General features: G+C 65.6%; 53 protein-coding genes, 1 CRISPR repeat array and 1 riboswitch (2 of these 55 running past the window's edge). Of the genes, 26 read left to right on the top strand and 27 right to left on the bottom strand.

Annotated features, from left to right (window positions below):
* Positions 1-799, bottom strand: partial view of a tRNA (N6-isopentenyl adenosine(37)-C2)-methylthiotransferase MiaB gene (miaB, locus tag P3C50_RS16000; RefSeq protein WP_197855492.1) — the 5' portion only. The gene continues 545 nt to the left of window position 1, outside the view; 799 of the gene's 1,344 nt are visible here — the first part of the coding sequence; the start codon lies at positions 797-799; its stop codon lies off the left edge, out of view.
* A gap of 176 nt (positions 800-975) precedes the next feature.
* Here miaB and P3C50_RS15995 point away from each other — a divergent pair, with 176 nt between their 5' ends.
* The gene (locus tag P3C50_RS15995; RefSeq protein WP_197855491.1) at positions 976-1,299 is read left to right on the top strand and encodes a DUF1820 family protein; all 324 of its coding nucleotides are present in this window, start codon (positions 976-978) and stop codon (positions 1,297-1,299) included.
* 110 nt (positions 1,300-1,409) lie between these two features.
* Here P3C50_RS15995 and P3C50_RS15990 read toward each other — a convergent pair whose 3' ends face one another.
* The 5 genes from P3C50_RS15990 to P3C50_RS15970 all read right to left on the bottom strand — a co-directional run bounded on the left by P3C50_RS15990 (position 1,410) and on the right by P3C50_RS15970 (position 5,415).
* Positions 1,410-1,958: a tetratricopeptide repeat protein gene (locus P3C50_RS15990; RefSeq protein ID WP_275546773.1), complete on the bottom strand. Its 549-nt coding sequence runs from the start codon at positions 1,956-1,958 to the stop codon at positions 1,410-1,412.
* Between the two features lie 94 nt (positions 1,959-2,052).
* Entirely contained in the window at positions 2,053-2,685 is a 633-nt protein-coding gene (locus P3C50_RS15985; protein WP_275546772.1) for a DUF6962 family protein, read from the bottom strand.
* Positions 2,685-3,974: a glutamate-1-semialdehyde 2,1-aminomutase gene (gene hemL / locus P3C50_RS15980; RefSeq protein ID WP_275546771.1), complete on the bottom strand. Its 1,290-nt coding sequence runs from the start codon at positions 3,972-3,974 to the stop codon at positions 2,685-2,687. The genes P3C50_RS15985 and hemL overlap by 1 nt, the downstream gene beginning before the upstream one ends.
* Positions 3,975-3,997: 23 nt before the next feature.
* Positions 3,998-4,621 carry a thiamine phosphate synthase gene (gene thiE / locus P3C50_RS15975; RefSeq protein WP_275546770.1) on the bottom strand — a complete coding sequence of 208 codons (624 nt, stop codon included), beginning with the start codon at positions 4,619-4,621 and terminating at the stop codon, positions 3,998-4,000.
* Positions 4,618-5,415: a hydroxymethylpyrimidine/phosphomethylpyrimidine kinase gene (locus P3C50_RS15970; protein ID WP_197855486.1), complete on the bottom strand. Its 798-nt coding sequence runs from the start codon at positions 5,413-5,415 to the stop codon at positions 4,618-4,620. Before P3C50_RS15970 ends, thiE begins: the two co-directional genes overlap by 4 nt.
* A gap of 131 nt (positions 5,416-5,546) precedes the next feature.
* On the opposite strand from P3C50_RS15970, the gene P3C50_RS15965 reads away from it, so the two are divergent.
* The 10 genes from P3C50_RS15965 to P3C50_RS15920 all read left to right on the top strand — a co-directional run bounded on the left by P3C50_RS15965 (position 5,547) and on the right by P3C50_RS15920 (position 19,363).
* Entirely contained in the window at positions 5,547-6,707 is a 1,161-nt protein-coding gene (locus P3C50_RS15965) for an MFS transporter (protein ID WP_275546769.1), read from the top strand.
* Between the two features lie 187 nt (positions 6,708-6,894).
* Positions 6,895-7,662 carry an ABC transporter ATP-binding protein gene (locus P3C50_RS15960; RefSeq protein WP_275546768.1) on the top strand — a complete coding sequence of 256 codons (768 nt, stop codon included), beginning with the start codon at positions 6,895-6,897 and terminating at the stop codon, positions 7,660-7,662.
* Positions 7,663-7,664: 2 nt separating this feature from the next.
* The gene (gene fhuB / locus P3C50_RS15955) at positions 7,665-9,641 is read left to right on the top strand and encodes a Fe(3+)-hydroxamate ABC transporter permease FhuB (RefSeq protein WP_275546767.1); all 1,977 of its coding nucleotides are present in this window, start codon (positions 7,665-7,667) and stop codon (positions 9,639-9,641) included.
* Positions 9,638-10,528, top strand: coding sequence for an ABC transporter substrate-binding protein (locus tag P3C50_RS15950; protein WP_275546766.1), 891 nt, complete (start codon positions 9,638-9,640; stop codon positions 10,526-10,528). The genes fhuB and P3C50_RS15950 overlap by 4 nt, the downstream gene beginning before the upstream one ends.
* Positions 10,529-10,618: 90 nt before the next feature.
* Positions 10,619-13,012: a hybrid sensor histidine kinase/response regulator gene (locus P3C50_RS15945; protein ID WP_275546765.1), complete on the top strand. Its 2,394-nt coding sequence runs from the start codon at positions 10,619-10,621 to the stop codon at positions 13,010-13,012.
* 243 nt (positions 13,013-13,255) lie between these two features.
* Positions 13,256-13,897: a TetR/AcrR family transcriptional regulator gene (locus tag P3C50_RS15940; RefSeq protein WP_275546764.1), complete on the top strand. Its 642-nt coding sequence runs from the start codon at positions 13,256-13,258 to the stop codon at positions 13,895-13,897.
* Positions 13,894-15,543: an acyl-CoA dehydrogenase family protein gene (locus tag P3C50_RS15935; protein ID WP_275546763.1), complete on the top strand. Its 1,650-nt coding sequence runs from the start codon at positions 13,894-13,896 to the stop codon at positions 15,541-15,543. The genes P3C50_RS15940 and P3C50_RS15935 overlap by 4 nt, the downstream gene beginning before the upstream one ends.
* An 84-nt stretch (positions 15,544-15,627) precedes the next feature.
* Positions 15,628-15,837: a CRISPR direct-repeat array (repeat unit 29 nt; unit sequence GTGTTCCCCGCGCCAGCGGGGATGAACCG).
* A gap of 99 nt (positions 15,838-15,936) precedes the next feature.
* A riboswitch (cobalamin riboswitch) is annotated at positions 15,937-16,140 on the top strand.
* 51 nt (positions 16,141-16,191) lie between these two features.
* The gene (locus tag P3C50_RS15930; RefSeq protein WP_275546762.1) at positions 16,192-16,875 is read left to right on the top strand and encodes an energy-coupling factor ABC transporter permease; all 684 of its coding nucleotides are present in this window, start codon (positions 16,192-16,194) and stop codon (positions 16,873-16,875) included.
* 95 nt (positions 16,876-16,970) lie between these two features.
* Entirely contained in the window at positions 16,971-18,443 is a 1,473-nt protein-coding gene (gene amn / locus P3C50_RS15925; protein ID WP_275546761.1) for an AMP nucleosidase, read from the top strand.
* A 110-nt stretch (positions 18,444-18,553) separates the two neighbouring features.
* Positions 18,554-19,363: a hypothetical protein gene (locus P3C50_RS15920; RefSeq protein ID WP_275546760.1), complete on the top strand. Its 810-nt coding sequence runs from the start codon at positions 18,554-18,556 to the stop codon at positions 19,361-19,363.
* Position 19,364: 1 nt separating this feature from the next.
* Here the strand turns inward: P3C50_RS15920 and P3C50_RS15915 are convergent, their stop codons facing one another.
* Positions 19,365-20,336 (bottom strand): threonine dehydratase, encoded by a 972-nt coding sequence (locus P3C50_RS15915; RefSeq protein WP_275546759.1) that lies wholly within the window; start codon positions 20,334-20,336, stop codon positions 19,365-19,367.
* Between the two features lie 80 nt (positions 20,337-20,416).
* Between P3C50_RS15915 and P3C50_RS15910 the strand changes: the two genes are divergently transcribed.
* Positions 20,417-21,760, top strand: a complete 1,344-nt coding sequence (locus P3C50_RS15910; protein WP_275546758.1) for a PLP-dependent aminotransferase family protein — start codon at positions 20,417-20,419, stop codon at positions 21,758-21,760.
* On the opposite strand, the gene P3C50_RS15905 is transcribed toward P3C50_RS15910, so the two are convergent.
* The gene (locus tag P3C50_RS15905) at positions 21,750-22,193 is read right to left on the bottom strand and encodes an acetyltransferase (RefSeq protein ID WP_275546757.1); all 444 of its coding nucleotides are present in this window, start codon (positions 22,191-22,193) and stop codon (positions 21,750-21,752) included. The genes P3C50_RS15910 and P3C50_RS15905 overlap by 11 nt on opposite strands.
* A 59-nt stretch (positions 22,194-22,252) precedes the next feature.
* On the bottom strand, positions 22,253-23,284 hold the full coding sequence (locus P3C50_RS15900) for an NADPH-dependent aldehyde reductase Ahr (protein ID WP_275546756.1): 1,032 nt from the start codon (positions 23,282-23,284) through the stop codon (positions 22,253-22,255).
* 173 nt (positions 23,285-23,457) lie between these two features.
* Here P3C50_RS15900 and P3C50_RS15895 point away from each other — a divergent pair, with 173 nt between their 5' ends.
* The gene (locus tag P3C50_RS15895) at positions 23,458-24,027 is read left to right on the top strand and encodes a pseudouridine synthase (protein WP_275546786.1); all 570 of its coding nucleotides are present in this window, start codon (positions 23,458-23,460) and stop codon (positions 24,025-24,027) included.
* Positions 24,028-24,178: 151 nt separating this feature from the next.
* Here the strand turns inward: P3C50_RS15895 and P3C50_RS15890 are convergent, their stop codons facing one another.
* From P3C50_RS15890 to P3C50_RS15870, 5 genes are all read right to left on the bottom strand, one after another.
* Positions 24,179-24,571, bottom strand: coding sequence for a globin (locus P3C50_RS15890; protein WP_197855463.1), 393 nt, complete (start codon positions 24,569-24,571; stop codon positions 24,179-24,181).
* Positions 24,572-24,663: 92 nt separating this feature from the next.
* Positions 24,664-24,882 (bottom strand): DUF2788 domain-containing protein, encoded by a 219-nt coding sequence (locus P3C50_RS15885; protein WP_197855462.1) that lies wholly within the window; start codon positions 24,880-24,882, stop codon positions 24,664-24,666.
* Positions 24,883-24,972: 90 nt separating this feature from the next.
* Entirely contained in the window at positions 24,973-25,452 is a 480-nt protein-coding gene (locus P3C50_RS15880) for an Lrp/AsnC family transcriptional regulator (protein ID WP_004424680.1), read from the bottom strand.
* 343 nt (positions 25,453-25,795) lie between these two features.
* Entirely contained in the window at positions 25,796-26,677 is an 882-nt protein-coding gene (locus P3C50_RS15875) for a cation diffusion facilitator family transporter (protein ID WP_275546755.1), read from the bottom strand.
* A 3-nt stretch (positions 26,678-26,680) separates the two neighbouring features.
* Positions 26,681-27,100, bottom strand: coding sequence for a polyribonucleotide nucleotidyltransferase (locus tag P3C50_RS15870; RefSeq protein ID WP_275546754.1), 420 nt, complete (start codon positions 27,098-27,100; stop codon positions 26,681-26,683).
* Between the two features lie 128 nt (positions 27,101-27,228).
* Here P3C50_RS15870 and hrpB point away from each other — a divergent pair, with 128 nt between their 5' ends.
* Both hrpB and P3C50_RS15860 read left to right on the top strand, forming a co-directional pair.
* Positions 27,229-29,763, top strand: a complete 2,535-nt coding sequence (gene hrpB, locus P3C50_RS15865) for an ATP-dependent helicase HrpB (protein WP_275546753.1) — start codon at positions 27,229-27,231, stop codon at positions 29,761-29,763.
* A 7-nt stretch (positions 29,764-29,770) separates the two neighbouring features.
* Positions 29,771-30,577 (top strand): TlpA disulfide reductase family protein, encoded by an 807-nt coding sequence (locus tag P3C50_RS15860; RefSeq protein WP_275546752.1) that lies wholly within the window; start codon positions 29,771-29,773, stop codon positions 30,575-30,577.
* A 4-nt stretch (positions 30,578-30,581) separates the two neighbouring features.
* Here the strand turns inward: P3C50_RS15860 and P3C50_RS15855 are convergent, their stop codons facing one another.
* A complete protein-coding gene (locus P3C50_RS15855) occupies positions 30,582-31,316 on the bottom strand; it encodes a substrate-binding periplasmic protein (RefSeq protein WP_275546751.1) in 735 nt (244 codons plus the stop codon).
* Between the two features lie 83 nt (positions 31,317-31,399).
* A complete protein-coding gene (locus P3C50_RS15850) occupies positions 31,400-32,491 on the bottom strand; it encodes an endonuclease/exonuclease/phosphatase family protein (protein ID WP_275546750.1) in 1,092 nt (363 codons plus the stop codon).
* Between the two features lie 376 nt (positions 32,492-32,867).
* On the opposite strand from P3C50_RS15850, the gene P3C50_RS15845 reads away from it, so the two are divergent.
* Both P3C50_RS15845 and P3C50_RS15840 read left to right on the top strand, forming a co-directional pair.
* Positions 32,868-33,713, top strand: coding sequence for an SDR family oxidoreductase (locus P3C50_RS15845; RefSeq protein WP_275546749.1), 846 nt, complete (start codon positions 32,868-32,870; stop codon positions 33,711-33,713).
* Positions 33,713-34,456: a substrate-binding periplasmic protein gene (locus P3C50_RS15840; RefSeq protein WP_275546748.1), complete on the top strand. Its 744-nt coding sequence runs from the start codon at positions 33,713-33,715 to the stop codon at positions 34,454-34,456. Before P3C50_RS15845 ends, P3C50_RS15840 begins: the two co-directional genes overlap by 1 nt.
* A 7-nt stretch (positions 34,457-34,463) precedes the next feature.
* On the opposite strand, the gene P3C50_RS15835 is transcribed toward P3C50_RS15840, so the two are convergent.
* Genes P3C50_RS15835 through P3C50_RS15825 form a run of 3 tightly spaced genes read right to left on the bottom strand, consistent with a single transcriptional unit; the run spans position 34,464 to position 36,143 of the window.
* Positions 34,464-34,901 carry a VOC family protein gene (locus P3C50_RS15835; protein WP_275546747.1) on the bottom strand — a complete coding sequence of 146 codons (438 nt, stop codon included), beginning with the start codon at positions 34,899-34,901 and terminating at the stop codon, positions 34,464-34,466.
* Between the two features lie 32 nt (positions 34,902-34,933).
* Positions 34,934-35,602 carry a YciC family protein gene (locus tag P3C50_RS15830; RefSeq protein WP_275546746.1) on the bottom strand — a complete coding sequence of 223 codons (669 nt, stop codon included), beginning with the start codon at positions 35,600-35,602 and terminating at the stop codon, positions 34,934-34,936.
* A gap of 55 nt (positions 35,603-35,657) precedes the next feature.
* Positions 35,658-36,143, bottom strand: coding sequence for a YbaK/EbsC family protein (locus P3C50_RS15825; RefSeq protein WP_275546745.1), 486 nt, complete (start codon positions 36,141-36,143; stop codon positions 35,658-35,660).
* 101 nt (positions 36,144-36,244) lie between these two features.
* Between P3C50_RS15825 and P3C50_RS15820 the strand changes: the two genes are divergently transcribed.
* The 3 genes from P3C50_RS15820 (at position 36,245) to P3C50_RS15810 (ending at position 39,038) form a co-directional block, all read left to right on the top strand.
* Positions 36,245-36,724, top strand: a complete 480-nt coding sequence (locus tag P3C50_RS15820; protein ID WP_275546744.1) for an NYN domain-containing protein — start codon at positions 36,245-36,247, stop codon at positions 36,722-36,724.
* Between the two features lie 7 nt (positions 36,725-36,731).
* On the top strand, positions 36,732-37,334 hold the full coding sequence (locus tag P3C50_RS15815) for a PolC-type DNA polymerase III (RefSeq protein WP_275546743.1): 603 nt from the start codon (positions 36,732-36,734) through the stop codon (positions 37,332-37,334).
* 360 nt (positions 37,335-37,694) lie between these two features.
* Entirely contained in the window at positions 37,695-39,038 is a 1,344-nt protein-coding gene (locus P3C50_RS15810; protein ID WP_275546742.1) for a DEAD/DEAH box helicase, read from the top strand.
* Between the two features lie 281 nt (positions 39,039-39,319).
* Here the strand turns inward: P3C50_RS15810 and P3C50_RS15805 are convergent, their stop codons facing one another.
* The 4 genes from P3C50_RS15805 to P3C50_RS15790 all read right to left on the bottom strand — a co-directional run bounded on the left by P3C50_RS15805 (position 39,320) and on the right by P3C50_RS15790 (position 42,677).
* Positions 39,320-39,682, bottom strand: a complete 363-nt coding sequence (locus P3C50_RS15805) for a VOC family protein (protein WP_275546741.1) — start codon at positions 39,680-39,682, stop codon at positions 39,320-39,322.
* Between the two features lie 82 nt (positions 39,683-39,764).
* Positions 39,765-40,196: a PAS domain-containing protein gene (locus P3C50_RS15800; RefSeq protein WP_275546740.1), complete on the bottom strand. Its 432-nt coding sequence runs from the start codon at positions 40,194-40,196 to the stop codon at positions 39,765-39,767.
* Between the two features lie 4 nt (positions 40,197-40,200).
* Positions 40,201-41,202, bottom strand: coding sequence for a response regulator (locus tag P3C50_RS15795; protein ID WP_275546739.1), 1,002 nt, complete (start codon positions 41,200-41,202; stop codon positions 40,201-40,203).
* Between the two features lie 227 nt (positions 41,203-41,429).
* Positions 41,430-42,677 (bottom strand): TIGR03862 family flavoprotein, encoded by a 1,248-nt coding sequence (locus P3C50_RS15790; RefSeq protein ID WP_275546738.1) that lies wholly within the window; start codon positions 42,675-42,677, stop codon positions 41,430-41,432.
* 114 nt (positions 42,678-42,791) lie between these two features.
* On the opposite strand from P3C50_RS15790, the gene P3C50_RS15785 reads away from it, so the two are divergent.
* Complete coding sequence (locus tag P3C50_RS15785; protein ID WP_275546737.1) at positions 42,792-43,925, top strand: aminotransferase class V-fold PLP-dependent enzyme; 1,134 nt, start codon at positions 42,792-42,794, stop codon at positions 43,923-43,925.
* A gap of 97 nt (positions 43,926-44,022) precedes the next feature.
* Here the strand turns inward: P3C50_RS15785 and P3C50_RS15780 are convergent, their stop codons facing one another.
* Entirely contained in the window at positions 44,023-44,943 is a 921-nt protein-coding gene (locus P3C50_RS15780) for a histone deacetylase (protein ID WP_275546736.1), read from the bottom strand.
* Positions 44,944-45,001: 58 nt separating this feature from the next.
* Here P3C50_RS15780 and P3C50_RS15775 point away from each other — a divergent pair, with 58 nt between their 5' ends.
* Genes P3C50_RS15775 through P3C50_RS15760 form a run of 4 tightly spaced genes read left to right on the top strand, consistent with a single transcriptional unit; the run spans position 45,002 to position 48,620 of the window.
* On the top strand, positions 45,002-45,562 hold the full coding sequence (locus tag P3C50_RS15775; RefSeq protein ID WP_275546735.1) for a GNAT family N-acetyltransferase: 561 nt from the start codon (positions 45,002-45,004) through the stop codon (positions 45,560-45,562).
* Positions 45,559-47,154, top strand: a complete 1,596-nt coding sequence (locus tag P3C50_RS15770) for a SagB/ThcOx family dehydrogenase (protein WP_275546734.1) — start codon at positions 45,559-45,561, stop codon at positions 47,152-47,154. The genes P3C50_RS15775 and P3C50_RS15770 overlap by 4 nt, the downstream gene beginning before the upstream one ends.
* A 6-nt stretch (positions 47,155-47,160) precedes the next feature.
* Complete coding sequence (gene tesB / locus P3C50_RS15765; protein WP_275546733.1) at positions 47,161-48,030, top strand: acyl-CoA thioesterase II; 870 nt, start codon at positions 47,161-47,163, stop codon at positions 48,028-48,030.
* On the top strand, positions 48,027-48,620 hold the full coding sequence (locus P3C50_RS15760; protein WP_275546732.1) for an HAD family hydrolase: 594 nt from the start codon (positions 48,027-48,029) through the stop codon (positions 48,618-48,620). Before tesB ends, P3C50_RS15760 begins: the two co-directional genes overlap by 4 nt.
* Before the next feature lie 382 nt (positions 48,621-49,002).
* Here the strand turns inward: P3C50_RS15760 and adeC are convergent, their stop codons facing one another.
* Genes adeC through P3C50_RS15745 form a run of 3 tightly spaced genes read right to left on the bottom strand, consistent with a single transcriptional unit; the run spans position 49,003 to position 54,739 of the window.
* Positions 49,003-50,436, bottom strand: a complete 1,434-nt coding sequence (gene adeC, locus P3C50_RS15755) for an AdeC/AdeK/OprM family multidrug efflux complex outer membrane factor (protein ID WP_275546731.1) — start codon at positions 50,434-50,436, stop codon at positions 49,003-49,005.
* Positions 50,433-53,576, bottom strand: a complete 3,144-nt coding sequence (locus P3C50_RS15750) for an efflux RND transporter permease subunit (protein ID WP_275546730.1) — start codon at positions 53,574-53,576, stop codon at positions 50,433-50,435. Before P3C50_RS15750 ends, adeC begins: the two co-directional genes overlap by 4 nt.
* 14 nt (positions 53,577-53,590) lie before the next feature.
* Entirely contained in the window at positions 53,591-54,739 is a 1,149-nt protein-coding gene (locus P3C50_RS15745) for an efflux RND transporter periplasmic adaptor subunit (protein WP_275546729.1), read from the bottom strand.
* A gap of 179 nt (positions 54,740-54,918) precedes the next feature.
* On the opposite strand from P3C50_RS15745, the gene P3C50_RS15740 reads away from it, so the two are divergent.
* On the top strand, positions 54,919-55,243 hold the 5' portion of the coding sequence (locus tag P3C50_RS15740; protein ID WP_074679290.1) for a TetR family transcriptional regulator. It continues 332 nt past the right edge of the window; the window shows 325 of its 657 coding nt (coding positions 1-325); its start codon is at positions 54,919-54,921; the stop codon falls past the right edge of the window.

Below are 55,243 nucleotides of genomic sequence, written 5' to 3'. Positions count from 1 at the left end.
GTACCGGCAGGTGCAGGTATTTCACCAACTGCGGAATCTCGGCGTGGGCCTGGATGATCGCATCGGAGAACTCCAGCGGGTGGCTGGTGGTGTAGCGGATGCGTTCGATACCGTCGAGGGCCGCCACGGCATGCAGCAGCTCGGCGAAGTCGGCGATATGGCCATCCGGGGCTTCGCCGCGATAGCCGTTGACGTTCTGCCCCAGCAGGGTAACTTCCTTGACGCCTTTCTCGGTCAGCGAGGTGATTTCCATCAGCACGTCGACCAGCGGGCGGCTGACTTCCTCGCCGCGGGTGTAGGGCACCACGCAGAAGGTGCAGTATTTGCTGCAGCCTTCCATCACCGAGACGAAGGCGCTGGGGCCGTCGACGCGCGGTTCGGGCAGGCGGTCGAATTTCTCGATCTCGGGGAAGCTGATGTCCACCTGGGCGGTCTTGGTCACGCGTGCGGCGTCGATCATTTCCGGCAGGCGGTGCAGGGTCTGCGGGCCGAATACCACGTCGACATAAGGGGCGCGGTCGCGGATCGCCGCGCCTTCCTGGCTGGCCACGCAACCGCCGACGCCGATCACCAGGTCCGGGTTAGCCTGTTTCAGCTCGCGCCAGCGGCCGAGCTGGGAGAACACCTTGTCCTGCGCCTTCTCGCGGATCGAGCAGGTATTGAGCAGGATCACGTCGGCTTCTTCGGGTTTTTCCGTGACCTCCAGGGCCTGATGCTCACCCAACAGGTCGACCATGCGCGAGCTGTCGTACTCGTTCATCTGGCAACCGTGGGTTTCGATATAGAGCTTCTTGGTCATGGCACTGTCTGAGGTGGTTAAAAAATGACCGCGCATTATAGGGGAGAGGTGCGCGGCAGGCTACAAGCTTGCGGCTACAGGCAGGCGCGTGGTCGTCCATCCCCGCGTTGCATCCGGGCTACGCGTGCGGCGCTGTGCTATCCTGCGCGCCCCGTTTTTCCTGCCTTCGAGTCTCCATGAGCAAGCGCGACCCCATCTACAAGGTGATTTTCCAGAACCAGGGCCAGGTGTACGAGATGTATGCCAAGCAGATCTTTCAAAGCGATCTGTGGGGCTTTCTGGAGGTGGAGGAGTTCGTCTTCGGCGAGCGCAGCCAGCTGGTGGTCGACCCCAGCGAGGAGAAGCTCAAGGCGCAGTTCGAGGGTGTGGTGCGCAGCTTCGTGCCGATGCACGCGATCATCCGCATCGACGAGGTGGAGCGCCTGGGCACGGCGAAGATCAGCGAGGCCAAGGGCGGCGGCAACGTGATGCCATTCCCCATGCCGATGCCGGACAAATAAGCGACAAGTTGCAGTCAGGTAGGGTGGGCCGGGCGGCGTTCCGCTTCAGCCCACCAGTCTACTTGGTGGGCTGAAGCCCACCCTACAGATGAAGCGGATCGCCGCCCGTTTTAAGGCAGCGGCGCGAAAGGTGAGCGACCTTCAGCTGTCTGCAGTTCGAGCAGGTAGCTGCGGAAGATCTGCCCCAGTACCTGGCTGGCGATTTCCAATTCATCGCGACGCATCTGTGCCGATACCACATCAGCGCTGTCCATGGCTTCGTCCGAGCCATTGACCGATGCCATCTTCAATACGATGTAGGCCTGCACGTTGTTGGCCGGTACGCCTTCGCCACGGAAGAACATGGTGCCCAGGCGCAGTTGCGCTTCGGCGTGTCCTTGCAACGAAGCGCGCTCGAACCAGGTCAGGGCCTGCTTGAGATCGCGCGGGGTGCGTTTGCCGTCGTAGTAATACTCGCCCAGCTCGAAGGCGGCCTGCATGTTGCCGGCGCGCGCCATTTCCTGGCAACTGGCCAGGGCATCGGGCATTTCTTCGGGAGAGGCGTTCAGCGCACAGCTGCCGCTGGCGGGGATCAGCAGGGAGTTGCCGCCTGCGAACGCAAACAGCGGGAGGAAAAGCAACAGGCAGCCCAGGGACAGGGTGCGGCCGGTGCGGTTCATCTGGATAACGGGACCTCGGCAGTTCAGGGCGGGTGTCGTGCCCGGTCGGCGCAAAACGTGCCGACCGTCGCATTATGAATAAACCGCGCGCTTGTTACAAAGGCTGTTTGTTCGCGTTTCCTGGCAGGCTTAACAGCAGCCATGCCAGCAACAGATAGGCCGGTATCAGCAGCACGTGGAAAAGGTCGATACGGCGCAGCGGTCCGATCACGCCCTCGGTGCCGACCGCCAGGCCGGCCAGTAAGAACAGGCCCACCACAACAACTGCGCTGATCGCTGGCGCCCGGCGCGGCCATTGGACTGCGCCGGCATAGAGAATCAGCACCAGCGTGGCCAGGTTCAGCGCCAGGCGGTAGTCCTCCAGGTAGCCCATCTGGCGGAACAGCTCGAAGAAGGCGCACAGGCCGAGGACGATGCGCCCCCAGTTCGGCCGACTCCAGGCCCAGCCGCGCCCCAGCGCCAGTGCCGCGGCGCCGAGCAAAGGCAGCCCGAGAAAGCTGCTGGCCTGCGAAAGCCACAGATGCGCAGCCTGCCAGCTTGGATCGAAGCCGTAACGAATCATGCCGACGCAGGCCGCCGCAGCCGGCAGCAGGAAGCCAAGCAGGGCGCAGAACAGCGCCGGCTGATCGCCCTCGCCGTAGCGCCCGCGTGCCCGGCCGATCCATACGACGCAGGCGGCGCAGGCCAGGGCCAGCAATGCATCACTGAAGGCAGTGCTGTATTGCATCAGGCTTTTTTCAGCTCGGCGAAGGCGCGCTCGGCGGCGGCGAAGGTAATTTCCAGCTCCTTGTCGCCATGGGCGATGGAAGTGAAGCCCGCTTCGAAAGCGCTCGGCGCCAGGTACACGCCACCTTCCAGCATCAGGTGGAAGAAGCGGTTGAAGCGCGCGCTGTCGCTGGCCATCACGTCGGCGAAGGTGACGATGTCGTCGGCGCCGCTGAAGTACAGGCCGAACATCGCACCAGCCTGAGTGGTGACGAAGGGAATGCCGGCGGTATCGGCACGCTGTTGCAGGCCGTCGAGCATGCGCGTGGTGTAGTCGGTCAGCTCGGCGTGGAAGCCGGGACGGCTGATCAGCTTCAGCGTGGTCAGACCGGCGGCCATGGCCAGCGGGTTACCCGACAGGGTGCCGGCCTGGTAGACCGGGCCGAGCGGGGCGATGCATTCCATGATCGCGCGCTTGCCGCCGAAGCAGCCGACCGGCATGCCGCCACCGATGATCTTGCCGAAGGTGGTCAGGTCCGGGGTGACGCCGTAGTGCGCCTGTGCGCCGCCAAGGGCGACGCGAAAACCGGTCATCACCTCGTCGAAGATCAGTACCACGCCGTGCTTGTCGCACTGCTCGCGCAGGCCTTCGAGGAAACCCGGTGCCGGCGGTACGCAGTTCATGTTGCCGGCCACCGGCTCGACGATGATGCAGGCGACTTCATTACCTACCTGCGCCAGGCACTCGGCCACGGCGTCGATGTCGTTGAACGGCAGGGTCAGGGTGTGCTTGGCGAAGGCTGCCGGTACGCCCGCGGAGTTCGGCACGCCCTGGGTCAGGGCGCCGGAGCCGGCCTTGACCAGCAGGCTGTCGGAGTGACCGTGGTAGCAGCCTTCGAACTTGATGATGCTGTCGCGGCCGGTGTAGCCGCGGGCCAGGCGGATGGCGCTCATGGTCGCCTCGGTGCCGGAGCTGACCATGCGGACCATCTCCATCGACGGCACCAGCGAGCAGACCAGCTCGGCCATTTCGGTTTCCAGCGCGGTCGGCGCGCCGTAGGACAGGCCGTGCTCCAGCTGACGACGCACGGAATCGAGCACGTCCGGGTGGCTGTGGCCGAGAATCATCGGGCCCCAGGAGCCGACGTAATCGACATAGCGCTTGTCATCCTCGTCCGTCACATAGGCGCCTTCGGCGTGCTTGAAGAACAGCGGCGTGCCGCCGACGCTGCGGAAGGCGCGCACCGGCGAGTTGACGCCGCCGGGGATGTGCTTCTGGGCGTTGGCGAAGAGGATTTCGGAGCGGGACATGGCAGGTTCTCTCTGAAAGGGGATCAATCGAACAGCGCGGCGAAGGCGCGGGCGCGGTCTTGCACCTCGAGGGCGGAGTCCGCGGCGAACAGGGCGTGGATCACGGCGATCATGCTGGCGCCACGGGCGATCAGGCCGGGTGCGGTTTCCAGGGCCACGCCACCGATGGCGACGATGGGCTGGGCAAAGCGCGTGCGTGCCTGATCCAGCAACTCCAGGGTGGCCGCCGGAGCACCGGGCTTGGTGTTGGAATTGAAGAAACGGCCAAAGGCGATATAGCTGGCGCCTTCGGCGACGGCACGCTCGGCCAGTTCCAGCTGGGCATGGCAGGTGCCGCCGATCACGGCATCTGCGCCGAGGCGGGCGCGGGCGGCGGCCAGCGAACCGTCGGTCTGGCCCAGATGCAGGCCGACACCCAGGCGCGCAGCCAGTTCCAGGTCATCGTTGATGATCAGCGTAGCACCATGGCGTTGGCACAGCTCGGCCAGGGCCTGCGCTTCATCGAAACGGCGCAGCGCATCGGCGGATTTGTCGCGATACTGCAGCAGGCGCGCGCCGCCTGCCAGCGCCGCTTCGGCGTAGGGCAGCAGCTTGCCACCGGCCAGCAGCGGTGTGTCGGTGATGGCGTAGAGGCCGCGAAGATTCACGAGCAGAAATCCAGCGGCAGGCGGCGCGGCACGTACTGGCCGTGGCCGGGTTCTTCGGCGTCGCGCAGGGTGCGCCAGGTGTAGTCCAGGGCACTCTTCACAGCGCTGACCAGCTCTTCGCCCAGCGCCAGGCGGCCGGCCAGGGTGCTGGCCAGGGTGCAGCCGGAGCCATGGTAGCTGCCCGGCAGGCGTGCGCAAGTAAAGGTGTGGCGGCTGCCATCGCGGCTATAAAGGCGGTTGTGCACCTCGACCTCGTCGCCATGACCGCCGGTGATCAGCAGGTGCTCGATGAAGGGCAGCAGCTTCTCGGCGCATTCGTCGGCACTGCCCTCCGGCAGATCGGCGAGGATGCGCGCCTCCGGCAGGTTCGGCGTGGCGATGGTGGACACGGCGAACAGCCGTTCACGCATGGCGTAGCCGACGTCGTTCTTGCCCAGCGAACCGCCGCCGCCGGCACGTAGCACCGGATCGCAGACCAGCGGTACGCCCGGCAGCTGGCTCATCACTTCGAGCACGTTCTCGACCATTTCCACCGAGCCGAGCATGCCCAGCTTGACGGCGGCCACGGGCATGTCGGCGATCACGGCGCGGGCCTGGGCCAGCACCCAGTCACGGTCGAGCACACGGAAGTCGGTGACGTTGACGGTATCCTGCACGGTCAGGGCGGTCACCGTCGGGGCGGCGTGGCAGCCTTGAGCCAGCAGGGCTTCGATATCGGCCTGCAGGCCGGCACCACCGCTGGGGTCGTGACCGGACATGCACAGCACTACGGGGCGGGAGTTTGGCGTTTTCATGGTGCGCGAGCTTATCACTAACCACCCGTCAGACGCTGCATGGCATGGCGCTGGGTTTGTCGTCCGGATTGGCCTTGGCCAGCCGGTAAATGGCATCATGCGCGCCCTGCCGCCTTGCCCGACTGCCTCCGATGACGTTGCGTACCTGCCTGATCATGATGACCGCCCTGGCGGTGATCACCGATAACCTGATCATTCCTTTCTATCCCCAGTACTTCGCCGAGCGCTTCGGCAACCCGCCTGAGCAGCATGTCGGCCTTTACCTGGCGGTCGTCAGCCTGGTGGTGATGTCGGTGTTCCCGCTTTGGGCGCGTCTGGCCAAGCGCGTGCATCCGGTGCGCATCCTGATCAGCGCGCAGCTGATGGCCGGCAGCCTGACCGCTGCCTGCTATTTCATCGACTCGCTGCCGCTGTTCTGGGTGGTTTCGCTGCTGATGGTGGTGTTCAAGGGCAGCTACCTGCTGATGTACCCCTACGTGATGAGCCTGCAGCAGCAGGACAACCACACCCAGACCATCGGCACGCTGTCGGTGGTGGTGCACTTCGGTGCCATCCTCGGCGCCGCGCTGGGCGGGCTGATCCTGCAGGTCATGAACATCGGCGACGTGTTTCTGGTGATGGCGGCCGGCGATTTCATCCAGATGGCCATCTGCATGCATCTGGTGCGCGGCTATCTGCCGGCGCCGGGCGAGCAGCCGGCGAGCGAAGAGGCGCCGGTAAAGAACGAGGCGCGCAGCCTGCCGGCCATCTATCGCTTGTGCCTGGTTATGTTGCTGTTCTACTTCGTCGGCTACGTCACGCGGCCTTTCTTCGCCGTCTACTGGCAACAGGTGGCGCAGTGGAACAGCGAGATGGCGGCCGGCTTCGTCTATGCGCTGCCTGGCGCGGTCGCCGTGGCGGCGCTGTGGTGGGGGCGTCGTGCGACCAAGCAGGGCAACACCCGTGACGGCATCCTTGCCGGTTTGCTGCTCGGCGCGGCGGCGACCTTCATTCAGGGTTTCGGCGACCAGTGGCTGATCCTGCTCGGGCGTGTGCTGTTCGGCTGGGCGCTGTATCAGGTCACGGTGCGCCTCGATGCGCTGCTGTTCGAGCTCAGCTCGCCTGAGCACTACGCCGTGGACTTCAGCAAGATCAACATTTTCCAGTGCCTGGGCAACATGGGCTCGGCCTATGGCGCGGGGCTGCTGGTCAGCCATTACGGCCAGGCCATGCCGTTCTGGGTCGGCGCTGCCGGCCTGCTGCTGACTGCGGCGCTGTTCCCGTTGCTGGTGCGCAAACCCAGGGCGGCGTAAGACTTTTAGTGGCGAATGATAATTTGATGCAGGTGTGTATCGATGATTAAATTCGCCCTTCGCCGCTGCCGTCGTCCGGGTTCACCGCGATGCAATATCCCCCACGTCCATTGATTCGCCGTCGCCTGTTGTGGCCTGCCGCTTTCGGCCGGGCGCGGATTGGTCTGTCCAGGGAGCTGGTGCGAGCATGCTGACGTTGCGCGATATCGAGGTGCGCCGTGGCGAGCGGGTGACGCTGGCGCTGGACGAGTTGCACCTGGAGGGTGATCGCTTCACCGTGATCCTCGGCCACAACGGTTCGGGCAAGTCGACCCTGATGAACCTGCTGGCGCGGCAGTTGCAGCCGACCCAGGGTTCGCTGCAGCTCGACGACAAGCCCTTGCAGCGCTTCTCCGATCGCGATTTCGCCCGGCGCGTGGCCTTCCTGCCGCAGCATCTGCCCGATGTCGCCGGCCTGACCGTGCGTGAGCTGGTGCGCCTGGGGCGCTTTCCCTGGCGCGGGCTGCTCGGGCGCTGGCGCGCCGAGGATCATGCCGCCATCGACCAGGCGCTGGCGCAGACCGATGTCGCCCATTACGCCGACCACCTGGCCGACAGCCTGTCCGGCGGCGAGCGCCAGCGGGCCTGGATCGCCATGCTGCTGGCCCAGCAATCGCCGCTGCTGTTGCTTGACGAGCCGACCTCGGCGCTGGATCTGGCCCACCAGTACGAGCTGATGGGCCTGCTGCGCCAGCTCAACCGTGACAGCGGGCGCGGCGTGGTAGCCATCCTCCATGACATCAACCTGACCGCGCGGCATGCCGACCGGGTGATCGCCCTCAAGCAGGGGCGCATCTTTTTCGACGGCAGCCCGGACGAGTTGCTCAGTGGGCCGCTGCTCAGCCAGCTTTACGAGATCGACATTCAACTGATCGAGCAGCCCGGCAGCGCACGCAAGATCGCCGTGGTGGCCTGAGCATGTCGGCCGTTTCGGCGCCGTCACGCCATCTTCTGACGTTTTTCCTGTTATTGCCTCTGGCGCTGCTGCATCTTTGGCTGGCAGCGGACCTCGACCCGCTCGAACTCTGGGCCATGCTCGGCGCTGCGGGGCAGAGCTTCGAGAGCCTGCAATTGCAGTTGTCAGCATTACCACGGCTGAGTATGGCCGTGCTGGTGGGCGCCGCGTTGGGGCTGTCCGGCAGCCTGTTGCAGCAGATCACGCAGAATCGCCTGGTTTCGCCGATGACCATCGGCGCCTCGTCCGGTGCCTGGCTCGGTCTGGTGCTGGCAACCCTGTTGGTGCCGGCCTTTGCTGCCAGTCATGGCCAGTGGGCGGCACTCGGCGGGGCGCTGGCGGCGGTCGGCCTGGTGCTGCTGATCGCCGGGCGCAGCGGCATTGGCGGCCTGCCGCTGGTGCTTGGCGGCATGGCGATGAACTTGCTGCTCGGCGCACTGGCCGCCGGGCTGGTGCTGATCAACAACCAGTACACCCAGGGGCTGTTCGTCTGGGGCGCGGGAGACCTGGCGCAGATCGACTGGCATTGGGTGCAATGGCTGTGGCCCAAGCTGCTGCTGGCCGTACCGCTGCTGATCCTCGCGCCGCGGCCGCTGAGCCTGTTGCAGCTGGGTGGCGAGGCAGCCCAGGGGCGCGGGCTGGCCCTGTGGCCGGTGATGCTGATGCTGTTTCTGGCCGCGCTGTGGTTGTGCGCGGTGTCGATCACAGCGGTCGGCTTGATCGGCTTCATCGGCCTGCTCACGCCCAATCTGGCGAAGATGCTGGGTGCCCGCACGGCGCGCGACGAGCTGGCCTACAGCTCGCTGCTCGGTGCCGTTTTGCTGTTGACCACAGACGCCCTGGCGCTGCTGGCCAACCAGCTTAGCGGCCAGTTGGTGCCCAGCGGCGCGGCTGCAGCGCTGATCGGCGCCCCGGTGCTGTTGTGGCTGGCGCGTCGGCATCTGGCGGCTGAGGACCCGCATGGCTTGCAGCTGCCCGCCGGCGCCGAGCGCTTTGGCTGGCGTGGTGCGCTGTGGGTCGGGCTGCTGGCTGCAGTGGCGCTGACACTGGCTCTGGGGCTTGCACGCGGCCTCGATGGCTGGCGCCTGGAATGGCCGTCGGCACTGGTCTGGTCGCTGCGCTGGCCGCGCGTGCTCACCGCCGCTTCGGCCGGTGCAGGGTTGGCGATTTCCGGCCTGCTGTTGCAACGCCTGCTGCGTAACCCGCTGGCCAGCCCGGATATCCTCGGCCTGTCGGCCGGTGCCACGCTGGCCGTGATGCTGGCGCTGATTCTGTTCGGTGGTGCGGTCTTCGGCGCGGTCGCACCGCTGGCGGCGTTCATCGGCAGCCTGGTGGTGCTGGCGGTGTTGATGCTGCTGGGCCGACGTCACCATTATTCGCCGGCATTGATGGCGCTGCTGGGTATTTCCCTGGGGGCGCTGCTCAACGCCGCGCTGCAGTTCGTGCTGGCCAAGGGCACTGGAGATTCCTTCGCGCTGCTCGGCTGGCTGGCCGGCTCCACTTACCGTGCCACGCCGGCGCAGGCGCTGTGGCTGACCCTCGGCGTGCTGCTGTTCGGCGCGTCGGCATTGGTGTTCCACCGCGCGCTGACGCTGATCGGCATCGGCGATGGGGTTGCCGCCAGCCGCGGCCTCAATGTGCCGCGGCTGCGCCTGGCGCTGCTGGTGCTGGTGGCGCTGCTCTGCGCGCTGGTCACCAGCCTGCTCGGGCCGGTGGCATTCCTCGGTTTGCTGGCGCCGCATATCGCGGTGATGCTCGGGACGCGCCGCGTGGCGCCGCAGTTGTTGCTCGCCGCTGCGCTGGGCGCTGTGCTGATGCTGCTGGCCGACTGGGTCGGGCGCACGCTGATCTTCCCGTTGCAGATTCCGGTGGGCATCGTCGCCTCGGTGCTGTGCGGCGGGTATTTCGTTTTTCTCCTGATACGCGGGAGGCTGGCATGAGGCAGTGGCTGCTGGGCGCGTTGCTGCTCTGGCTGGCACCGGCCTGGGCTGGCGACGCGCCACGTGTGGCTGCACTGAGCTGGGAGGCCACCGAGCACCTGCTGATGCTCGACGTGACGCCGCTGGCCGTGGCCGATGCTGGCGACTACCGCGCCTGGGTGGTGCGGCCGACGCTGCCTGACCAGGTGCCATCGGTCGGCTCGCGCCTGGAGCCCAACCTCGAGTTGCTGGCCGAACTGCAGCCGCAGCTTATCGTCATTCCGCCCTTGCTCGAAGACATCCGGCCACTGCTCGAACGCATCGCGCCGGTCCAGGTGTATCAGGGCTTCAGCCAGCAGCACGACAACCTGCAGGCGCAGCGCGAAGCCTTTCTCGACCTGGCGCGTGCGCTCGGGCGCGAGGCATTGGCCGAACAGCGCCTGCAGGCCATGGAGGCCGAGCTGGCGCAGTGGCGCAAGCGCTTGCAGGCTCACTATGGCGAGCGCCTGCCGGCGGTCACGGTGATCCGCTTCTCGTCGCCGACGGCGGCCTTCATCAACGGCCCCAACTCCATGCCGCAGCACGCGCTGACGTTGCTCGGCCTGCAGCCGGCGATGCAGCTGGCACCGAGCCCGTGGGGCATCACCCAGGTGCCGATCACCGCACTGGGGCGCATCGAGCAGGGCGTGGTGCTGCATATCGAACCCTTCGCCCAGGAGGCGCAGCTGTTCGCCTCGCCGTTGTGGCAGGCGATGCCCTTCGTGCGCGAGCGGCGCTTCGCCGGGATGCCCTCGACCTGGACCTATGGCGGGGTGTTTTCACTGCAGTACCTGGCCGAGGCCATTGGCCAGGCAATGCTCAAACTGCCGCCTGAATCTGGCAAAGCGCCACGCCAGCCCCTAGAGTAGGGCGATTCGAATACAAGTCTGCCGTGCGTGACGACATCATCGATGGGGTAATGGGGTCCCGATGTCGTTCGACAGGGCTCGTGGGGTCGTATGCACCGGCTGCTCCTGCTCTTCTTGAGCCTCGTTTTCTGCTCGCTCGCGAGCGCCGTTACCTTCGACGAACAGATGCGCATGCTGCCATTGGGGCAGAGCATGTACGTGTTCGAGGACGTGCGCGGCGACGCCAGCATCGACGACGTCGCCTCGCCGGCCGTGCAGGGCAGCTTCCGCCTGCATGACAAGCCCGTACTCAACGCCGGTTATTCGCGTTCGGTGTTCTGGTTGCGCCTGGATTTTGAATATCGCCCCGTGCAGGCGAAGGGTGACCGAAACTGGCTGCTGGAGCTGGCCTACCCGCCGCTCGATCATCTCGAACTCTATCTCCCCGCCAGGGACGGTCGCTTCGCCCTGGCCCAGCGCACTGGCGATGCGTTGCCGTTCGACAGCCGGCAGATCCGCCAGAACAACTACCTGTTCGAACTGAACCTGGAGCCGGGGCAGGTCAAGCGCATCTACCTACGCCTGGAAAGCCAGGGGTCGATCCAGGCGCCGCTGACCTTGTGGGCGCCCAACGCCTATCTGGAAGAGCAGCCCGGGCGCATCTACGTGCTCGGCATCATCTACGGCGTGCTGCTGGTGATGCTGGTGTACAACCTGTTCATCTTCCTCAGCGTGCGCGACACCAGCTACCTCTACTACATCCTCTACATCGCCTCGTTCGGCCTTTATCAGGTATCGGTCAACGGTGCCGGCATCGAGTTCTTCTGGCCCAACAGCCCATGGTGGGCCAACGCCGCCACGCCTTTTTTGATCGGCTCGGCGGCCCTGTTCGGCTGCCAGTTCGCGCGCAGCTTCCTGCACACCGCCGAGCACAGCCCCTGGGTCGATCGCCTGCTGCTGCTGCTCATGGCCTGCGGCGCCGGGGTGATGATCCTGGCGCTGTGCATCAGTTATGCAACGGCGTTGCGCCTGGCCACCTACCTGGCGTTGCTGTTCACCGTGGCGATCTTCGCTGCCGGTATCCTTGCCTGGCTGCGCGGCATGCGCGTGGCGCGCTACTTCATCTTCGCCTGGACCGCCTTTCTTGTCGGCGGCATCGTCAACACGCTGATGGTGCTGGGCTATCTGCCCAACGTCTTTCTCACCATGTACGCCAGCCAGATCGGTTCGGCGCTGGAGGTCAGCCTGCTGTCGCTGGCACTGGCCGATCGCATCAACGCAATGAAGGAAGAGCGCGCGCGCATCCTCCAGGAGGCCGGGCGCAAGCTCGAGGAACTGAACCAGGAGCTGGCCGACAGTAACCGCTTCAAGGACGAGTTCCTCGCCACCGTGACCCATGAGCTGCGCACGCCGATGAACGGCGTGATCGGCTCGCTGGAGCTGATGCAGACGGTGAAGATGGATGTCGAGCTGGAGCAGTACCAAAAGACTGCCGCCACATCGGCGCGCGACATGATGCGCATGGTCAACGACATCCTCGCCCTGACCGAGCTGCAGGCCGGCAAGCTCTATCCGCGGCGCGAGGCGTTCAGCCTGCGCGGCCTGTTCGACGGCCTGCGTGCGCAATACGCGCCGCGCGCCGAGGTTAAGGGGCTGATGTTCACTCTGGAGTTGGACGATAGTTTGCCCGACACCCTGGAAGGCGATGCCACCAAGCTGGCGCAGGCCCTGGGCTACCTGCTGGACAACGCCATCAAGTTCACCAGCGAGGGCGGTGTGACGCTGCAGGTCGGGCGTGCCGGCAGCCAGGGCAGTCATCTGCCGCTCAGCGTGGTGGTCAGCGATAGTGGCATCGGCTTCGTCCAGGGCGAGGGCGACCTGTATCAACGTTTCCACCAACTTGACGGCTCCATGACCCGCAAGTACGGCGGCCTGGGCATCGGCCTGGCGATCTGCCGGCAACTGGTCGATCTGCTTGGCGGTAGCCTCAGCCACGAGTCGCAGCCCGATGTCGGCAGCCGCTTTCGCCTCAACGTGCCGCTGACGCTTCCGGAGCAGCAGGCGATGCCGGTTGCGCGCCCATCGCGCTCGCCGAGTGGCGTGGCGCTGCGTCAGGCGCAGCAGTGCACAGTGCTGATCGTCGAGGACAACGCGATCAACCAGTTGGTGACGCGCGGCATGCTACTCAAGCTGGGCTACCGCGTGCGCACCGCCGACAACGGGGCCGATGCGCTGGAGCTGCTGCGCGGTGAAAGCGTCGATGCCGTGCTGCTGGACTGCCAGATGCCGGTGATGGATGGCTTCGCCACCTGCCGCGCGATTCGCGCGCTTCCCGGTTGTGACGAGCTGCCGGTGCTGGCGATTACCGCGCACAGCCACAGCGGTGACCGCGAGCGCTGCCTGGCCGCGGGCATGAGCGACTATCTGGCCAAGCCGGTCAAGTTCGACGAGCTGCGCGTGCTGCTGCACGATTGGGTGTTGTGCAGGCCGCCCGCCGTCTCCTAGCGCTGCGCCTGCATAGGGCGGGTGCAACCTGCCGTGGAGGCCATGCAGGTCTATTACCGACCCATGTCTGCGGTCGTTGCACCAGGTACTTGTGCTTGGCCGCGACAAGTCCTTCCGCGCTATCGACGGCTTTGGCTCAACCTGTCTAGCGATGTCCGTTCGGCCGCAGATTTGGCCGGATCGTCCCTTTAGCCATGATCTGAATCCTGATTCACTGTTTGGCAATGAATCAGGATTCAGATCATGGCCTACCGCATCACCGAAGCGCGAATCGACCGCGACCAGGCTCAGCGCCAGCGCATTCTCGGCTGTGCGCTGGAGCGGGTCAGTGCCGGTGGTTTCGCCGCCCTGACCATGCAGGCGCTGGCCGACGACGTTGGTATCGCCACCGGCAGCCTCTATCGCCATTTTCGCAGCAAGGGCGAGCTGGCCGCCGAAGTCTTCGCCGCGGCCAGTCAGCGTGAAGTGAATGCCCTGGCTACCGCCTTGCGCGGGCCGGGAAGCGCCAGCGAGCGCCTGCGCATCGGCCTGGAGCAGTTCGCCGCCCGCGCCTGGTATAGCCGCCGCCTGGCCTTTGCGCTGATCGCCGAGCCGGTCGATCCCGAGGTCGACGAGCAGCGCCTGCTCTATCGCGAAGCCTACGCCGAACTGTTCAGCGACCTGCTGGAGGAGGGCGTCGGCGTCGGCGAGTTTCGTGTCGAGCCGATCGGCTTGGTCTCCGCCTGCCTGGTCGGTGCCATTGCCGAGGCCCTGGTCGGGCCGCTGTCTCCGCCTGCCCGCGCCGCGCGCGAAGCGGGTCGACCCACTCTGGAGCTGGCGCAGGTCAGCGCCAGCCTTGTCACCTTCTGCCTGCGCGCCGTGGGCGCCGAGGAGCACACGCGATGAAACCCAGCCTGCACGCCGAAACCCATGAGGTGTTCAACCAGGTGCCGAGCCTGGACGGCGCCAACCTCTATCGGCTCGACTTGCCGCTGCAGGAGTGGGTTCGCCGCTACGATGGCGCCTGGGCCGATGAGCGTTTGAGCGCCTATGGTGCCCTGGCCGGCGGCGCGCTGATGCAGGCGGGCTTTCTCGCCAACGAGAACAAGCCGGTATTCAAGAGCCATGACCGCTACGGCAACCGCATCGACCTGGTGGAATTCCACCCGGCCTATCACGAGCTGATGCGCACGGCCATCGAGCAGGGCCTGCCGTCGCTGCCCTGGACCGACCCACGCGCCGGTGCCCATGTCGCCCGCGCCGGGCTTTCCTATCTACACAGCCAGGCCGAGTCCGCCAGCGGTTGCCCGCTGACCATGACCTTCGCCGCGGTGCCCGCCATTCGCCTGCAGCCCAACGTGGCCGAGCAGTGGCTGCCGAAGATACTTGCCACCGAGTACGACCCGCGCAATCTGCCGATGGAGCAGAAGGCCGGCGTCACCATCGGCATGGCCATGACCGAGAAACAGGGCGGCACCGATGTGCGCGCCAACACCACCCGCGCCTATCCCATCGGTCTCGGCGGGCCGGGGCAGGGCTACGAGCTGGTCGGCCACAAGTGGTTCTGCTCGGCGCCGATGTGCGACGCCTTCCTCACCCTGGCCTACACCGACAAGGGGTTGAGCTGCTTCCTGCTGCCGCGTCACCGCCCGGACGGCACGCGCAACGCGTTCTACATCCAGCGCCTGAAGAACAAGCTGGGCAACTGGGCCAATGCTTCCAGCGAGGTGGAGTACCGCGGCGCCTTTGCCTGGATGCTCGGCGAGGAAGGGCGCGGTGTGCCGACCATCATCGAGATGGTCGCCATGACCCGTTTCGATTGCATGGTCGGTTCCAGCAGCCTGATGCGCCAGGCGCTGACCCAGGCCGCGCACCACTGCGCGCATCGCCAGGTGGGCGGCAAGATCCTCGCCGACCAGCCGTTGATGCAGAACGTGCTGGCCGACCTGGCCCTGGAGAGCGAAGCCGCGCTGGCGCTGTGCATGCGCATGGGCCGCGCGCTCGACCATCTGCATGACGAGCAGGAAGACAAGTTCGCCCGTCTGGTCACCGCCGTGGGCAAGTACTGGATCTGCAAGCGCGCGCCGGAAATGATCTACGAGGCCAGTGAGTGCATGGGCGGCGCCGGCTACGTTGAGGAAACCATCATGCCGCGTCTGTACCGCGAAGCGCCGGTCAACTCGATCTGGGAAGGCTCCGGCAACGTGCAATGCCTAGACGTGCTGCGCGCGTTGTCCAAGGAGCCGGGCGTACTCGATGCGCTGTTCACTGAATTGGGCGACGGTCATGGCGATGCTCGCCTGGAGACGCATATTCAGCGTCTGAAAGCCGATTTTGCCGATACCGCCGACATCCAATACCGCGCCCGCCAGCTCACCGAAGACGTGGCCGTGGCACTGCAGGCCAAGCTGCTGCTGGAGGCGGGCAACAGCGTGGTCAGCGACGCCTTTATCGCCAGCCGCCTGGGAGGCCGCGGCCGGGTCTACGGCACCCTGCCGCGCGGCGTCGACGTCGACGCGCTGCTGGCGCGCAGCACGCCACATCTGCTTTGATGTGGCTGCGATCTTTAACAAGAAAAAGTTGGTGGGTTTTTAGCGGCTGATTTTTCCCTTTTGGAACAATTGGTTACGCTAAGAGTGTTCCCCGCGCCAGCGGGGATGAACCGCGGTGGCAGATGGCGTGCCATACGCGCATTTCGTGTTCCCCGCGCCAGCGGGGATGAACCGTGACCACTACGGCGCGCCATCCACGAGGAAAGGTGTTCCCCGCGCCAGCGGGGATGAACCGCACCGCCACCGTCAGCGAGGTCGCCATGTAGTGTTCCCCGCGCTAGCGGGGATGAGCTAGCGCAGTGGCCGCATATCGCTGATTGACCGTGGTGTTTTCTGCGTGCGCGAAGAGGGCTGAGCGATCAGTCTGGCCGCTGTTTTTTAGCCAGACGGGCGAGTAATCTGGCGGCCGATGGTTCTGCGTACACACCTGTGACGCGGATGAAAAGGGAACAGGATGCGGCGAATTTCGCCAATGCCCTGGCTGCCCCCGCAACTGTAAGCGGCGAACGATGCCCGGATGCCACTGACTTCGGTCGGGAAGGCGGGCGAAGTGCCAAGCCGTGAGCCAGGAGACCTGCCATCGGCAACGGGCGTTTCGCCCATCCTTCATCCGAATCGTCGCGCGGTGGGCGCGGCAAAGGAACTCGCATGCATATCGAACCGGGCGTCGTCGAAGGCGCCAAGATCCTGCTCAGCTACGCAACAGCCGTCACCGCTTTTGGCCTGACCGCCAAACTCGCTCTGGACAGTGTCCGCAACAACGATGGTGCTGCCGCGCTGGCGATGCGCAGCCTGCTGACCACCGCGTTGGTGTTCTGCTTCTTCGAGGTGTTTCCGCATCATCCGGTGGGCGTTTCCGAGGTGCACCTGATCCTCGGCTCGACCCTGCTGCTGCTGTTCGGCGCCGGTGCCACGGCCATCGGCCTGGCTGCGGGCCTGCTGTTGCAAGGCCTGTTGTTCGCCCAGTTCGACTTGCCGCAATACGGCATGAACGTCACCACACTGTTGATCCCGCTGTGGGGCATCAGTCTGTTGGCCAAGCGTATCGTCGCCCCGGGTACCGCCTACGTCGATCTTTCCTACAAGCAGGCACTGGCGCTGTCGACTGCCTATCAGGGCGGCATCGTCGTCTGGGTCGCGTTCTGGGCCTTCTACGGTCACGGCTTTTCCAGTGACAACCTGGCGGCCGTGGGCAGCTTCGGCCTGGCCTACATGAGCGTGATCCTGATCGAGCCGCTGATCGACCTGGGCGTGCTGGCCGCCGCCAAGGCGCTGTCGCGTTTCAGCCAGGGTCCGCTGTTCAACGCGCGCCTGCATCAGGCGGCCGCCTGATCGCAGCGTGGCGACCGATTCCCGGTCGCCACGCTATGTTTTGCCACAAGGATGCAGGCAAGATAGGCGCGTACGTTCAGTCAGGAAGATGCGCCGTGAAAGCCTGCTCAGATGATTTCATCATTGCCCACACTCCCGAAGAGGCGGTCGATCGCCTCGCCGCGCTGCACCAGGAAGCCACTGGTGCCCTGAGCTATGCGCTCAAACGCTACCTCAAGGAGCGCATCCGCCCGGATGCCAGCGAGCACTGCCTGTTCCGCTATCCCGAATTGCGCCTGACCTACTTGTGCCAGGGCGAAGTGCCGACCACCGTACGCGCCTACGCCAAGGTGCAGGTTCCGGGCACCTACGCCATCACCGTGACCCAGCCGGCAGCCTTTCGCAAATACCTGCTGGAGCAGCTGCGCCCTTTGATGAACGATTTCACCCTGCGTGTGGAAGTCGGCCGCAGCCAGCAGAATATTCCCTACCCCTATGTGGTCGAGGGCGGCGATGAGCTGGCCGGCAGTGGCGTGACCGCTGCCGAGCTGGCGCGCGTGTTTCCCAGTACCGATCTGTCTGCCGCCACCGACGGCACCGCCGATGGCCTGTACGACTGGGAGAACATCGACCCGCTGCCGCTGGCACTGTTCGATGCCGCGCGCACCGACTTTTCGCTCAAGCGCATCCAGCACTACACCGGCAGCGACTGGAATCATGTGCAGCCATGGATTCTGCTGACCAACTACCACCGCTACGTCGACCAGTTCATCCGCCATGGCCTGGACATGCTGGTGGGCGACTCGCGCTTCACTCGAATGGTGCTGCCGGGCAACGTGCTGATCGAACGCGGTACGGCCGAAGGCGAGATGCAGGCGATCATCGAGAACGTGGTCTGGCACCGCTATCAGATGCCTGCCTACCATCTGCAGGCTGATGACGGCCACGGCATTACCCTGGTCAATATCGGCGTCGGCCCGTCCAACGCCAAGAACATCACCGACCACCTCGCCGTGCTGCGCCCGCATTGCTGGCTGATGATCGGCCACTGCGGCGGCCTGCGTCAGTCCCAGACCATCGGCGACTACGTGCTGGCCCACGCCTATATGCGCCGCGACGGCATTCTCGATCGCGTGCTGCCGCCGCATATCCCGCTGCCGGCGCTGGCTGAAGTGCAGCAGGCGCTGCAGGAAGCCGCCAAGCTGGTCACCGGCGAGGAGGGTGACGAGCTGAAGAAACGCCTGCGTACCGGCACCGTGCTGACCTACGACGATCGCAACTGGGAGCTGCGCTGGGCGCAGGAGCGTCCGCTGATCAACCTGTCGCGCGCAGTGGCGGTGGACATGGAGAGCGGCACCATCGCTGCTCAGGGTTACCGCCTGCGGGTGCCTTACGGCACGCTGCTGTGTGTGTCAGACAAGCCGCTGCACAGCGAGATCAAGCTGCCCGGTGCGGCGGGTGCCTTCTACGAGCGCGCAGTGACCCAGCACCTGCATATCGGCATCGCGGCGCTGGAGCTGATGCGCAGCCAGCTCGACTCGCTGCACTCGCGCAAGTTGCGCAGCTTCGACGAGCCGCCGTTCCGCTGAGGTTCTGAAAGGGTGGCGTGGCCTGGCGCACAGTCCGGCCACGCCCTGGCAGTGTCGTGCAGCCTCTTTGGTTTACACTCGCGCCGTCATGGACGAACGAGGTAATACGCATGGAACAGGCACGTCTGCTGCTCACGGCGCTGTGGGAACCTTTCAGCTTTTTCAGTCTTTTCCTCTACACCGGCCTGGCCCTGATGCTTGGTGCGGTTGCCGGTCTGTTGCTGGCGCTCAAGCTGCACCGATTGGGTTGGCTGGCACGCAACAACCGCTGGCACCACTGGCTGCTGAAACTCTACTTTTTGCTGTTGCCCCTGGCCGGAGGTTTTCTCGGCGTCCAGGGTGGGCTGTTGTATGGCAGCCAGCAGCAGATCAATCGCCATCTCGATAGCTACGCGCCCCTGGTTCAGGAACTGGCCGACGATATCTGGAGCGACTTCCAGGCCTATGTCGAGGCGCAGGAGCAGCAGGGACTATTGGCCGTGCGTGATATCAGTGTGCAGACGCTGCTCAATCAGTTGGCGCTGGACTATGTGCGTAGTGAGCGGCTGCAAGAAGCTGCCGAGCGCGCCGAGGCCTCGACCGCTGAACGCATCGCCTTCGACCTGCTCGACCGACTGCGTGCCAGTCTGCTGGGCAAGGCGATTGGCGAGATGGCAGTGGAGAAAACCGCCCGTTACAGCGGCCTTAACGAGAAGGTGCTGAATCAGGTACTGGATGCGCGTATCGAGCAGCTCTTCCACGCCGAGTTCCTTCTCGGCCTGCTCAAGCGGCAGATCAGCCATGTATTCAAACCGTTCTATATCGCCTTGCTGATTCAGCTCGGCCTGCTGCTGGCGCTGGTCGCTGCGGAATGGGGCGTTTCGCGCCGGTTGCGGCAGACGCCAGGACGGCTGCCTGCCGAGGCTCTGCCGCTGGCCTAAGTCAGGCTGCGGCTGGCGCCTCGTCACGCAGCAGGTCGGCCAGCGCCAGCCGGTCGATATTGGCGCCGCTGAGCACCACCGCCACGCGCTGGCCGGCATTGAGTTCGCCCTCCTGCATCAACGCGGCCAGGGCGGCGGCGCCGGCGCCTTCGGCGAGGTTGTGAGTGTCCTCGTGATAGGCGCGGATGGCGGTGCGAATTTCCTCGTCGTCGACCCGTAGGATGCGTGCGGCGCCGGCGCTGATCACGTCCAATGCCAATTGCTGCGGTTGGCGGCAGGCCATGCCGTCGGCCAGTGTCTCGGCGCGTTCGGTCTGCACCAGCCGGCCTTGTTCGAAACTCTGCGCGTAGGCATCGGCGCCACTGGCGACCACGCCGACGATTTCGGTGTCGAGGCCGAGCAGATCGCGGGTGCGGATCATGCCGCAGATGCCCGAACCGAGGCCGATGGGCACATAGACCCGACGCAGATTCGGTACCGCCTCCAGCAGTTCCAGAGCATAGGTGGCTATGCCGCGCACCAGATCCTCGTGCAGTGACGGCACCCAGTGCAGGCCATCACGTTCGGCCAGGCGCGCGGCTTCGGCGCGGGCTTCGTCGAAGTCGCGGCCATGCTCGATCACTTCGGCGCCAAGTGCACGCATCGCCGCGTTTTTCTCGCGTGCGTTGCCATGCGGCACCAGGATGCGGATGGTCAGGCCCGCCTGGCGCGCAGCCAGCGCCAGGCTCTGGCCATGGTTGCCGCGGGTGGCGGTGACCAGCCCGCGCACCTTCGGCTCGCGGCGCAGCAGGGCGTCGATATAGACCAGCCCGCCGCGCACCTTGAAGGCGGCAGTCGGGGCGTGATTCTCGTGCTTGACCCAGACCTCGCAGCCGGTGCGCTGCGCCAGCAATGGCCAGCTCAGTTGCGGCGTGGGCGCCATATGGCGGTGAACCAGTGCGGCGCTCTGGCGCAGTTGGGCGAGGTCGAACATGACGGGTACTCCGAGTGGCGTTGACCTCGATGCTAGTGCGGCGCATTGTATGGGTAAATCTTTATATTGCATGGCAAACAATGTGGTTCCCTGACCTGTCCAGCAGCGCTTTGCCCACCTACCTCGCTCTGGTCGAGGCCATCGCCGCTGCCATCGGCCGCGGTGAACTCAAGCCCGGCGAACGCCTGCCGCCGCAGCGGCGCCTGGCCTGGACGCTGGGCATCAACCCGAGCACGGTGATGCTCGCCTACCGCGAGGCGGCGCGTCGGCATCTGGTTTCCGGCGAGGTCGGGCGTGGCACCTACGTGCTCGCCGGCAGCCGCGAGGCGAGCCTGTTCCGTCTCAAGCAGCCGGCCGCGCAGGGTGAGTTGATCGACCTGTCGACCAACGTGCCGGTGCACGACCCGGACAACCGCGACCTGTCCGTCAGCATCGCCTCGCTGGCTGCACGCGGCGAGCTGGATGGGCTGCAGGCCTATCCCTCGGCGGCGCTGGTCGAACGCGCGCACCTGGCCGGCGTAACCTGGCTGCGCCGCCGCGGCCTGGAACTGGCGCCGAACGGCCTGCTGCTCTGCGCCGGCGCCCAGCAGGGTGTGTCAGCGGCCCTGTTGGCACTGTGCGAGGCGGGCGAGCCGATTCTGGTGGAGCGCTTCACCGCGCCGGGGATCAAGGCCGCCGCGCGCCAGCTGCGCCTGCCGCTGCATGGTGTGGCGATGGACGAGCACGGCATCCTGCCCGACGACCTCGACCGCCAGGCGCGTGCAACTGGCGCTCGTGTCGCGGTGCTTACGCCCTGTTTGCAGAACCCCACCGGCGCCAACCTGGATGCCGAGCGCCGCGCCGCCATCGCAACGGTGGCGCGCCGACGCGGCCTGTGGATCATCGAGGATGATGTCTACGGCGTGCTCGGCAGCGCGGCGCCGCTGGCGGTGCAGGTGCCGGAGCGCTGCCTGCTGATCAGCAGCCTGTCGAAGAGCGTCGCGCCAGGACTGCGCCTGGGCTTTATCGCCGGCGCCCCCGAGCTGCTCGAGCGTATCGACCCCGAGGCCCAGGCCACCCGCTGGGCGGTGACGCCGCTGAGCCTGGCGCTGGCCTGCGAATGGGTCGAAAGCGGCGTTGCCGAACGGCGTCTGGCCTGGCAGATCGGGGAGCTGCAGCAGCGCTGGCGCCTGGCCGCGCGCGTGCTCGGGCCGCGCATGCCACAGGGCAGGGCGGTGGCGCCGCACCTGTGGCTGGATGGCGCGCCGCCTGCCGGCCTGGCCGAGGCCTGTCGGCAGCATGGCGTGGAGGTGGTGCCGGCCGAGGTGTTCGCGGTGGAGGCCAATCCGGGGCATGCGGTACGCATCAGCCTCGCTGCAGCAGCCAGCAGAGTCGAACTCAAGCGTGCACTGGAAGGGATAGTCGCAGCCTGGCCTATCGGCTGAGTGTCATATGCAGGATCGGAAAGGGCCTTCCGCCGCCATCCAGTCGTGAGCGATCGGTCACCACGAAACCCAGGTGCTGGTAGAAACCGACGGCCTGCGGATTCTGCTCGTTGACGTCGACCCGCGTGGCGCCCAGCGCGTCGATGGCGTGCTGCATCAGCCGCTTGCCCACGCCCTGGCCGTGGCAGGCCGGGTCGACGAAGAGCATTTCCACCATGCCCTCGGCCGTGCCGAGAAAACCCAGGATTCGCCCCGACTCATCGCGTGCGCAGGTCAGTTGCACGGCTGGGAAATACTGCTCGCGAAGCAGCGGCTTGATCACCTGCAGGTCGCTCTCCGGCAGGAAGTGGTGGGTGGCGCGCACGGCGGCCTCCCAGATTTCCACCAGGGTGGGCAGTTCGGCATCGGTGGGGGTATCGAGAATCAGTGGCATGGCGGCGGGCATCTTGGATGAAACGGGGCGCAGAGCATGCCAGCTCCGCGCCCGTGCTGTCATTTGCTGGCGTCGAGCACGACGCGATAACGCGCCTTGCCGCTGCGCAGATGGTCGATGGCCGCGTTCACCTGGCTCATGGGGAATTGCTCGACCTGCGGCAAAATCTGGTGGCGCGCGCAGAACTCCAGCATGGTCGCCATGGTGCTCGGCGAGCCCACCGGCGAGCCGGACAGGCTCTTCTGCTGCGGAATCAGGTTGAACACGTGCACCGGTATGGCGCTGGGCACGATGCCGACGAAGTGCAGGCGGCCCTTGCCACGCAGGGTGGCGAGCAAGGCGATCCAGTCGAGATCTGCACTGGCGGTGATCAGGAGAAAATCCAGCGTGCCGGCAATCGCCTTCATCGCCGCGCTGTCGGTGGAGGCCACCACCTTGTGCGCACCCAGGCGCTTGGCTTCGTCCTGCTTGTTCAGCGACGAGGTGAAGGCGGTCACCTCGCAGCCCCAGGCATTGAGAAAACGCAGCGCCAGGTGGCCAAGGCCGCCGATGCCGACCACGCCGACGCGGTCGGTGGGCTTGATGTCGAATTCCAGCAGTGGGCTGAACACCGTGGAACCAGCGCAGAACAGCGGGCCGACCAGCGCCGGGTCGAGGCCATCGGGCAGCGGCACGGCCCAGGCCCAGTGCGAGCGCAGGCGGTCGGCGAAGCCGCCGTGACTGCCGACGATGGTGGGTTTGACCGAGCGGCACAGCTGGTGCGAGCCCTCCATGCACGAGCCGCAGTGCATGCAACTGCCCTTGTACCAGCCGATGCCGACGCGCTGGCCAAGCTTGAGGCCGCGCGCCTGCTCGCCGAGGCGGACGATGGTGCCAACCACCTCGTGGCCGGGGATGAAGGGGTAGCGGGCATTGCCCCATTCGTTGTCGATCATCGACTGGTCGGAATGGCAGATGCCGCAATATTCCACCGCCACTTCCACCTCTTCGGCGCCGAGCGGGCCTGGGTCGTAGCTCAGGCGCTCCAATGGCGCCTTGGGCGCGGTGGCGGCCCAGCCGGTGAAGGTGGCGAGTTCGGCGCTGTTGCTCATGGACGGCTCCTCGATGCTGGGGTGAATCAGCAGCTTAGCCTGTCTGGTGGGGCGTGTAAGGACCATCAGCGCCGCTTATCGTGAGTTACACTGCGCAGCCCAGTTCCGCCGAAGCTCTTCGCATGTCTCGCCCTCGTCCTCCCGCCAATCGCCGTCCTGCAGCACCTCGCCGCGTGGCCAAGGCACCGCCTGCGCAGCCACGCCTGCTGCTGCTGAACAAGCCATTCGACGTGCTGACCCAGTTCAACGACGAGCAGGGTCGCGCCACCCTCAAGGATTTCGTCGATGTGCCGGGCGTCTACCCGGCCGGACGTCTGGATCGCGACAGCGAAGGCCTGTTGCTGCTGACCAACGACGGTCGCCTGCAGGCGCGTATCGCCGACCCCAAGCACAGGCTGGCGAAGACCTACTGGGTGCAGGTGGAGGGCGAGCCGAGTGAGGGTCAGCTGCAGCAGCTGCGCGATGGCGTCACGCTCAATGATGGCCCGACCCTGCCGGCCGAGGCGCGGCGCCTGGACGAGCCCGAGCTGTGGGAACGCAACCCGCCGGTGCGCTTTCGCAAGAGCGTGCCGACCGCCTGGCTGGAACTGGTGATCCGCGAGGGGCGCAACCGCCAGGTGCGGCGCATGACCGCCGCGGTTGGCCTGCCCACTTTGCGTCTGGTGCGTGTGGCCATTGGCCCTTGGACATTGGATGGCCTGCAACCCGGCCAGTGGCGTGAGATCCCGGCACAACTGCCGTAGCGGCGCGCGGTCGCTTGGGGAAACACTGAAGAATCCATTTGCCGTCACTCCCGCCAAGGCGGGAGCCCAGTTCTGCGTTCCCGCCTTGGCGGGAATGACGACTCTGCCGGGCGTTTTGTCGCAGGGCCGGGCCCTGGCGAGATGACCTGAATCAATAACCGGCCTTGATCACGGCAATACCTTTGTTCAGCACTTCGCGCCAGGCCTGGCGCACGTCCGCGTCGCACTCCTTGTCGTGGTCGCTGATGGTCAGCAGCAGCGCGTCGAGCCACAGGTCGTAGAGTTCGGGGGAAATGTCCAGGTGCTGGCGCGAGTGCGATTCGCCTAGGGCGCGCAGCTTGGTATCGGGCATGCCGCGCGCGTGCATCACCAGGTTCATGATGCCCTGGCGCAGCAGTTGCTTCTGCGCGGTCATGTCGGTGTTGACGAATTTCCCGCGGATCAGCGGCGAGCTGGCGAGAAAGTGTCGGTAGAAATCATCGAAAAAGGTGAGGCTGGCGCAGCAGCGTCCATAGCTCTGCATCACCAGATTGGCGGCGCTCATGTGCAACTCCTTGAATGGGCAGCCGGCCGCATCGAGGCGGCGGCCTGGAGAGGATCAGACGTGTCGCGCGGGCTTGGCGATACTGCGACCGCTCAACCGTGAATGCCGCGCGTGGTCTCGATGATGTAGGTGATGATCGGCTTGGCCAGGAAGGCGAACAGGCACAGGCCCAGGCCGAGGAACAGGATGGCAGTACCCAGGCGGCCGGCCTTGGACTTCTTCGCCAGGTCCCAGATGATGAAGAACATGAACAGCATCAGGCCGCCCACCAGGACGTACATCATCAGCGCTTCGAATTGTTCGGTTTCCATGGTGCCTCGTGATTCGGACGGAAAACGCAGGGCGAGAATTATACGCGCCCAGGCTTGGACCGCGGCATGATCCGTTTGACCCTGCGACTTTCAGTCGCGCAGGTGCTGCAACGGCAGCTGCGTGCTGGAGAGAATCTGTTGCAGCACGAAGCTCGAACGCACGCTGGAGACACCGTCGATTCGAGTCAGGGTGCCCAGTAGCAGCTTCTGGTAATGATCCATGTCCGGCACCACCACCTTGAGCTGGTAGTCGGCGTCCATCCCGGTGACCAGGCAGCACTCGAGCACCTCGGGGCACTTGCGTATCTCGTCTTGGAAATGCTCGAAGCGCTCCGGCGTATGTCGGTCCATACCGATCAGCACATAGGCGGTCAGGCTAAGACCGAGCTTCTTGCGGTCGAGCAGGGCGACCTGGCCAGTGATGTAGCCGTCGTCTTCCAGCTGCTTGACCCGGCGCGAGCAGGGCGAGGGCGACAGGCCGATGCGCTCGGCCAGCTCCTGGTTGGACAACGCCGCGTTGCGCTGCAATTCGGCGAGGATGTTCAGGTCGTAGCGATCGAGTTTGTCCATTTTTTCATCAGCCTGTTATTGCATTGCGCTAAATAGTGCTCCTTTAGTCATTAATTGCGCAATGGGCTGGCTGATAAGCAATCTTCGCAATCTTATTTCGGTGCGGCAGGCGTAAGCTTTACCTCAGTTTCACGGCCCGGACGAGAAGTCCTACCGGCCTCGCCCAACCAGGTGAGCCGGCGCCGACGGTCCTACCGGATCGTACCGGCACCCGGGTCCGCACTGCCCAACCAGGCAGGCGATGAAAGCGGCGACAACATCGCCAGCACCGGACAGATTTCCCGAGGGGGCCGCGAGGCCCCTTTTTTATTGCCCGCTGTAGTGGGGTAGCAGGCGACCCTGGTCAGTGCCTGACCACTTCCTGCGGGTCGGCATGCACCAGCACTTCGGCGCGGGGGTAGCGTTCGTGGATGGCCTTTTCCACCGCTTCGCAATGCTCATGAGCTTGCGACAGACTCATTTCGCCCGGCAGCTCCAGGTGCAGCTGGACGAACCAGCGTGTGCCGGAAACCCGCGTGCGCAGATCGTGTGCGCCGAGCACGCCAGGGACGGCGCACGCCAGCTCGTGCATCTGCGTGCTGACGTCGGCGGGCAGTTCCTCGTCCATCAGTACGGCAATCGCGCCACGGACGATGCTGATGGCGCTCCAGAAGATGTAGAAGGCGATGCCGATGGCGAAGATCGCGTCCATCTGCTGCCAGCCGAGGCGGGTCAGCAGCAGGGCGGCGAGGATGCTGGCGTTGAGCAGGATATCGGAGCGGTAGTGCAGCGAATCGGCGTGGATGGCAGTAGAGCCGGTTTCACGCACCACCTTGTGCTGGAACAGCAGCAGGGCCACGGTCAGTGCCAGCGATAGCAGCATCACGGCAATGCCGACACCTTCGGCAGCCAGCGGCTGCGGCGATTGCAGGCGCTCGACGCCCTGCAGGCCGATGAGGATGGCGCTGACACCGATGAACAGCGCCTGCCCCAAACCTGCCAGCGCTTCGGCCTTGCCATGGCCGTAGCGGTGATCTTCGTCGGCCGGGCGCAGGGCGAAGTGCACGGCGATCAGGTTGATCAGCGAGGCCGCGCTATCGAGCAGCGAATCGGTGAGGCCGGCCAGCAAGCTGACCGAGCCGCTCAACCACCAGGCAAGCGCCTTGGCCAGCACCAGGGTCAGCGCCACGGTCAGCGCTGCCCGGGTGGCCAGGCGCATCAGCCTGGCGTGCTGCGGGTCGTGCATGGGTCAGGCAGCCGGGCGCAGACCGTAGGCAGCCAGTTGCTCGGCGTTGCCGCTGTGCTGGATCAGGCGCGGATCGTCCAGCGGCAGCTGATGGCCGGTGCTGGTCTCGATCAGCGTCTTGAGCGCGTACTGGTCGACCTTGCCGTCTGCGCCGATCAGTTGCTTGAGCTGTTGCGGGTCGACCTGAGCGGTCTGGCCATCGGGCAGGTAGATGGCGCCGGTGGCGAAATCCACGGCGAAGGCAATCAGGCCGGGAATCACGTAGAACAGCAGGCCGATGGCGTTGGCCCCGGCAATCACAGGGTCGATCCGGCCTTCGATCTGGCCCCGGCGATCCGGGTAGAAAATCGAACCGCAGGCGGTCAGTTGAGCGAACAGGGTAGCGGCGACAAGGCCGGCAATAACGCGGGATTTCGTGCGCATGAGCACCTCCAGAAAAAAGTGGCGCAACTATAGCAAGGCGTTGATTGTAAAACTGCTGTGCGCTGTTTATGACTCGCGGGGCGTCTGGCAGTTCGCCGTTATAATCGCCGGCCTGTTGTGGAGATACCATGAACGACCTGCCGATCGACGCCCTGTTACCCGCCCTGCGCGATGCCCTGAGCGCCCGCCACGAAGCCGTGCTGGAGGCGCCGCCCGGTGCGGGCAAGACCACTCGCGTGCCGCTGGCGTTGCTCGACGCGCCCTGGTTGCGCGGGCAGAAGATCCTCATGCTCGAACCGCGCCGGCTGGCCGCCCGCGCGGCCGCCGAGCGCCTGGCCAGCGAGCTGGGCGAGCGCGTCGGCGAGACGGTCGGCTATCGCATCCGTTTGGATAGCAAGGTGGGACCGAACACCCGAATCGAGGTGGTCACCGAGGGCATCCTCGCGCGCCGTCTGCAGGATGATCCGGTGCTGGACGGCGTTGGCCTGGTGATCTTCGACGAATTCCACGAGCGCAGTCTCGATGCCGATCTGGCCCTGGCGCTGACGCTCAATGGCCGCGCCATGTTCCGTGCCGAGGATAGCGGCGAGGCGCCGCTCAAGGTGCTGCTGATGTCGGCGACCCTCGAAGGCGAGCGCCTGTCCGCGCTGCTGGGCGAGGCGCCGGTGCTGCGCAGCGCGGGGCGCATGTTCCCGGTGGATATCCGCTGGGGCGCGCCGTTTCAGCCGGGCGAGTGGGTCGAGCCGCGCGTATTGCAGACGGTACAGCAGGCGCTGGCCGATGAGCCCGGCAGCCTGCTGGTGTTCCTGCCGGGCCAGGCCGAGATCCGCCGTGTGGCCGAGCAACTGGGCGAGGCGCTGGCCGATCGCGACGATATCCTGCTCTGCCCGCTACATGGCGAGCTGGAACTGTCCGCGCAACGTGCGGCCATCGAACCGGCGCCGGCGGGCAAGCGCAAGGTGGTGCTGGCTACCAACATTGCCGAGACCAGCCTGACCATCGACGGCGTGCGTGTGGTGGTCGATGCCGGCCTGGCGCGGGTGCCGCGTTTCGACCCGGCCAGCGGCATGACCCGCCTAGATACCCAGCGCATTTCCCGCGCTTCGGCCACCCAGCGTGCCGGCCGCGCCGGCCGCCTTGAGCCAGGAGCCTGCTATCGCTTGTGGTCGCAGGCGCAGCACGAACAACTCAGCGCCTATTCCGGCGCGGAAATCCTTGCGGCCGATCTGTCCGGGTTGGCCGTGCAACTGCTGCGTTGGGGCGTCACGCCGCAGGAGCTGAGCTGGCTCGACGTGCCGCCGCCGGCTGCTTATGCCCAGGCGCTGGACTTGCTCGGCCGCCTCGGCGCGCTGGACGAGCGTGGCGCGCTCAACGCTCATGGCCAGGCCATGGCCGAGCTGCCCAGCCATCCGCGCATCGCTCATCTGCTGCTGCGTGGCCAGGCGCTGGGCCTGGGCTCGCTGGCTTGCGATCTGGCGGCGCTGTTGTCGGAGCGCGATATCTTGCGCGGCGGTGGTGCCGATCTGCATAGTCGCCTGGCCCTGCTCAGCGGCGAAACCCGCGGCACGCGCGGCGCTCAAGGCGGCGTGCAGCGCGCGCGGCAGTTGGCCAAGCAATTTCAGGGACTGCTCCGGGGCCGGCCGGCAAGCCAGACCGTGAGCGACCCCGAGCACCCGCGCTGGCTCGGCTGTCTGCTGGCTTTCGCCTACCCCGACCGCATCGCCCAGCAGCGCCGCGCCGGTGGCGCCGACTACCGCCTGGCCAACGGTCGCGCCGCGCAGTTCGCTGAAGCCGATGCGCTGATGAAGCACGAATGGCTGGTAGTAGCAGACCTGGGCAGTCGCCAGGGCCAGCGCGAGGAGCGTATCTATCTGGCGGCCGATCTTGATCCGGCGCTGTTCGAGCATGAACTGGCCGAGCAGGTACAGACGCTGGAGGTGCTCGACTGGGACGAGCGCGAAGGCGCGCTGCGCGCCGAGCGTCAGCGCAAGGTGGGCGAACTGGTGCTGGAGCGTCAGGCACTGGCCACACTGGACGAGGACACGCGCAGCCGCGCCCTGGTTGGCCTGGTGCGGCGCAAGGGTCTGGAACTGCTGCCCTGGACGCCGGAGCTGCGCCAGTGGCAGGCGCGCGTTGCGCTGCTGCGCGAGCTCGATTTGCAGCAACAGGGACAGAGCGAATGGCCGGATCTGTCCGATGCTGCGCTGCTGGCCAGCCTCGAGCATTGGCTGACGCCGTTCCTAGGCAAGGTCAACCGCCTTAGCCACTTCGCCAATCTCGACCTGCCATCGATCCTGCAAACGCTGCTGCCCTGGCCGTTGCCGCAACGCCTTGACGAGCTGGCGCCGCGAGCGCTGGGCGTTCCGTCCGGCTCGCGCATCGCCATCGACTACACGGAAAACCCGCCGGTGCTCGCCGTGCGCCTACAGGAGCTGTTCGGCCTGGCCGCCACGCCGCGCATCGCTGGCGGTCGCCTCGGCCTCAAGCTGCACCTGTTGTCGCCGGCGCGTCGGCCCGTGCAGGTAACCCAGGATCTGGCCAGCTTCTGGGCCAATACCTATATCGATGTGAAGAAGGATCTGAAGGGTCGTTATCCCAAGCACTACTGGCCTGATGACCCGTTGATCGCCGAGCCCACTGCGCGGGCCAAACCGAGGAAGTGAGAAGCCGATGCTGACCCTGAATGTCGGGCCGCTGGCCCTGGGTGTCACCCATGTGCTGCTGTTCGGCAGCCTGCTGGTGGCGACGCTGGTCGGCTGGCTGACCGGTCGCCGTCAAGGTTGCAACCCCGAGCGCCAGCTGTTTCGCTCGCTGCTGGTCGGGTTGCTGGTGGCGCGGCTGGCCTTCGTGCTGGTGTATGCCGAGTTCTACCGCGATGCGCCGTGGCGGGTGGTGGATATTCGCGATGGCGGTTTCATCGCCTGGCCGGGTGTGCTCGCCGGCCTGACGCTGGGCGCCTGGTACTGCTGGCGTCAGATGCATTTGCGGCGCCCGCTGGGGGTGGCGATGGGCGTAGGTCTGGCGCTATGGCTCGTTGGCAACCTGATGCTGCACGCGTTGGAGCAGGGCACGCGGCTGCCTGATCTTCAAGTGTGGGACTTGCAGGGCAATCCGGTGAACCTGCGCGATTACGCCGGGCAGCCGTTGGTGGTCAATCTATGGGCCACCTGGTGCCCGCCATGTCGGCGCGAGATGCCGGTGTTGATGCAGGCGCAGCAGCGCGAGTCCGCGATCACCTTCCTGTTCGTCAACCAGGGGGAAAGCGCCGTGCTGGTAAGCGAGTTCCTTGCCGCCCAGCAACTGAGCCTGGACCACCTGCTGCTCGACGAGCAGGTCAAATTGGGGCAACTGGTGGGTTCGCGCGCACTGCCCACCACGCTGTTCTACGACGCCGAGGGGCGGCAGATCGGCAGCCATCTGGGCGAGCTGTCGCACGCCAGCCTGGAGCGAGCGCTGGCCAGGTTGCGTGGTGAGTGAGGGATCAATACAGCCACAGATCCTCGCCGGCATCCTGCAACTGCTGGTAGGCCCGATCCAGGTCGTCGCGCAGGCGCTCGGCACCCGGCGCACGGCGCGAGTAGATCATCCTCAGCGGCAGGCGTTGCACTTCGACGAACGGCAGGTCGCCCATGCCCAGCTCTCGCATGGCCTGCTCGATGGGGGCGCGATAGTCCAGCAGGTAGTCGGCGCGTCGACGCAGGAGCATTTCCAGAGCCGAGGTATGGCTGCGGGTACGGTGATGGATGATGTTGCGCGCTGGATCTTCCAGCCATTGATTGACGTCCTGCCAGTAGCTGTAGCCGGTGATCAGGATCACCCCACGGTCGTGCAACTCGTCCGGAATGATTGGCGCCGGCGTATCCTGGCGAAAGTACAGGTTGAGAGTGATCTCTCCCAGCAGATGCCTGCCCTCGAAGGTGTGCTCGGCCAGTTCCGGCTTGCCTGATGCGCCGGCCCAGAGCTGGATACTGCCGTCGAGCAGGCCACTGTAAAGGCGGGCGCCGGGGTAGGAGCGAAAGTCGGCCTCATAGCCCGCCGCATCGAGCAGGCGCGCGGTGAGCTCCAGCCCCGAGCCGCTTGGTTGGCCCTGGGCGTCGGTATAGGAGTAGGGCGGAAACTCGTAGTAACCCACATGAATGCGCTGCCTGGTCTCGGCAGCGTGGGCAGCCGACAGCCAGAACAGGGCGATGAACATCAGGCAGAAGCGTCTTGGCATTTGGCTCGCGGCTCTTCGCCGTCTTTTCATTCGATGGTGCCCGCTGAGGATGGACAAGACCGGGCTGGCTTGTCCAGCCCGGTCTAGTGCTGACTGGGCAGAAAGAAGCGGCCGATTACCGGCAGGTGGTCGGAGATCGTCAGGGTATCGTGCTGGCGAACCAGGCTGGCGAGCGGGGTCAGGCGCGGGCTATGGAACAGGTAGTCGAGGGTGCGGTCGGGGCCGCGGGCGGCCGGGTCGTTGGGGAAGTGCGTGTACCACTGCGCCTGCTCCGCGCCGCTGGCCTGTTGCAGGCTGGGGATCATCGGGTAGCGGCGGGCCAGGTCCTGCAGTTCGCTGTCGGCGGCGTACCAGCTGCGCTGATCCTCCGGCAGGCGCTGGAACTGACCGGGTGGCAGCAGGTTGAGGTCGCCGCCCAGTACCCAGGTCTTACCTGCACCTTGCAGTTGCTGGAGCAGGTCGTCGGTCATCTGCACCTGGCGTTGCATGGTGTTCTGGCCCTGGGCGAAGGCATCGAAATGGGTGTTGATCGCCACCAGTTCTTCGCCGCCGCGAATGGGCAGGTAGCTGACCAGCAGGGCGCGCTTGAGCTGGAACTGGCCGCTCAGCAGATCGGCCTCGAGCATGGGCAGTTGCAGGCGTTCGGCGCGGGTGATCTGGAAGCGGCTGAGGGTGCCCAGCTTCATGCCGACGCTGCCGAGAATGCGCGGGTGCGGTACGAAGGCAGCCTTCCAGTACAACGCCTGGGCGCTGCATGGATAGAGGTCGCCCAGGCGCGCCTGCAGCAGGGCCAGCTGGTCCTGATGGTCGCTGGCCTTGGCGTTGTCATGCAGCTCCTGCAACAGCACCACGTCCGGCTGCTCATCGCGCAGCACGCGCACCACTTCATCGAGCGTCAGCGCCAGGTCCTCGCTGCTCGGGCGCTCGTCCGGGCCATCGCCGCCAGGCAGGTCGTACCAGAACACGTAGCGCTTGCCGGCCATGTACTGCACGTTCCAGGTCATCACCTTGAGCGCCTGGCCCGGTTGCAGCTGGGGCACCTGACCATGGCAGATCACGGGCGCGTTCTCACGTGGCAGCGGGCGCCAGGTCAGGCTGTAGACCAGGGCGATCAGTAGAATGAGTAACGGCAGGGCAATGAACAGCAGCAGGCGAAGCGGGCGGTGCAAAGACATGGCGAAGCGAGCGACTATGCTGGAAGCAGGCGAGCATAACCCAGTGCGCAACTTCGTCCCAAGCTGTGAACTGCGCATTTCACTGGCCGCTTCGCCCTGTCATGCGCCTGCAGTACCATGCCGAAAGGTTTGACAGGCCGGGCGATGGTTCCCAATGCTGTTCACTCAGGAAACGGTCAAGCACGATCAGTTCCTTCGCCCCTTTTGGGCGAGGGGCAGGCAGAGGGAAACCGGCGGTTTGCGGTGTTTTCGGCCCTCTCCCCAGCCCCGCTCCCACAAATAGGAGAGGGGAGCAAAAACGTGTGCAGCCCTAAGTGAACAGCGTTGAGGCTATGGTTCGAGCTTGTCGCTGACACTGGGCCTCCGGGAGTCACCCATGTATCGCAAGGTATTTGCCAACAAGGTATTCGACCGCAAGGTGGTGCTGATTACTGGCGGTTGCGCCGGTATCGGTCGGGCGCTGGCCATGCGTCTGGCGCAGGCCGGGGCACGGCTGGTGATTCTCGATCTGCAGCAGGCAGCGCTGGATAGCCTGGTGCAGCACCTGGCCGATCACCACAACGCCGAGGCCCTGGGCCTGCTCTGTGACGTCGCCGATGCCGAGGCGGTGCAGCGCGCCGTGGCTTTAGCGGTTGAGCGTTTCGGCGGGATCGACGTGTTGATCAACAATGCCGGCATCACCCACCGCAGCACGTTCGCCGAGACCAGCCTGGAGGTCTTCCAGCGGGTCATGGCGGTCAACTATTTCGGTGCGCTGCACTGCACTCAGGCGGCGCTCCCCAGTCTTATCGCCCGGCGCGGGCAGATCATCGTGCTCAGTTCGCTGTCGGGTATCGCGCCCTTGCTCTACCGCAGCGCCTACAACGCCAGCAAACACGCGCTGCATGGCCTGTTCGAAACGCTGCGCTACGAGCTCAAGGGCTCGGGTGTGAACGTGATGCTGGTGTGCCCTGGCTTCACCGCCACCGACCTGCGCAAGAACGCTCTGGTCGGCGATGGCTCGGTGGCCGCACAGGCGACGCTGGCGATGGGCAAGGTCGCCTCGCCACAGGACGTCGCCGAGGCCATCTACCACGGCGCGCTCAAACGTCGACGGCTGCTGGTGCTGTCGAATGTCGACTGGCGTGCGCGGGTGCTGGCGCGCTTTTTCCCGAGATTGTTCGAGCGCGTGCTGCTGCCGCGGCTTTCCGGGCTCAAACCGCCGAATCAAGGGCGCGTCTGATGCGTATCTGGCTGCTGCTTCTGCTGGTGCTGGCGCCGTTATGCCGGGCCGAGCAAGTGCAGCCGTTGCGGGTCATGACCGACCTGTGGCCGCCGTTTCGCATGGACCGGGAGGATGGCCGTCTGCACGGGCTGGATATCGATCTGCTCGATGAGTTGTCGCGGCGCACCGGGATGCAGTTCGAGGTACAGCGGGCGCCTTGGGCGCGCGGGCTGGCGGCGCTGGAGCAGGGGACTGCCGACCTGATGACCGGCCTGGCCAGGACGCCGGAACGCGAACGCTACATTCGCTACCTGGATACGCCGTACTACACCTGCTCGCCGCGCTTTTACGCCAATCCAGCGCTGGCGACGCGCTTGAATGACTATGCCTCGCTGCGCGGGCTGCGTATCGGCTATGTGCTGGAGTCGGCTTATTTCCAGCCGTTCGATGCTGATCAGGCGCTGCACAAGGTTGGCGTCAGCAACGAGCATCAGCTTCTGGAGATGCTGGTGCGTGGTCGCATCGACGCCCTGGTCGGTACCGATTGTCAGGTCGACTATTCGCTGCTCGATCCCGGGCTGGCCGGGCGCATCGTCAAGGCCGCCTTCCAGCCCGGGGCGCGCACCGAGCTTTACATCGGCTTCTCGCGCAAGCGCCTGGAGCGCATGCCGGAGCTGGCCGCGGCGCTTGAGAGCCTGCTGCGCGAAGGCTGGATCGCCAATGCCGCGCTGCGCTACCAGCCCGTGTTGGCGGGCCACTAACGGCATTTCAGCCGTGTTCTTTCGGCTCCACGTACAGCTCGTAGATCAGCGCCATGTCCCAGTACGCCGCCTCGATCTTGTGGCCGTCGAGATCCCTGACGAAGCAGCCGTAGTAGGGCTCGCCGTATTCGGGGCGCGGCCCCGGCTGGCCTTCGTCGCGTGCTCCGGCTTCCAGTGCGGCCTGGTGAAAGGCGTGCACCGAATCCTTGTCCGGGGCGACGAAACCGAAGTGACTGCCGTTGCCGAGCGTGGCCGGTTGGCCATTGATCGGCGTCTGCACCCAGAACTCGGGAAATTCGCGGCCGAAGGCCACTGCGCCGGGATGGCGCATGATTTCCTTGCAACCAAGAGTGGCCAGCACCTTGGCGTAGAAGGCGCTGGCTGCCTCGAAGTCGTTGGTGCCGATGGATACGTGGGACAGGATGCTCGGGTTGCTGTCGCTCATGGCAAGCGCTCCAGAAGGGTGGACTGGCAAGCCTAGTCGCTGTTCTCGCCATCTGCCGCCTGCTGCGGTTCGAGCAGCATGAACAGGCGGAATAGCACGACGATGGCGAACAGCTGGAGGAAACCGTTGCCGGTCTGATGCAGCACCCACAGCAGGGTGTCGCTGTGATTCGGCTGCGTCCACCAGTCGAGCAGCCATAGCGGCACCAGCACATTGGCCAGGCAGGCGAACACCGGCCAGAAGCGCCCCTCGGTCAGCGCGAAGCTGGCCTGCAGGGCGCGCATTGGCGGCTCCTGGCGCAGCACCAGGATCAGTTCGGAGAAGGCCAGGCGCATCATGATCCAGATGCCCGGCACGATGAACAACGACAGGCCGAGCATGATCGCCAGGGTGCTCAGGCCGGTCATCAGGGCGAAGGTCGGCCACAGCTGCAGACCGGCCGCGAACAGCTGCGCGCTGCCGGGCGTCTGCCCGATGCTGCGGGCATGCAGGAAGAGAATCAGCGGCGCAGCGTACAGCGGGTAGAAGAGAATGCCGAGCAGCACGCCATAGGCCGGGTTGGCGCCTTCGCCAAGCTGGGCGGCGAGGAGCGTCTGGGCGATGGCTTCGAGCAGCAACAGCGGCAGGGTCAGGCGGGCGATGGCGGCGAGGTTGTGGCTGGAGAAGAACCAGGCGTCGCGCAAAACGGAAAGTGGGCTCATCGACGGGTTACCAAATGTCAGGGCGCCCGCACTGTGGCGGGTTGCCGGGATAGGTTCAAGGGTATTCCAGCTGCGCATTGGGCAGTGCGGCGAGCAGGCGCGGCAGTTCGGGGCCGGGCACTTCCAGAGTCAACTGCGGCGGGCCGGGTGAATACAGCAGAAAGTCGCAGGCCAGCACTGCGCGGTCGATCAGCAGAGTGATGGCGGCGTCATGGCCGAACGGGCAGGCGCACATCGGCACGCAGCCGGTGTGCTCGCTCAGTTCTTCGTCGCTGGCGATGCGCGGACGCTTGCCGAGCAGCGCTTTTAGTTTGGTCCAGTCGGCACGAGCGCCCTCAAGGGTGACCAGCATCGCGTAGCGCTGCGCATCGACGCGCAGGAACAGGCTCTTGCTCTCCACACCGCACAGGCCGAAACGCTGGCGCACGGCGTGGGCGGTGGGGTAGTCCAGCACGGGTTCGTGCTCGACCAGGCGATGGCTGATTTGCAGGCGCTGGAGCAGGTCGAGGTTGCGCTGGCAGAGGCGTTCTAGAGGCGTCATAGCGGCAAGGATAGGGGCTGCGTCGCGCCCCGGCCAGCCCTGGACGCAGGATGCCGCCGGCTCTGGCATACTGGCGCCTTCGTCACCCCCGAGGACTCCCGGTGAAGAAGATCGCCGTATTCGCCGATGTGCAGAACCTCTACTACACGGTGCGCCAGGTGCATGGCTGCCATTTCGACTACAGCGTGCTGTGGGCCGAGGTCAGTCGCCGTGGCGTGATCGTCGAGGCCTACGCCTACGCCATCGACCGTGGTGACGCCAAGCAGCAGCAGTTCCAGCAGATCCTGCGCAAGCTGGGTTTCACCGTGAAGCTCAAACCCTATATCCAGCGCGCCGACGGCTCGGCCAAGGGCGACTGGGACGTGGGCATCACCATTGATGTGCTCGACGCGGTCGAGCGCGTCGACGAGATCGTCCTGGCCTCGGGCGATGGCGACTTCGACCTGTTGCTCGAACGCGTGCGCAGCCGTGGTGTGGAAACCATCGCCTTCGGCGCGCCGGGGCTGACGGCGCAGTCGCTGATCCGCGCCGCCAGCCTGTATGTGCCCATCGAGGGTGATCTTTTGCTCCGCAATCATTGAGACTTACGTGGAATCCATCGCAGTAATCGACTTTGAAACCACCGGCGTGTCGCCGACCCAGGCGCGCGCCACCGAGATCGGCGTGGCGATCATCGAGGACGGGCGCATCGTCGACCGTTACCAGAGCCTGATGAACAGTGGCGCCTGGGTGCCGCCGTTCATCGAGCAACTAACCGGCATCAGCAACGCCATGCTGCGCAAGGCGCCGCCGTCTGAGCAGGTGATGAACGAGGTGGCCGACTTCATCGGCGAGCGCCCGCTGCTGGCGCATAACGCCTCTTTCGACCAGAAGTTCTGGGACGCCGAACTGGGGCGCGTGCGCCGGCGTCGCTTGCAGCCGTTCGCCTGTTCGTTGCTGCTGTCGCGGCGCCTGCTGCCGGAGGCGCCGAGCCACAAGCTGGGCAACCTCAACACCTGGGCCGGCCTGCCGGATACCGGCCGCGCTCACCGCGCCCTGGCCGATGCCGAAATGGCGGCGAACCTGACCCTGCATCTGTTCGGCCTGCTGCGCGAACGCCACGGCCGGCACCAGGCCGATCATGCCTTTCTCTGCCAGTTGCAGAGCCTTTCGGCGGCCAAGGTGCGGGCGTTGCTGGCCACCGCCAGCTGAGTTTGCCTGGTACCTGTAGGAGCGGCTGGGCGGCATTCCGCTTTAGCCGCGAAGCGTTGTGGGTGGTTTCGTAGCCCGGATGCAATCCGGGGAAAGTGGCGCATGGTCCCGGATTGCATCCGGGCTACGTGTTTGCCTCGTTCCTGTAGGAGCGGCTTTAGCCGCGAAGCCTTTGTATTCGAGAGAGAACGCCGCGGATTTCAGGATGCTCTGTGAGAGACGCTTTCCACTCGGTCATCCTGCTTCGTTCTATCTCCTGCATTCATGCAGTCGCAGCGGCGATTTTCGCGACTGAAGCCGCTCCTACGGGTGGGGACAGGTTAAACTGCGCGCCTGTTTCCTTTCCGATTCGGTTGCCCCATGACCTTCGCCTCCCTCGGTTTGATCGAGCCGCTGCTGCGCACTCTCGCTGACCTCGACTACCAGACCCCGACCCCGGTGCAGAGCCAGGCCATACCCGCCGTGCTCAAGGGTCGTGACCTGATGGCGGCGGCGCAGACCGGCACCGGCAAGACCGCGGGTTTCGCCCTGCCGCTGCTGCAGCGTCTGACTTTGGAAGGCCCGCAGGTGGTCAGCAACTCGGTGCGTGCGCTGGTGCTGACGCCGACCCGTGAACTCGCCGAGCAGGTGCTGCAGAGCTTCCAGGCCTACGGCCAGAACCTGCCGCTGACCAGCTATGCGGTGTACGGCGGGGTCAGCATCAACCCGCAGATGATGAAGCTGCGCAAGGGCGTCGACGTGTTGGTGGCCACGCCGGGCCGTTTGCTCGACCTGTACCGGCAGAACGCGGTGAAGTTTTCCCAGCTGCAGACCCTGATACTCGACGAAGCCGATCGCATGCTCGACCTCGGTTTCGCCCGCGAGCTGGACGAGCTGTTCAGCGCGCTGCCAAAAAAGCGCCAGACCCTGCTGTTTTCCGCCACCTTCTCCGATGCCATCCGGCAGATGGCCGGCGAACTGCTACGCGACCCGCTGTCAGTGGAAGTCAGCCCGCGTAACGCTGCCGCCAAGAGCGTCAGGCAGTGGCTGATCCCGGTGGACAAGAAGCGCAAGAGCGAGCTGTTCCTGCATCTGCTGCAGCAAAAGCGCTGGGGCCAGGTGCTGGTGTTCGCCAAGACGCGCAAGGGCGTCGACCAGTTGGAACAGGAACTGCTGGCCATGGGCGTGGCCGCCGACTCGATCCATGGCGACAAGCCGCAGCCGAGCCGCCTGCGCGCGCTGGAGCGCTTCAAGGCCGGCGAGGTGCAGATCCTGGTGGCCACCGACGTGGCCGCGCGTGGCCTGGATATCGACGACCTGCCGCTGGTGGTCAACCTCGACCTGCCGATCAACGCCGAAGACTACGTGCACCGCATCGGCCGTACCGGACGCGCCGGCAGCACGGGCGAGGCGATCTCCCTGGTCTGCGCTGACGAAGTGGATCAACTGGCAGCGATCGAGAACCTGACCCAGCAGTTGATCAAGCGTGTCGACGAGCCGGACTTCATCCCCGATCACCGCGTACCGCTGACGGCGGTCGGTGGCCAGGTGTTGAAGAAACCCAAAAAGCCCAAGCAGAAGGTGATCCCCGGCGCGGGCAAGGCGGGCGGCAAGGGCAATATTCACCTCGGCCGCTGGTTCGAGGAAGAGGACGCCAAGCCCAAGGTCAAGGCAGTACGCAAGGTGCCGAGCTTCGGCAGCAAGCCCAAGGGCGGCAAGAAGTAGTCATCGGAAAAGCTCGCGGCTAAAGCCCCTCCCACAGGCGTAATGTCGCTCTTACAGGAAACGGTCGAACACCACCAGTCCCCTCGCCCTCTGTAAGAGGGTTAGGGAGAGGGGGAAATTGGCAGTTTTGCGGTGTTTTCAGCCCTCTTCCCAACTGCTCTCCACCAGGCGTGCCCCTAATAAATGGGAGAGCGGAGCCAAGCTCATAAAGCTCTAAGTGAATAGCTTCATTCTCACAGGCGCAGCTTGTTCCATGTGGGAGGGGCTTTAGCCGCGACGAGTCAGCTGTTCTGGCCGATGCGCCAGAGCACGCCGCTGGGGTCGAACACCATGAACTCGCGTATGCCCCAGGGCTGATCCTGCGGCGGGATCAGCCGCGTACCGAAACGCTCGTCCAGGCGTGCTTGCTGAATCTGCTGCCACCAGGCATCGACTTCCTCCACCAGCAGGTGCATGACGAAGTTCTCTGCCTGCTCCTTGACGTAGAAGTTCTGCAGCAGGAAGGCGCAATGCTCGCCGTGGCTGAAGTAGGCCATCTGATCGTCCGACCAGCCGCGCCTGAAACCCATGGCTTGGTAGAAATCCATGCTCAGGGTGAAGTCCCGTGCCGGGACAAAAGTTTTCAGTTCGACGCTGCGCAGCATGGATGATCCTTTCGAGGCTGTTAGGCAAGTGGCGCGGGCATTCGCGGGCAAGCCCGCTCCCACAGGATGGAGTTCGCTGAGCTTACTGCGTGCCGCCATTCTGCACGGCGGCAGCGGTCATGTCGTAGATCACCATGCACACATGCTCCACCGGCTGGCCAGCCAGCGGCAGCAGGGTAACGTTCTGGTACATGAAGTCGGCCTGGCCGGTGATCGGCTGGTAACTCTTGAAACGCATCAGGTAGGGGCGCTGCTGCCACAGGCTGAAGGCGCGGGTGCCGAGTTGCACGACGCATTCCACCTTGCGCTCCAGCCAGGAGCGGTCGATGTCGGGGAACAGTTCGAACAGCGAGCGCCCCTGCACCTGATCCGGCCCCAGTCCGGAATGGTTTTCCATAAAGGCATTCCACACCTCGACGCGGTACTGGCGGTCGAGCACCACCACGCCCACATCGATGCATTGCACGATGTCGAGCAGCCAGTGAACTTCCTTGATATCGATCTGCGCGGGCATGGCTTCACTCCATCAGGTAGCCGATCTTGGCGGTCAGGCGCTTGATCGAGTCTTCGGTGAACAACAGCAGCAGGTCGAAATGAATGGCGTGGCCTTCCAGGCTGTAGCTGATCTCCACGGCCAGGGTCTTGCGCCAGCGCTGACGATTGATCTGGATGAGCTGGTCGAGGCTGGCGTGCTGGCCGAGCAGTTGCGGGTGGCCCTGGGAGAAGCGCAGGTCGAGCTGCTCGGCGATGCCGGCCAGGCAGGCGCCGGTGATGATGCTGGCCAGGTCCAGCAGCATTTCCGAGGTTTCGGCCTCGTTCTTCGGCTGCCAGCCGAGCAGGCGCGCCATGTCGTCCACTTCTGAATCGTGGAACAGCAGCAGCGCCTCGCCAGCGATGGCCTCGCCGATGAAACCCTGGCAGATGGCACTGAAGCGCTCGCCGCGTTGGGCGTCGAGCAGGGTCATATGCAGTTCGCTGACCTCGAAGATGTTTACCTGCGGCACCGGCAGCTGCACGAACACCCCGAGCACCTTGGCCAGCAGCGCGGCGGCGCGGCCCATGGCGACGTTGCTCACTTCGCGCAGGGCATCACGAAAACTGACCTTGAGCTCCGACAATGCCGCTGCCTGGGCCTGCGCACCCGGTGTGGCCTGAGGGTCGAACAGTTTCAGCCCGATCAGCGTCTGGCGCAGGATTTCCGGATCGGCGGGTTTCTTGATAAACGCCAGCGCGCCCAGCTCGCGTACGCGACGCACAGCTTCTTCCTGCACATCGCCGGATACCACGATGACCTGGCTCTTGAGCCCTTCATCGCGCAGCGCCGCGAGGGTTTGGTAGCCGTCGAGCACCGGCATGGTCAGGTCGAGCAGCATGACCTGGCCAAGGCCTTGGCGGATCAGGGCCAGCGCCTCCTCGCCGTTGCTCGCCTGACTGAGGGAAACCGGCCATTCAGCCGGCAAGGCGCGGATCAATTGCTTGCGCGCCATATTGGAGTCGTCGCAGACCAGCAGCGGGATCACGGCGGGGGATTACCTGTGTGGGGAAACGCTGAAATTCAGCATAGACGCAGCCCGTGTGGCGTCACAGTGGTTTCAGCGGTTTTTCAGGCGTAGGGCGGGTGAAACCCGCCAGGTCATAGTGGCGGGTTCCAACCCGCCCTACGGGCTGTGTGGCGTCACGGTATTTTCAGTCGTAACCCGGATGCAATCCGGGACATTGCGCCGATAGCCCCCGGATTGCATCCGGGCTACGAGTGTGCGGTGACCTGCAACCACTCCAACAAGCCCTGTGCCGCCACCCGTCCGCTGGCGAAGCAGGCGGTGAGCAGGTAGCCACCGGTGGGCGCTTCCCAGTCGAGCATTTCGCCGGCGCAGAACACGCCGGGCAGCGACTTGAGCATCAGACCGTCATCCAGCGCCGCAAAGGGCACGCCGCCGGCGCTGCTGATGGCCTCGTCCAGCGGGCGGGTGCGCAGCAGGGTGATGGGCAGCGCCTTGATCCATGGAGCAAGCGCGGCCGGAACAGCGAAGGCCTCGGCCGGGGCCAGCTCGCGCAGCAGGGCGGCCTTCACGCCATCGAGGCCGGCCTGGCGGTGCAGGTGCTTGGCCATCGAGTGCTTGCCGCGCGGCCTGGCCAGTGCCTGCTGCAGTCTGGCCAGCGGCATCTGTGGCAGCAGGTCGAGGTGGATCAGCGCCTGGCCATCGGCCTCGATGACGCGGCGTATATCTGCGGAAAAGGCGTACACGAGGCTGCCTTCGATGCCGCCTGCAGTCAGCACGAACTCACCGACGCGAGCGGCTTGGTCGGGCATGCTGAGGGCGACGTTCTTCAGCGGCGCACCGGCGAATTTCTCGCGCAGATATTCGCTCCAGCCAGCCACCTCGAAGCCGCAGTTGCTCGGTTTCAGCGCTGCCACCTCGATGCCGCGCGCCTGCAGCAGCGGTACCCAGGCCCCGTCGGAACCCAGGCGCGCCCAGCTGCCGCCGCCCAGGGCCAGCACGCATGCGTCGGCGGCCAGTGCGCGCTCACCGTCCGCGCTGGCAATCCGCAGGCTGCCGTCCTGGTTCCAGCCCAGCCAGCGGCTGCGGGTATGGATGGTCACGCCCAGCTCGCGCAGGCGGCGCAGCCAGGCGCGCAGCAACGGCGCGGCCTTCATGTCGCTGGGGAATACGCGACCGGAGGTGCCGATGAAGGTGTCGATGCCCAGGCCATGAATCCAGGCGCGCAGGGCATCGGCATCGAACTCGCGTAGCAGCGCCGCGACTTCGGCCTGGCGCTCGCCGTAGCGGCCGATGAAGGCATCCTTGGGCTCGGAATGGGTGATGTTCATGCCGCCGACACCGGCCAGCAGGAACTTGCGCCCCACCGAGGGCATGGCGTCGAACAGCTCCACGCGCACGCCACCCTGCGCCAGCACTTCTGCAGCCATCAGCCCGGCAGGGCCGCCGCCGATGATGGCGACGTGATGAGTGATGGTTTGAGGGGCTGTGGTCATGGCGGCGGAACGGTCTGAGAAAGACTGCGCATTCTACCCGAGTGCCTTGTGGCCTTGTCATTTGCTCGGGGTTGGGGCAGGTTCTGTTCGAACCTTTTTTGGCTGGAGCCTGCCATGTCCCGAATCTGCCCCGACATCGATCCCGATGGCCTGATCGAATATTCGGTGGTCTACACCGACCGCTCGCTGAACCATATGTCGCAGTCGTTCCAGGGCGTGATGCGCGATATTTCCGCCACCCTGAAACAGGTCTACAACGCCCACGCCGTGGCGGTGGTACCGGGCAGCGGCACCTATGGCATGGAAGCGGTGGCGCGGCAGTTGGCGACCGAGCAGAAGTGCCTGGTGATCCGCAACGGCTGGTTCAGCTACCGCTGGACGCAGATCTTCGACATGGGCCGGATTCCTTCCGAAGCGCGCGTGCTCAAGGCACGCCAGGTGGCCGACGGCCCTCAGGCCGCCTTCGCCCCGGCGCCGCTGGACGAGGTGCTGGCCACCATCGCCGAGCAGAAGCCGCAGGTGGTGTTCGCCCCGCATGTGGAAACCTCCTCGGGCATGATCCTGCCGGACGACTACCTGCGCGCGGTGAGCGATGCGGTGCACGCCGTCGGCGGCCTGTTCGTGCTCGATTGCATCGCCTCCGGCACCCTCTGGGTGGACATGCAGGCCTGTGGCATCGACGTGCTGATCAGCGCCCCGCAGAAGGGCTGGAGCGCCTCGCCATGCTGCTCCCTGGTGATGCTCAGCGAAGCGGCCCAGGCACGCGTCGAAGCGACCCAGAGCAGCAGCTTCGCCTGCGACCTGAAGAAGTGGCTGCAGATCATGCAGGCCTACGAGCAGGGCGGCCACGCCTACCACGCCACCATGCCCAGCGATGCCCTGGCGCGTTTCCGCGACGCCATGCTGGAGGCCAAGGCCATCGGTTTTGCCAAGGTGCGCCAGCAACAGCAGGAACTCGGTGACCGGGTGCGTGCGCTGCTGGCGGCGCGCGGCTTCAGGAGCGTTGCCGCCAAGGGCTTCGAGGCGCCTGGCGTCGTGGTCTGCTACACCGACGATGCGCAAATCAAGACTGGTGCCAAGTTCGCTGCCGTCGGCCTGCAGATCGCTGCCGGCGTGCCGCTGCAGTGCGACGAACCGGCGGACTTTCAGACCTTCCGCCTCGGCCTGTTCGGGCTGGACAAGCTGGGCAATATCGAACGCACGGTGAAGACGCTGGAGCAGGCGTTGGACAAGGTGCAGGCCGGCTGATCAGCGCTCTGTCGTAGGGCGGGTGAATTGGCGGGTTTCACCCGCCCTACACGTTGAGCAGGCCCGTAGGGCGGGTGCAACCCGCCATCGCAGGTGCTTAGCTCAAACCTCGAGCCGCCCACACCTTTGCCGCGCTGTGATGCAGGATACCGTGGCGGCGGGCGAGGGCGGCGTGATCCTTCGAATAGCCGCCGCCGATTACCCCGAGTGCTGGGATATCGCGGCCCAGGCAGTGCTGCAGCACGGCTTCGTCGCGGGCGGCCAGGCCGGCGTCGGTGAGCTGCAGATAACCCAGGGCATCGTCCTTGTGCACGTCGACGCCGGCGTCGTAGAGCACCAGGTCCGGCTGGTAGAGCGGCAGCAGGTAATTTAGCGTGTCGTCCACCACCTTCAGGTAATCGGCGTCGCCCATGCCGCGCGGCAGGGGAATGTCCCAGTCGCTTTCGGCCTTGCGCGCCGGGAAGTTCTGCTCGCAGTGCAGCGACACGGTAACGGCGTCCGGTTCGTCTTCCAGCAGCCGTGCGGTGCCGTCGCCCTGGTGCACGTCGCAGTCGAAGATCAGCACGCGATGCACGCGGCCGGCTTCCAGCAGGTAGCGGGCGATCACCGCCAGGTCGTTGAAGATGCAGAAACCCGAGGGAAAATCGTAGTGCGCATGGTGCGTGCCGCCGGCCAGGTGGCAGGCCAGACCGTGGCGCAGGGCCAGTTCGGCAGTCAGCAGCGAGCCGCCCACGGCGCGCACGGTGCGACGCGCCAGCGCTTCGCTCCAGGGCAGGCCGAGGCGGCGCTGGTCCTCGTATGACAGCTCGCCCGCCATGTAGCGGGCGATGTAATCAGGGCAGTGAACCAGGGCGAGAATCTCCGCCGGGCACAGCTCCGGGCGTTGCAGCTCGGCATCCGTGGTCAGGCCGCTATCGACCAGGTGATCGCGCAGCAGGCGGAACTTCTCCATGGGGAAGCGATGCCCGGCCGGGAAGGGCGGGCTGTAATCCTCGTGGTAGACCAGCGGTAGCGGCATACAATGACGACTCAAGCGAATTGACGGCTTATGGTCGCAGCCAATCGAGACAACTGCCATGCCCCTGATCGAAACCTCCACCGAACGGCTGCTGCTGCGCGCCTGGCGCGATACTGATCTGCCGGCGCTGGCCGCGCTGAATGCCGATGCCGAGGTGATGCGCCATTTCCCCGCGCCACTGAACGCCGAACAGACTTCACACCTGCTGGCGCGCTTGCGTGCGCATCATGAGCAACACGGTTTCACCTTCTGGGCATTGGAGCGGCGCGACAATGGCGAGCTGATCGGTTTCACCGGCCTGGCGCAGGTCGGCTTCGAGGCGCCTTTCGTGCCGGCCGTGGAGATCGGCTGGCGACTGGCGCGGGCGCACTGGCGCCAGGGTTATGCCAGCGAAGCGGCGCGCGCCGCGCTGGCTGTGGCCTTCGAGCAGCTTGGGCTGGACGAAGTGGTGAGCTTTACCGTGCCGGCCAACCTGCCGTCGCAGGCGGTGATGCGCAGCATCGGCATGCAGCGTGACCCGGCCGGCGATTTTCTCCACCCGCGACTGCCGGACGGTCATCCGCTGCAACTGCATGTGCTCCACCGCATTCGTCGCGAGCAGTGGGAGGCCGGACGATGAAGGATGTGCTCGCCTATCACCAGCTCAGCAAGCACGCGCCGGAACGCTTCGCGCCGGGGCCGGGGCAGCTGGATTGGGCGACCCAGCCGGCGCCGTTTCGTCGCTATGCGGGGGCGCGGCTGATCGAGCTGTACCACCGCCCGCTGGAAGAGGGGCCGGGCTACGACACGGCCTTTGCCGGGCCGCAGACACCGCCTGCGCCGCTGAATCGCGCCAGCGTCTCGCAACTGCTGTACGACAGCCTGGCCATTTCCGCCTGGAAGGAAGCCGGCGGCAATCGCTGGGCGCTGCGGGTCAACCCGTCATCCGGCAACCTGCACCCGACCGAGGCCTATCTGCTGTTGCCGCCGGGTACCGTGGATGAGGTCGCTTTGCTGGCCCACTATGCCGCGGATGTGCACGGGCTGGAGGTACGCAGCGAACTGCCCGCGCCGCTTGGCCGGCAGCTGGTGAGCAGCCTGCCGCCCGGTGGTTTTCTCCTGGGGCTGAGCAGCATCGCCTGGCGCGAGGCCTGGAAGTACGGCGAGCGCGCCTACCGTTACTGCCAGCACGACCTCGGGCATGCCCTGACGGCGCTGGCCATCGCCGCCAGCGTGCAGGGTTGGCAGGTGCGCATGCTGCACGGCGTGGCCGAGGCTCGTCTGGACGGCCTGCTGGGGCTGGACGGAGACGACTTTCATGAGGCCGAACACGGCGATTGCCTGCTATGGATCGGCCCGGCGCAAGCGATGGAATTCGCGCTACCCGAAACCCTGCTGAACGGGTTGGCGCAGCTCGAGCGGGTTGGGGCGCCCAATCGTCTGTCGCGCGAGTATCGCCACTGGCCGGAGCTGCAGCGGGTGCATGGGCTGTGCCGCGCGCCGGCACGGCCTCGCGTCGACTGGAACCTGGATGCGGCCAACGCACGGGCCGACAACCCCGGCCTGCCACTGCGGCCAATCCTGCATCGCAGACGCAGTGCGCAGGCCATGGATGGCCGCAGCGGCATCCAGGCCGAACTGCTGCTGGCCTGGCTGCGCCGGTTGATGCCGCAGCAGTCGCCGGTGCCCTTCGCCGTGAACGGAGAGCCGAACGAGATCGACCTGCTGCTGTTCGTCCACCGCGTGCAGGGCCTGCAATCTGGCCTGTACTGGCTGGATCGCACGGGCAGCGGCGTGCAGCCACTGCGCGCGGATTACCTGTGGCAGCGGGTGGATGACGAGCTGCCGCTGTACCGCCTGCTCGAAGGCGACGCCCGTGGTCTGGCGGGCTTTCTCAGTTGCGGCCAGGACATCGCCGCCGATGGCTGCGTGGCCTTGGCCATGCTGGCGCGGGTCGAACGCGCTGTGGCGGATGGCGCCTGGCGCTATCCCAGGCTCTACTGGGAGTGTGGCCAGATCGGTCAGTTGCTCTATCTGGAAGCCGAAGCGGCAGGGCTTTCCGGTACGGGCATCGGTTGCTACTTCGACGACGCCTTGCGCGAGTTGCTCGGCGATGCCGACAGCGGGCTGCAAAGTCTTTACCATTTCACCCTTGGCCGCGCCGTGTGGGACGAACGCCTGACGTCGCTGCCGGCCTACCCGCAATTGCGTATACCCCGTGCAAGGAGATGACACCCCATGACTCAGGTTCTCGATGATCTGGTGGCGCTGCTCAGTCTGGAGCAGATCGAGGAAAACCTGTTCCGTGGCCGCAGCCAGGATCTCGGTTTTCGCCAGCTGTTCGGCGGCCAGGTGCTTGGCCAATGCATTTCCGCCGCCAGCCAGACCGTCGAGGAGGCGCGTCACGTGCACTCCATGCACGGCTACTTCCTGCGCCCTGGCGATGCCAGCCTGCCGGTGGTCTATCAGGTCGAGCGCACACGCGATGGCGGCAGCTTCAGCACCCGCCGCGTGGTGGCGGTACAGAAGGGCAAGCCGATCTTCTTCTGCAGTGCCTCGTTCCAGTACGACGAGGACGGTTTCCATCACCAGAGCGAGATGCCGGATGTGCCAGGCCCCGAGGACCTGAAGTCGGAAACCGATCTGGCGCGCATGGTCGCACCGATGATTCCCGAGCGCATGCGCGAGCGTGCGATCAGCGACAAGCCCATCGAGATCCGCCCGGTCACCCTGATCAACCCGTTCGCCCCGCAGCCTTGCGAGCCGGTCAAGTACGTGTGGTTCCGCGCCGCCGGCGATCTGCCGGACGACCCGCAACTGCACAAGTACCTCCTGGCCTACGCCAGCGACTTCAACCTGCTGACCACCTCGATGCAGCCGCACGGCGTGTCGGTGTTCCAGAAGTTCATGCAGGTGGCCAGCCTCGACCATTCGCTGTGGTTCCACCGCAACCTGCGTATGGACGACTGGCTGCTGTACGCCATGGACAGCCCCTGGGCCGGCAATGCCCGCGGCTTCTCCCGCGCCAGCATTTACAACCGTCAGGGCGAACTGGTCGCGTCGGTTGCCCAGGAAGGCCTGACCCGCGTGCGTGAGGATTGGAAGTGAAGACACTGCGCGACGCACGCCACTGGGTGTTCGACATGGACGGCACCCTGACTCTGGCGGTGCATGACTTTCCAGCGATCAAACGGGCGCTGGGCATTCCCGAAGAGGATGACATTCTTCACCACCTGGCGGCGCTGCCGGCAGAGGAAGCCGCGCAGAAGTATGCCTGGCTGCTGGAGCACGAGCGCGAACTGGCCGTGGCCTCGCGCCCGGCGCCGGGCGCCATCGAGCTGGTGCGCGCGCTGTGCGAGCGTGGTTGCCAGCTCGGCATTCTCACGCGCAACGCCCACTCCCTGGCGTTGCTGACGCTGCAGGCCATCGGCCTGGATGACTGCTTCGCCACGGCCGATATCCTTGGCCGCGACGAGGCGCCGCCCAAACCGCATCCGGGCGGGCTGCTGCACCTGGCCGAGCGCTGGGCGGTCAAGCCGCAGGAGCTGGTGATGGTCGGCGACTACCGCTTCGACCTTGAATGCGCCCAGGCTGCGGGTGCGCGCGGCGTACTGGTCAACCTGCCGGACAACCCCTGGCCGGAGCTGACCGAGCTGCATGCGCAGGATTGCGCCCAGCTGCTGGCCGCGTTGGGCTGAGGGGCGGCACGGCACTACAGGATTGCGGCATTTTCAGCTGATCAAGCAGCAGCGGATGGCGCTTGTGAGTCAAAGAACTATCGCGGACAAGTCCGCTCCCACAGCTGTTCAGTGCTCGCAGCGGGTACGCCTATCCTGGTGGGAGCGGACTCGTCCGCGAAGCCTGGTGTTCTGAATGACGACTCGATACAGCGGCATCGTCCTGAAAACCTCGACTGACAGGCATTAGCCGCAGGCCCGTCCTCATACCGACACTCAGCGCTCGCGGCCCCGGATTTCATCCGGGCTACGAAACGTCAGAACTCGCACAAAAAAACGCCCCCGCAAAGCTTGCGGGGGCGGCGCGTTGGATAAGGTCGTCCTTGAAGCGGGGTACGCGCGATCAACCTTGTGGGGCGTTGCTGCCGGTATCGCTCCAGCCACCACCCAGCGCCTTGTACAGTTCCACTTCGCTGCTGAGCTGGGCCAGGCGGTCGGTGATCAGCTGCTGGCGCACGCTGAACAGTTGGCGCTGGGCATCGAGTAGGGTCAGGTAGCTGTCCACACCGGTGCGGTAGCGGCGCTCGGCCAGGTCGTAGTAAGTCTCGGTGGTCTCCAGCAGGGCACGTTGGGCGTCCAGTTGCTGGCGATAGGTGGTGCGCGCGGCGAGGCGGTCGGCGACTTCCTGGAAGGCCACCTGGATGGCTTTCTCGTACTCGGCGACGCGGATATCGCTTTGCAGTTCGGCATAGTCGAGGTTGGCGCGCAGGCGGCCGGCGTTGAAGATCGGCAGGCTGATCTGTGGCTGGAACAGCCAGGTGCCCGAGCCGCTGTCGAACAGGCCGGACAGCTGGCTGCTGGCAGTGCCGGCATTGGCGGTCAGGCTGATGCTGGGGAAGAACGCCGCGCGCGCCGCGCCGATATTGGCATTGGCCGCCTTGAGCTGATACTCGGCCTGCAGCAGGTCGGGGCGACGCTGCAGCAGGTCGCCGGGCAGGCCGGCCGGAACCTGTTCCAGCAGGTCGGCGTTGAGCGCCAGGCTCTGCGGCAGGTCGGCCGGCAGGCCGGTGCCGAGCAGTTGGGTCAGGGCGTTGCGGTCCTGGGCGACCAGGCGCTGGTACTGCGCCAGGCTGACGCGGGCGCTGTCCACCGAGCTGCGCGCCTGGCTCAGGGCCAGGGCGTCGGCGACGCCGACGTCGAAGCTGCGCTGGGTCAGCTGGTAGCTTTCCTCGAAGGTCTTCAGGGTGTCCTGAGTCAGCTCAAGCAGCGCCAGGTCCGCCTGCCATTGCAGGTAGGCATTGGCGACGCTGGCCACCAGGCTGATCTGCGTGCTGCGCTGCGCCTGTTCGGTAGCCAGGTACTGCTGCAGGGCCTGCTCGCTGAGGCTGCGCAGGCGACCGAAGAAGTCCAGCTCCCAGGCATTGACGCCCAGGGTGGCGCTGTACTGGCCGCCAGTGCGGGCTTCGCCGGTCTGGCTCAGGTCTGCCGGCAGGCGCTGGCGGGTGCCGGCGCCGTCAGCGGAAACCGAGGGCAGCAGGTCGGCGCGCTGGATGCGATACAACGCGCGGTAGGCTTCGACGTTCAGCGCGGCGACGCGCAGGTCGCGGTTATTCTCCAGCGCCACCTGCAGCAGTTGCTGCAGCGCCGGGTCACGGAAGAACTCGCGCCATTGCAGGTCGGCGGCGGCGCGGCTGCCCTCGCTGGCGGCGCTGCCATAGGCCTCGCCCTGCGGCCAGTCGGCGGCCACCGGGGCGTCCGGGCGCTCATAGTCGGGGATCAGGCTGCAGCCGCTGAGCAGAGCGGCGGCCACGGCCAGGGACAACAGGGACTGCGTCATTGCAGTACCTCCTTCTCGTTTTCACGGGTCGGCTCGGGGCGCTTCTTCTCGAACAGCGAGCAGACCACTACGTAGAACAGCGGGATCCAGAAGATCGCCAGAACCATCGCGCTGAGCATGCCGCCGATCACCCCGGTGCCGATGGCGTGCTTGCTGCCGGCGCCGGCACCACTGGCGATGGCCAGTGGCAGACAGCCGAGGATAAAGGCCAGCGAGGTCATGATGATCGGGCGCAAGCGCATGCGGCAGGCTTCGATGGCCGCTTCGGCGAAGGTCATGCCCTGTTCGTACTGGGCTTTGGCGAACTCGACGATGAGAATCGCGTTACGCGCCGACAGGCCGATGGTGGTGAGCAGGCCAACCTTGAAGAACACGTCGTTGGACAGCCCACGCAGCTCGGTGAACATCAAGGCGCCGATGATCCCCAGTGGCACCACCAGCATCACCGAGAACGGGATCGACCAGCTCTCGTACAGTGCTGCCAGGCACAGGAACACCACGATGGCGGAGATCACGAACAGTGCAGTGGTCTGCGAGCCTGCCAGGCGCTCCTCGTAGGACAATCCGGTCCAGGAGTAGCCGACGCCCTGTGGCAGCTGCGAGGCGATTTCCTCGACAGCGGCCATGGCATCACCGGTACTGTAGCCAGGCGCCGGAGCACCGAGGATTTCCACCGCCGACACGCCGTTGTAGCGCGCCAGCTTCGGTGCGCCATAGGTCCATTCGCCACTGGCGAAGGCACTGAACGGCACCATGCGGCCCTGGTCGTTGCGCACGTACCATTTGTTCAGGTCTTCCGGGCTCATGCGTGCTTCGGACGTGCCTTGCAGGTAGACCTTCTTCACTCGACCACGGTCGATGAAGTCGTTGACGTAACTGGCGCCCCAGGCAATCGACAGGGTGCTGTTGATGTCCGACAGCGACAGGCCGAGGGCGCGGGCGCGCTCGTCATCGATCAGCAACTGGTACTGCGCCTCGTCGCGCAGGCCGTTGGCACGCACGCTGTCGAGCACCGGGTGCTGGTTGGCCAGTTGCAGGAACTTGTCGCGTGCCTCGTTCATCACCTCGTGGCCAACACCCGCCTGATCCTGCAGGAAGAAGTTGAAGCCGGTGGCGTTACCCATCTCCATGACCGCCGGCGGGGCGAAGGCGAACACCATCGCATCGCGGAAGCTGAAGAAGTGCATCTGCGCACGTTGCGCCAGCGCGGCTACGCCATTCTCGGCGCCGGGACGTTCACCCCAGGGCTTGAGCATGATGAAGGCCATACCGGAGCTCTGGCCGCGGCCGGCGAAGTTGAAGCCGGTGACGGTGAACACCGATTTGACCGTGCTCGCTTCGTCTTCCAGCAGGTACTGGCGCATTTCATCGACCACCACCTGGGTACGCTCGGCACTGGAGCCCGATGGCGTCTGCACCTGGGCGAACAGCACGCCCTGGTCTTCCTCGGGGAGGAAGGCGGTGGGGATGCGGGTGAACATCCACGCCATGATGATGACGATCACCAGATACAGCAGCAGGTAGGGTGTCTTGCGCTTGAGCATGCCGGCGACGCCGCGCTGATAGGCGTTGCTGCCGCGGTCGAAGGTGCGGTTGAACCAGCCGAAGAAGCCGCGTTTGGCCTCGTGGTGGTCGCTGTCGATGGGTTTGAGCAGGGTGGCGCACAAGGCAGGGGTGAAGATCAGCGCCACCAGCACCGACAGGGCCATGGCCGAGACGATGGTGATGGAGAATTGCCGGTAGATGACCCCGGTGGAGCCGCCGAAGAAGGCCATCGGCAGGAACACCGCCGACAGCACCAGGCCGATACCCACCAGCGCGCCCTGAATCTGCCCCATGGATTTCTTGGTCGCTTCCTTGGGTGACAGGCCTTCCTCGCGCATCACCCGCTCGACGTTCTCCACCACGACGATGGCGTCGTCCACCAGCAGGCCGATGGCCAGGACCATGGCGAACATGGTCAGGGTATTGATGGAGAAACCGAACGCGGCAAGTATGCCGAAGGTCCCGAGTAGTACCACCGGCACCGCCATGGTCGGGATGATTGTGGCGCGCAGGTTCTGCAGGAACAGGAACATCACCAGGAACACCAGCACGATGGCCTCGAACAGGGTCTGTACGACCCCTTCGATGGAAGCCGAGATCACCGGTGTGGTGTCGTAGGGGAAGACCACTTCCATGCCGGCCGGGAAGAACGGCTCGAGATTGGCGATGGTTTCACGCACTGCCTTGGCCGTGTCCAGGGCGTTGGCACCGGTGGCCAGGCGAATCGCCAGACCGGAGGCCGGCAGGCCATTGAACTGCGCGTTGATGGCGTAGTTCTCGCCGCCCAGCTCGACCTTGGCGACATCACCCAGGCGCACCTGGGAGCCATCGGCCTGCACCTTGAGCAGAATCTTGCGGAACTCTTCCGGGGTCTGCAGGCGGGTCTTGCCGATGATGGTGGCGTTGAGCTGATTGCCCGGCGACGCCGGCAGCCCGCCGAACTGGCCGGAGGAAATCTGCACGTTCTGCGCCTGGATGGCGCTGCGCACGTCAACCGGGGTCAGCTGGAAGCTGTTGAGCTTGGCCGGGTCGAGCCAGATGCGCATGGCGTACTGCGCGCCGAACACCTGGAAATCACCGACGCCCTTGGTCCGCGAAATCGGGTCCTGCAGGTTGGAGACGATGTAGTCCGACAGGTCTTCACGGGTCATGCTGCCGTCTTTCGACACCACGCCGATGATCATGAGGAAGTTGCTCACCGACTTGGTCACACGGATGCCCTGTTGCTGGACTTCCTGCGGTAGCAACGGTGTCGCCAGTTGCAGCTTGTTCTGCACCTGAACCTGGGCGATATCCGGGTTCACCCCCTGTTCGAAGGTAACGATGATCTCCATGCTGCCGTCGGAGTTGCTGGCCGAGCTGACATAGCGCAGGCCGTCGATACCGTTGAGCTGCTGCTCGATCACCTGCACCACGGTGTCCTGCACCGTCTGCGCGGAGGCGCCCGGGTAGCTGACCTGGATGGAAACGGCGGGCGGCGCGATGCTTGGATACTGGTTGATCGGCAGCTTGAGGATGGACAGGCCACCCGCCAGCATGATCACCAAGGCGATCACCCAGGCGAAGATCGGCCGGTCGATAAAGAATCTGGACATTCAGTACTTCTCCGTTAGTCCTGGCCGCTGGCTTGTTCGGCGTCTTGGGCAGGCTGTTCGGTCTTGACGGTGCCGGCCGGCACGGCCTTGACCTCGGCGCCAGGCTGCACGAACTGTAGGCCTTCGGTGATCAGACGGTCGCCTTCGTTCAGACCTTCCTCCACCAGCCAGGCACTGCCGGCGGTGCGATCGGCCTTGAGCACGCGCAGTTCAACCTTGTTGTCTGCACCCACCACCATCGCCGTCGGCTCGCCGCGCTGGTTGCGGGTCACGCCCTGCTGGGGGGCGAGAATGGCGTTCTGCTTGACCCCGGAGAGCAGCTCGGCATGCACGAACATGCCCGGCAACAGCAGATGATCGGGGTTGGGGAACACCGCGCGCAGGGTGACCGAGCCGGTGCTTTCGTCCACTGCGACTTCGGAGAACTCCAGCGTGCCTTCATGGGCGTAGCGGCTGCCGTCTTCCAGCTTCAGCGCGACCTTGGCGGCGCTGTCGCTGGCCTTCTGCAGGCGGCCCTCGGCCAGGTCACGGCGCAGGCGCAGCAGCTCCTTGCTCGACTGGGTGACATCGACGTAGATCGGATCGAGCTGCTGGATGGTGGCCATGGCATTGGCCTGGCCGTTGCTGACCAGCGCACCTTCGGTCACTGCGGAGCGGCCGATGCGACCGCTGATCGGCGCCATCACCTTGGTGTAGCGCAGGTCGATGCGCGCCTGTTCCAGTGCGGCATCGGCCTGCAGACCGGCAGCGCGGGCTTCGTCATAGGCCTGTTGGCTGACGGCCTTGTCGGCGACCAGCAGCTTGTAGCGATCAGCCAGGGACTTGGCGGAAAGCTGCGTGGCCTGCGCGCTCTTGAACGTGGCTTGGTAGGTGGCCGGGTCGATCTGGTACAGCTGCTGACCTGCCTTGACCTCGCTGCCCTCGGTGAACAGGCGCTTCTGAATGATGCCGTTGACCTGTGGGCGCACCTCGGCGATGCGATAAGCGCTGGTGCGCCCCGGTACTTCGCTGGTCAGTGCAAAGGGTTTGGCTTCGAGCGTGACCACCCCGACTTGCGGCGTTTGCTGGGTCTGTGGGGCGCTGGATTCCTGGCAGCCGGTGAGACTGAGCATTGCCACGGCGATGGCGGAAACCAAGACAGCGAAGGCTGGCTTCGAGTGCATCTGAGAACCTCGTTTTATCGAATCATGGCCCAAGGGGCGAAGGGGACGAAGGCAGGGGAAAAAATGGATGGAGGAATATACCTACGTACGTGAATGTTTGTAAATGCCTAAAGCTGCCTGCATACTCTCGCCCGTCCTTCCTTACCGAAGGGTTACGGCAATGCGACAGCAGGTGACAGATGGCCAGAAGAACCAAAGAGGAAGCGCAGGCGACACGGGTGCAGATACTCGATGCCGCCGAGCGGGTGTTCCATGCCCAAGGCGTTTCCCGTGCGTCTCTGGCTGAGGTGGCGAAAGAGGCTGGTGTCAGCCGCGGCGCCATCTATTGGCATTTCGAGAACAAGATAGACCTGTTCCAGGCCATGCTCGAACGTCTGCGCCTGCCGCTCGAGGAGCTGGCGCGAGCCAGCGAGAGCGAGGACGAGCCGGACCCGCTGGGCTGCATGCGTGAGTTGCTGATCAAGGCGCTGACGCGTCTGGCCAGCGAGCCGCAGACCCATCGCA

The organism is Pseudomonas sp. Marseille-Q0931 (assembly GCF_940789645.1).
In the GTDB taxonomy this organism is placed as follows: domain Bacteria; phylum Pseudomonadota; class Gammaproteobacteria; order Pseudomonadales; family Pseudomonadaceae; genus Aquipseudomonas.
Note: the sequence above shows the minus strand (reverse complement) of the source record. Positions and strands in the feature narration are given on the sequence as shown.

What these genes read in the sequence shown, in the direction of transcription:
- P3C50_RS15805 (WP_275546741.1), bottom strand. Translation starts at nt 39,682, where the DNA reads ATGCTGCGCAGCGTCGAACTGAAAACTTTTGTCCCGGCACGGGACTTC.
- P3C50_RS15870 (WP_275546754.1), bottom strand. Translation starts at nt 27,100, where the DNA reads ATGCGCACGAAATCCCGCGTTATTGCCGGCCTTGTCGCCGCTACCCTG.
- P3C50_RS15800 (WP_275546740.1), bottom strand. Translation starts at nt 40,196, where the DNA reads ATGCCCGCGCAGATCGATATCAAGGAAGTTCACTGGCTGCTCGACATC.
- P3C50_RS15850 (WP_275546750.1), bottom strand. Translation starts at nt 32,491, where the DNA reads ATGTCTTTGCACCGCCCGCTTCGCCTGCTGCTGTTCATTGCCCTGCCG.
- adeC (WP_275546731.1), bottom strand. Translation starts at nt 50,436, where the DNA reads ATGACGCAGTCCCTGTTGTCCCTGGCCGTGGCCGCCGCTCTGCTCAGC.
- P3C50_RS15945 (WP_275546765.1), top strand. Translation starts at nt 10,619, where the DNA reads ATGCACCGGCTGCTCCTGCTCTTCTTGAGCCTCGTTTTCTGCTCGCTC.
- P3C50_RS15810 (WP_275546742.1), top strand. Translation starts at nt 37,695, where the DNA reads ATGACCTTCGCCTCCCTCGGTTTGATCGAGCCGCTGCTGCGCACTCTC.
- fhuB (WP_275546767.1), top strand. Translation starts at nt 7,665, where the DNA reads ATGTCGGCCGTTTCGGCGCCGTCACGCCATCTTCTGACGTTTTTCCTG.
- P3C50_RS15830 (WP_275546746.1), bottom strand. Translation starts at nt 35,602, where the DNA reads ATGAGCCCACTTTCCGTTTTGCGCGACGCCTGGTTCTTCTCCAGCCAC.
- P3C50_RS15885 (WP_197855462.1), bottom strand. Translation starts at nt 24,882, where the DNA reads ATGGAAACCGAACAATTCGAAGCGCTGATGATGTACGTCCTGGTGGGC.
- P3C50_RS15855 (WP_275546751.1), bottom strand. Translation starts at nt 31,316, where the DNA reads ATGCCAAGACGCTTCTGCCTGATGTTCATCGCCCTGTTCTGGCTGTCG.
- tesB (WP_275546733.1), top strand. Translation starts at nt 47,161, where the DNA reads ATGACTCAGGTTCTCGATGATCTGGTGGCGCTGCTCAGTCTGGAGCAG.
- P3C50_RS15835 (WP_275546747.1), bottom strand. Translation starts at nt 34,901, where the DNA reads ATGAGCGACAGCAACCCGAGCATCCTGTCCCACGTATCCATCGGCACC.
- P3C50_RS15905 (WP_275546757.1), bottom strand. Translation starts at nt 22,193, where the DNA reads ATGCCACTGATTCTCGATACCCCCACCGATGCCGAACTGCCCACCCTG.
- P3C50_RS15785 (WP_275546737.1), top strand. Translation starts at nt 42,792, where the DNA reads ATGTCCCGAATCTGCCCCGACATCGATCCCGATGGCCTGATCGAATAT.
- P3C50_RS15930 (WP_275546762.1), top strand. Translation starts at nt 16,192, where the DNA reads ATGCATATCGAACCGGGCGTCGTCGAAGGCGCCAAGATCCTGCTCAGC.
- P3C50_RS15985 (WP_275546772.1), bottom strand. Translation starts at nt 2,685, where the DNA reads ATGCAATACAGCACTGCCTTCAGTGATGCATTGCTGGCCCTGGCCTGC.
- P3C50_RS15920 (WP_275546760.1), top strand. Translation starts at nt 18,554, where the DNA reads ATGGAACAGGCACGTCTGCTGCTCACGGCGCTGTGGGAACCTTTCAGC.
- hemL (WP_275546771.1), bottom strand. Translation starts at nt 3,974, where the DNA reads ATGTCCCGCTCCGAAATCCTCTTCGCCAACGCCCAGAAGCACATCCCC.
- P3C50_RS15775 (WP_275546735.1), top strand. Translation starts at nt 45,002, where the DNA reads ATGCCCCTGATCGAAACCTCCACCGAACGGCTGCTGCTGCGCGCCTGG.
- P3C50_RS15990 (WP_275546773.1), bottom strand. Translation starts at nt 1,958, where the DNA reads ATGAACCGCACCGGCCGCACCCTGTCCCTGGGCTGCCTGTTGCTTTTC.
- P3C50_RS15845 (WP_275546749.1), top strand. Translation starts at nt 32,868, where the DNA reads ATGTATCGCAAGGTATTTGCCAACAAGGTATTCGACCGCAAGGTGGTG.
- P3C50_RS15860 (WP_275546752.1), top strand. Translation starts at nt 29,771, where the DNA reads ATGCTGACCCTGAATGTCGGGCCGCTGGCCCTGGGTGTCACCCATGTG.
- P3C50_RS15790 (WP_275546738.1), bottom strand. Translation starts at nt 42,677, where the DNA reads ATGACCACAGCCCCTCAAACCATCACTCATCACGTCGCCATCATCGGC.
- P3C50_RS15970 (WP_197855486.1), bottom strand. Translation starts at nt 5,415, where the DNA reads ATGAAAACGCCAAACTCCCGCCCCGTAGTGCTGTGCATGTCCGGTCAC.
- hrpB (WP_275546753.1), top strand. Translation starts at nt 27,229, where the DNA reads ATGAACGACCTGCCGATCGACGCCCTGTTACCCGCCCTGCGCGATGCC.
- P3C50_RS15935 (WP_275546763.1), top strand. Translation starts at nt 13,894, where the DNA reads ATGAAACCCAGCCTGCACGCCGAAACCCATGAGGTGTTCAACCAGGTG.
- P3C50_RS15965 (WP_275546769.1), top strand. Translation starts at nt 5,547, where the DNA reads ATGACGTTGCGTACCTGCCTGATCATGATGACCGCCCTGGCGGTGATC.
- P3C50_RS15770 (WP_275546734.1), top strand. Translation starts at nt 45,559, where the DNA reads ATGAAGGATGTGCTCGCCTATCACCAGCTCAGCAAGCACGCGCCGGAA.
- P3C50_RS15750 (WP_275546730.1), bottom strand. Translation starts at nt 53,576, where the DNA reads ATGTCCAGATTCTTTATCGACCGGCCGATCTTCGCCTGGGTGATCGCC.
- P3C50_RS15960 (WP_275546768.1), top strand. Translation starts at nt 6,895, where the DNA reads ATGCTGACGTTGCGCGATATCGAGGTGCGCCGTGGCGAGCGGGTGACG.
- P3C50_RS15875 (WP_275546755.1), bottom strand. Translation starts at nt 26,677, where the DNA reads ATGCACGACCCGCAGCACGCCAGGCTGATGCGCCTGGCCACCCGGGCA.
- P3C50_RS15915 (WP_275546759.1), bottom strand. Translation starts at nt 20,336, where the DNA reads ATGTTCGACCTCGCCCAACTGCGCCAGAGCGCCGCACTGGTTCACCGC.
- P3C50_RS15840 (WP_275546748.1), top strand. Translation starts at nt 33,713, where the DNA reads ATGCGTATCTGGCTGCTGCTTCTGCTGGTGCTGGCGCCGTTATGCCGG.
- P3C50_RS15880 (WP_004424680.1), bottom strand. Translation starts at nt 25,452, where the DNA reads ATGGACAAACTCGATCGCTACGACCTGAACATCCTCGCCGAATTGCAG.
- P3C50_RS15890 (WP_197855463.1), bottom strand. Translation starts at nt 24,571, where the DNA reads ATGAGCGCCGCCAATCTGGTGATGCAGAGCTATGGACGCTGCTGCGCC.
- P3C50_RS15745 (WP_275546729.1), bottom strand. Translation starts at nt 54,739, where the DNA reads ATGCACTCGAAGCCAGCCTTCGCTGTCTTGGTTTCCGCCATCGCCGTG.
- P3C50_RS15940 (WP_275546764.1), top strand. Translation starts at nt 13,256, where the DNA reads ATGGCCTACCGCATCACCGAAGCGCGAATCGACCGCGACCAGGCTCAG.
- P3C50_RS15900 (WP_275546756.1), bottom strand. Translation starts at nt 23,284, where the DNA reads ATGAGCAACAGCGCCGAACTCGCCACCTTCACCGGCTGGGCCGCCACC.
- P3C50_RS15780 (WP_275546736.1), bottom strand. Translation starts at nt 44,943, where the DNA reads ATGCCGCTACCGCTGGTCTACCACGAGGATTACAGCCCGCCCTTCCCG.
- P3C50_RS15910 (WP_275546758.1), top strand. Translation starts at nt 20,417, where the DNA reads ATGTGGTTCCCTGACCTGTCCAGCAGCGCTTTGCCCACCTACCTCGCT.
- P3C50_RS15950 (WP_275546766.1), top strand. Translation starts at nt 9,638, where the DNA reads ATGAGGCAGTGGCTGCTGGGCGCGTTGCTGCTCTGGCTGGCACCGGCC.
- P3C50_RS15825 (WP_275546745.1), bottom strand. Translation starts at nt 36,143, where the DNA reads ATGACGCCTCTAGAACGCCTCTGCCAGCGCAACCTCGACCTGCTCCAG.
- P3C50_RS15995 (WP_197855491.1), top strand. Translation starts at nt 976, where the DNA reads ATGAGCAAGCGCGACCCCATCTACAAGGTGATTTTCCAGAACCAGGGC.